Source organism: Pseudomonas quebecensis (assembly GCF_026410085.1).
Taxonomy (GTDB): Bacteria; Pseudomonadota; Gammaproteobacteria; order Pseudomonadales; family Pseudomonadaceae; genus Aquipseudomonas; species Aquipseudomonas quebecensis.
Map to the genome: position 1 here is coordinate 1,250,483 of NZ_CP112866.1, position 57,518 is coordinate 1,308,000.

Below are 57,518 nucleotides of genomic sequence, written 5' to 3' on the forward strand. Positions count from 1 at the left end.
CTCCATGAGCGCAGGGTGATGGCGTCGAAACTCGGTGTTTCAACGAACAGGCCGGCGATGAACAGCATCAGCCCGGCAATCCCGATGGGCAGGGTGTTGTAGCTGATTACGCTGATGGCGCTGCCTTTGAGCTTGGTGATGACGTAGCACAGGGCATGCATGATCGCAGCGGTCAAAATCGCCAATACGCCCAGGAATTCGGCGTGGTCCAGGTGCAGGCCCTGGCTCCTGATGATCATGTAGAGGCTGCCGAAACCGATGCCGATGCCGACCACCTGGGAAAAGTAGATGCGCTCGCGAAGGAACAGCGCGGAAAAAATCAGAATGAATACCGGCATGCAGCTGAATAACAGGGCGGTAAGGCCGGACGATACGTGCATCTCGCCGTAATTGAGCAGGTAGTAGGGAACGCTGAAATACGACAACGTCACGAAGACAAAGAACCAGCGACTCTCGCGGGGAAACAGGATCGGCTCGCGTCGGGCCAGGGCAAAGCACAGGAACAGTGGGAAGGCGATCAGAAAGCGCAGCCCGGCTGAGGTCAGCGGCGGCACGCTTTCCACGGCGATCTTGATGCCCAGCCAGGTCGTGCCCCAGCTCAGGCACACGATCAGGAACAACACGCTGGTGACCAGTCCGGCCACCCACTGTTTTTGCGTTTTTGTTTTCGCGGTGTTTTCGAGGACGGCGGACATTGGCATCGTTTATTGCTTCCCTGAGCCAGAATTGAACTCTATATTGAACTTGTAATGAGTTGTTAAAATCGGCGATTGAACCCGTAAAAGCACACTATTAGGGCTAAAGATGGCTGTCAAAACAAATATTGACATGGTGTCAATTATGCGTGAGGGGTTGTCCAACGGGCAGGGCGTCAAGTACAAGCGCCTGTCCGATGTGATGGAGCGCGGCATCCTTGAAGGCTTGATTGAACCTGGACGAAAACTGCCGCCCCATCGGGTGCTTTCCGACAACCTGGGTGTAACCATCGGCACCATCAGCCGGGCCTACGGCGAACTGGAGCGCCTCGGGCTGGTAGTGGCGCGCGTGGGCGACGGCACGTTTGTGCGCAAGCGGGGGATGGAACGTCAGCGCGATGAAGGGTTTCGCAATGTCAGCGAAGAGCCGCGCCAGTACTTCGACATGAGTCGCAACATGCATATTCCGGGGCAGGAGACTGCCTTCCTGGCCCAGAGCTTCCAGACCCTGGCGACCAATGCCAAGTTTTTGCAGGACATCAGCGCCTACACGCCGGATGCCGGCCTGCCGCGCTATCGCGACGCGGGTGCGCAGTGGCTGGTGCAGCGCGATTTTCATCCGATTCCCGAACAGGTCATCTGCGTCAATGGCGGCCAGCATGGGTTGCTCTGCGCGATGATGGCGTTGCTGCGCGCAGGGGACACGGTGGTCACCGAACAGCTGACCTATCCCGGGCTGATCACCGCCGCGCGGATGCTTGGCATCCGCCTGATCGGGCTGGAAATGGATGAAGAGGGTCTGTTGCCGAGCGCGCTGGATGAAGTCTGTCGGAATCACCGTATTTCGGCGCTGTACTGCACGCCGACGATTCAGAACCCGACCACCGCGGTGCTGTCGGTGGCGCGGCGTGAAGCGCTGGTCAAAGTATGCCGGGAACACAACCTGTTGATCCTTGAAGACGAGGCCCACGGTGTACTGGTGGAAGACCGGCCACCGCCGCTGAGTTTTTTCGCCCCCGAACGTACGATTTTAATCAGCAGCCTGAGCAAGGCCGTCTCGGCGGGCCTGCGGGTGGGCTATGTGCACGCACCGCCGGCGTTGGTCAGCCGCATCTCGGCGGCGTTGCGTTCAACCTGCTGGATGGCCACGCCGGTGACTCTGGAACTGGCCACGCAGTGGATCGAGAACGGCACGGCGCAGTACCTGCTCAGCCAGCAGATCAGCGAAATCAGCCGGCGCAAGGCATTGGTGCGCGACTTGTTGGCGGGCCTTCAATACCGCACCCACCTCAACAGCCCGCACTTCTGGATTGAAGTGCCGGAGCCTTGGCGCGCGTCGGAAATCGAGGCGGAGCTCAAGCAGAATAATTACCTGATCGCCACCGCCGAAGCCTTTGCCGTGGGGCAGACGGCGGTGCCGCAGTTTATTCGTGCAAGCATCTGCAACACGTCGGGAGACGATCAGTTGTTGAGGGCGGGATTCGACGCGTTGGCGACGGCTTTGGGACAGGGTGGGGGGAGGTTTCAGTTGTAAGGTTTGAGGTGCAAGCTTCAAGCTTCAAGCTTCAAGCTGCAAGACGAGAGCGGAGTGGCTTTAGCTTGCAGCTTGCAGCTTGAGTTTGCCTTACTTAAACCTTCGTTCCACACCTTTCTCCACCAGAATCTTGGCCGAAATCTCTTCCACCGAAAAATGCGTGGAATTGATGTGCGCAATATTCTCGCGGCGGAACAGGTTTTCCACTTCGCGCACTTCAAATTCGCATTGGGCGTAGCTGGAGTAGCGGCTGTTGGGCTTGCGCTCGTTACGGATCGCGGTAAGGCGGTCCGGGTCGATGGTCAGGCCGAACAGTTTGTGCGAATGGGCGCGCAGGGCCATGGGCAGGGTGAGGTGCTCCATATCGTCTTCGGTCAGCGGGTAATTGGCCGCACGGATACCGAATTGCATGGCCATATATAAACAGGTCGGCGTTTTGCCGCAGCGGGACACCCCCACCAGAATCAGGTCGGCCTTGTCGTAGTAATGGGTGCGGGCGCCGTCGTCGTTGTCGAGGGCGAAGTTCACCGCTTCGATGCGCTCCATGTAATTGGAGTTATGCCCAATGGAATGGGACTTTCCTACCGAATAAGAGGAATGTTCGCTCAACTCCTGTTCCAGTGGCGCCAGGAACGTGGAGAAGATGTCGATCATGAAACCATTCGAAGTGGCGAGGATCTCACGAATGTCCTGATTGACGATGGTGTCGAAAATGATCGGCCGAAAACCGTCTTTTTCAGCCGCCAGATTGATTTGTTGTACCATGGCCCGCGCTTTATCCACGCTGTCGATATAGGGTCGCGTGAATTTGGCGAAGGTAATGTTTTCGAACTGCGCGAGCAGGCTTTGGCCCAGGGTTTCGGCTGTGATGCCGGTGCCGTCGGAGATAAAGAAAGCAGATCGTTTCATTTGAGCCCTGGGCCTTAAGCTGATGACGAATCTTGGATATGATAGGCGCGATTTTGCCGTCCCACAGAGGGCCGCATTCTCACTTATTTTCCAGGTCCAGGCCACAAACGCTGGCGAACGCTCCTACGAGCAGTCGGCGTCCTGAGCTTTTCCAACACAGTTAGTGGAGAGATCACCTTGGTAGAGTACGTAGTTTCCCTCGATAAGCTCGGCGTCCATGATGTAGAGCATGTGGGGGGCAAGAACGCATCCCTCGGCGAGATGATCAGTAATCTTGCAGGCGCTGGTGTCTCGGTGCCGGGTGGTTTCGCCACCACGGCCCAGGCTTACCGCGATTTCCTCGAACTGAGCGGCCTCAATGCTCAGATCCACGCCGCGCTGGATGCCCTGGACGTCGACGACGTCAATGCCCTGGCCAGGACCGGTGCCCAGATCCGCCAGTGGATCATGGAAGCCGAGTTCCCCGAAAAGCTCAACGAAGAAATCCGCGCGGCGTTTGCCACCTTGTCGGCGGGCAACCCGGACATGGCCGTTGCCGTGCGCTCGTCGGCCACCGCCGAAGACCTGCCCGACGCTTCCTTCGCCGGCCAGCAGGAAACCTTCCTGAATATTCGCGGCGTGGAAAACGTGATCCGCGCGGCCAAGGAAGTGTTTGCCTCGCTGTTCAACGATCGCGCGATTTCCTACCGCGTGCACCAGGGTTTCGACCACAAACTGGTGGCCCTGTCTGCCGGCGTACAGCGCATGGTGCGTTCGGAAACCGGCACCGCCGGCGTGATGTTCACCCTCGATACCGAATCCGGCTTCCGTGACGTGGTGTTTATCACCGGCGCCTACGGCCTGGGCGAAACCGTCGTACAAGGCGCGGTCAACCCCGACGAATTCTACGTACACAAAGGCACCCTCGAAGCGGGTCGCCCGGCTATCCTGCGTCGCAACCTGGGCAGCAAGGCCATCAAGATGATTTACGGCGACGAGGCCAAGGCCGGTCGCTCGGTAAAAACCGTTGAAGTCGACAAGGCCGAGCGCGCGCGTTTCTGCCTGACCGACGCTGAAGTCAGCGAACTGGCCAAACAAGCGATGATCATCGAGAAGCACTACAAGTGCCCGATGGACATCGAGTGGGCCAAGGACGGTGACGACGGCAAGCTGTATATCGTGCAGGCGCGCCCGGAAACCGTGAAGAGCCGTACCTCCGCCAACGTCATGGAGCGTTACCTGCTCAAGGAAACCGGCACCGTGCTGGTGGAAGGTCGCGCCATCGGGCAGCGCATCGGTGCGGGCAAGGTGCGGATCATCAAGGACGTGTCCGAGATGGACAAGGTTCAGCCAGGCGACGTACTGGTTTCCGACATGACCGACCCGGACTGGGAACCGGTGATGAAACGCGCCAGTGCCATTGTCACCAACCGTGGCGGGCGTACCTGCCACGCGGCGATCATTGCCCGTGAGCTGGGGATTCCTGCGGTGGTAGGGTGCGGTAATGCCACGCAACTGCTTAAGGACGGCCAGGGCGTGACCGTTTCCTGTGCCGAAGGCGACACCGGTTTCATCTTCGAAGGCGAACTGGGCTTCGATATCAAGCAGAACTCCATCGACGCCATGCCGGACCTGCCGTTCAAGATCATGATGAACGTCGGCAACCCGGACCGCGCCTTTGACTTCGCGCAATTGCCGAACGCCGGTGTAGGCCTGGCTCGCCTGGAGTTCATCATCAACCGCATGATCGGCGTGCACCCCAAGGCGCTGCTGAACTACGACGGCCTGCCGCTGGATATCAAGGAAAGCGTCGACAAGCGCATCGCCGGCTACAACGACCCGGTTGGTTTCTACGTTGAGAAGCTGGTGGAAGGCATCAGCACCCTGGCGGCGGCGTTCTACCCGAAAAAAGTCATCGTGCGTCTGTCGGACTTCAAGTCCAACGAATACGCCAACCTGATCGGCGGCAAGCTCTACGAGCCGGAAGAAGAAAACCCGATGCTGGGCTTCCGGGGTGCCTCGCGCTACATCAGCGAAGCGTTCCGTGATTGCTTCGAGCTCGAATGCCGTGCCCTCAAGCGCGTGCGCAATGAGATGGGCCTGACCAACGTCGAGATCATGGTGCCGTTCGTCCGCACCCTGGGTGAAGCGAGCCAGGTGGTGGATCTGCTGGCCGAAAACGGTCTGTCCCGTGGTGAAAACGGGCTGCGCGTGATCATGATGTGCGAGCTGCCATCCAATGCGATCCTGGCCGAAGAGTTCCTGGAGTTCTTCGATGGTTTCTCCATTGGCTCCAACGACCTGACCCAGCTGACCCTGGGCCTGGATCGTGACTCCGGGATCATCGCGCACTTGTTCGACGAGCGTAACCCGGCGGTCAAGAAGTTGCTGGCCAATGCCATCCAGGCCTGCAATAAGGCCGGCAAGTATATCGGCATCTGCGGCCAGGGCCCTTCGGACCACCCTGACCTGGCCAAATGGCTGATGGAGCAAGGTATCGAAAGCGTTTCGCTGAACCCCGATTCGGTGCTGGAAACCTGGTTCTTCCTGGCGGAAGGCCAAGCGTCCGCCTGAGGGCGATCCGTCAAAAGTGCCGGTCAACCGTGAAGGTTGACCGGCATTCTTATCTGTACAGGGCGGGAATCCGTGTGGACGCCGCCCTTTTTTGTGCAAGAGCATTATGCAAAGCAGCAGCAATCTGTTTCCTGTCGCCCTGATCAGCGCTGAGCGTCGTGGCGACCTGAGTGAAGATGTGTATCGCCTCAAACCCGGCAATAGCCCCGACGGCACCGTCGAGTTGGCCGTGACCCGTCTGGGCCTGGCCGATGTCCCGGAAAACCGGGGCACCCCGGTAATTTTGTTGCACGGCAGTTTTTCCAATCGACGCTTCTGGTATTCGCCCAAAGGCATAGGCCTGGGCGCCTATCTGGCGCGGCGAGGCTTTGACGTGTGGATTCCGGAAATGCGCGGCCATGGTTTGTCTAAGCGCAATCAGGCCTATGCGTGCAACCGGGTGGCAGATTATGCGCGGTACGACTTGCCAGCCATCGGTGCGTTCGTGCGTGAGCAAAGCGCGCAGATCCCGCACTGGATCGGACACTCCCTGGGCGGCACGACCCTGGCGGCGGCGCTGGGGGGCCAGTATTTAGGCGCCCCGGCGGTGGCTTCGGTCGCGTTATTTGGCTGTCAGGTCAGTCGCAACTACTGGCCGTTGAAAATTCCCCCGGTGGAGTGGGGCGGGCGCTTTATTCTCAAGCGAATGGCCGAGGTGTCCGGTGCGCGTTTCAAACGCGGGCCTGAAGATGAGCCGGTGGGGGTATTGATTGAAACCATGCGCTGGCACGGGTTGTTCGGGCGTTTCGGCGATGCCGAGCGTGATTGGTGGAAGGGCTTGGCGGACGTCGACGTGCCGTTGTTGGCGGTGAGTGCGGCGGGTGACCATCAAGACCCGGACTGGGCCTGCCGCAAGTTGTTCGAGCAGGTCGGCACTGAGCATCGCCAGTACCTGTGCCTGGGGCGCAGGCACGGATTTACCGATGATTTCGGGCATGTCGAGATGCTGGTGAGCAAGGCTGCCCAGGTCGAGGTCTGGCCTTTGGTGGAACAGTGGTTGAAAGACCCCATCACACCGTTGTTCGGTGTGCCGGCGCAGGCCCTCGCGGCGGTTTGACGCAGCGCTCTGCCAAGGGCGTTTCGCTCCTGTGAGGTTGCGGCTAAGATATGACGCGCCAAACGCTTCTGGTCATATTCAGTCGCGTAGAGGCTATTGCGTTGCAGCGATACCAGTGGGATGTTTCTCACCCGTTTCGCCCGGTACTTCCTTGAAAGACACTTCTTTGGCAGAAAGGAATTTTTCGATGAACCATTACGTGACCCCCGACCTGTGCGACGCCTACCCCGAATTGGTGCAGGTGGTCGAGCCTATGTTCAGCAATTTCGGCGGCCGAGATTCCTTTGGTGGCGAGATTGTCACCATCAAGTGCTTCGAAGATAACTCGCTGGTCAAGGAACAGGCCGACCAGCCGGGCGCCGGCAAGGTGCTGGTGGTCGACGGTGGTGGTTCGCTGCGCCGCGCGCTGCTTGGTGACATGATTGCCGAGAAAGCCGCGAAAAATGGCTGGGAAGGGATGGTGATCTACGGTTGCATCCGCGATGTCGACGTCATCGCCCAGACCGATCTTGGCGTGCAGGCTTTGGCCAGTCACCCGATGAAAACGGACAAGCGCGGCATTGGCGATCTGAATGTCGTGGTCACCTTTGCCGGCGTGACCTTCCGCCCGGGCGAATACATCTATGCCGACAATAACGGCGTGATCGTGTCGCCCAGCCCGCTGAAAATGCCTGAATAAACTGCAATAGCCGACTGGGGTGAGGATGTTCGAGGAAGAAAACGCGCAATGGGGGCTGGTGCATGCCCTGGTGCTGGACGGTAAAGGCGGTGCGCGTTCGATTGCCCGGACTGAGCTTGATGACCTGCAACTGCAGCCTCAGGAAAGCCTGTGGCTGCATTGGGATCGCAGTCATCCGCAAACCCAGACCTGGTTGCGTAAATCCAGTGGCTTGAGTGAATTCGCCTGTGACCTGCTGCTGGAAGAGAACACCCGGCCGCGCTTGTTGCCGCTGCCGGATTCGCAGTTGCTGCTGTTTCTGCGTGGGGTCAACCTCAACCCGGGCGCCGAGCCGGAGGACATGGTTTCGGTGCGTATTTTCGCCGCCGCCAACCGCGTGATTTCCCTGCGTCTGCGCCCGCTGCGCGCTACCGATGAGCTGCTGGTGCAGTTGTCGGATGGCAAGGGGCCGCGCACTGCGTCCGAACTCATACTTTATATGGCGCAGTACCTGACCAATAAAGTGCAGGACCTGGTCACGGATTTGTCTGAAATCGTCGATACCGAAGAAGAAAAACTCGATACCGACGAACGGTATACTCCGGAGCACGGCAGCATTTTGCAGATCCGTCGGCGCGCAGCCGGGCTCAAGCGTTTTCTCGCCCCGCAGCGAGATATTTTTGCCCAGCTCACGCGGATTAAATTGCCCTGGTTTTGTGACGACGATGCCGACTACTGGAACGAATTGAACAACAGCCTGACCCGCTACCTGGAAGAGCTCGAATTGACCCGGGAGCGCGTGGGGCTTGTGCTGGAGGCCGAAGACCGGCGCTTGAGCGTGCGCATGAACCGCACCATGTACCGCTTCGGGATCATCACCGGGATCTTCCTGCCGATGAGTTTCCTGACCGGCCTGCTGGGCATAAATGTTGGGGGTATCCCGTTCTCGGCCAGCCCCTACGGATTCATGATTGCGTGCCTGCTGATGGTCACTGTGGCACTCGGGCAATGGTGGCTGTTTCGACGATTGCGCTGGGTTTGAGCTGAATATGAGCTGAACGTAGGAAGGGTCTTATGTGACCCGATGAAATTTACCCTCGTCTTTTAAATCACTTGCGAGAGGTCTTTATGCACGATCCGTTCGAACAGTCTTTGCGTGACATGCTCAATGCTTCGCCGTCCAACCGCGACGACGATGCGTGCCTGGGTCGCGTGCTGAAAACCGCCAACCGTCAGGTAGGGGCGGGGGATCTGTTCGGGTTGTTGGGTCGTTGGCTGCCGGCATTGATGATGGCGCTGAACAACGGTTCGGCCCATGTGTCACCGGTTTCCCGGCGTAAACCTCTTGCTCGCACTGCTGATAAGGCTGACTGAAACTATGGAACTTGATCTCTGGACTCAGAGCCTGGTTACTGCGATGACCGCATTGTGGACCAAGGTGGCGAATTTCATTCCCAACCTGTTTGGGGCGCTGGTCCTGGTACTGCTGGGCTTTGTGGTGGCCAAGCTGCTGGACACCCTGTTGTCCAAACTGCTGGCAAAGCTGGGCCTGGACCGTTTGATGGCCGGCACCGGCCTGACCAAGCTGCTGGGGCGCGCCGGGCTGCAAGTGCCGATTTCTACGCTGGTGGGCAAGATCGTCTACTGGTTCGTTCTGTTGATTTTTCTGGTTTCTGCGGCCCAGTCCCTTGGACTTGAGCGAGTTTCAGCTACGCTCGACATGCTTGCGCTGTATTTGCCGAAGGTTTTCGGCGGCGCGCTGGTGTTGCTGGTAGGCGTATTGCTGGCGCAACTGGCCAATGGGCTGGTGCGCGGCGCCGCCGAAGGCGTGGGGTTGGACTATGCCGCCGGCCTCGGGCGAATTGCTCAGGGGCTGGTGATCATCATCAGTATTTCGGTCGCGATCAGCCAGTTGGAGGTCAAAACCGACCTGCTTAACCACGTGATTGTGATTGTTTTGATTACCGTTGGTCTGGCCGTTGCGCTGGCCATGGGGTTAGGAAGCCGGGAAATTGCCGGCCAGATTCTTGCGGGAATCTACGTGCGCGAGTTGTACCAGGTAGGGCAACAGGTGCGTGTGGGCGAGGTCGAAGGGCAAATCGAGGAGATCGGTACCGTCAAGACGACAGTGCTGACCGACGACGGTGACCTGGTGTCGTTGTCGAACCGGATTCTTCTCGAGCAGCAGGTCAGTAGCCGCTAAACCGGCAAACCCTGCTAATGTACGCCGCCGCGAACCCGGGTGACCGGGCCGCAGCGGACATTGACCTGACTGTCGGCACGACTTGTTTTGAATAAAGCCCAAACGCTGTCTACGCGCTATGACCCCCGTGAGCTCTCTGATGAGGAGCTGGTCGCGCGCTCGCATACGGAGCTGTTTCACGTAACACGCGCGTACGAAGAATTAATGCGCAGATATCAACGCACTCTGTTCAACGTTTGTTCAAGGTATTTGGGGAACGATAGAGATGCGGACGATGTCTGTCAGGAAGTGATGCTCAAGGTGCTTTACGGCCTCAAGAACTTCGAGGGCAAATCGAAGTTCAAGACCTGGCTGTACAGCATCACGTACAACGAGTGCATCACGCAGTATCGGAAGGAACGGCGAAAGCGTCGCTTGATGGACGCTTTGAGTCTGGACCCCCTTGAGGAGGCGTCTGAAGAAAAGGCGCCGGCACCCGAGGAGAAGGGCGGACTCGATCGCTGGCTGGTGCATGTGAACCCGATTGACCGGGAAATTCTGGTGCTACGATTTGTCGCAGAGCTGGAGTTCCAGGAAATCGCCGACATCATGCACATGGGTTTGAGTGCTACAAAAATGCGTTACAAGCGTGCTCTTGATAAATTACGTGAGAAATTTGCGGGCGAGACTGAAACTTAGTGCGTAGCAAATATCTCTTACGTGTAGGCAAGTTCTGTTAGACTTGTCGCCGAGTTGTCCCCCGGTTTGTGGGACTGCTTTACAATCACCAGATGGGGATTTAACGGATGAAACTGAAAAACACCTTGGGCTTGGCCATTGGTTCTCTTATTGCCGCTACTTCTTTCGGCGTTCTGGCACAAGGCCAAGGCGCAGTTGAAGGCGAGCTGTTCTACAAGAAGCAGTACAACGATAGCGTCAAGCACATCGAAGACGGCTTCAATCCTGGCGCTCGCATCGGTTACTTCCTGACCGACGACCTGTCCTTGAACCTGTCCTACGACAAGACCAACCACACCCGTTCGAACGACGGTACTGGTAGCCAGAAAATCAAAGGCGATACCGGCAGCCTGGTTGCCCAGTATCACTTCGGTCAAGCTGGCGTCGACTCCCTGCGTCCATACGTAGAAGGCGGTTTCGGTCACCAGAGCCGTACCAACGTACAGGCTGACGGTCACAGCGGTCGCGATCAGACCACTTTCGCCACTGTCGGTACCGGCGTTAAGTACTACTTCACCAACAACCTGTACGCTCGTGCCGGTGTTGAAGCTGACTACGGTCTGGACAACGGCAAGTGGGACTACTCCGCACTGGTCGGCCTGGGCGTAAACTTCGGCGGTAACGCTGGCGCAGCTGCTCCAGCTCCTACCCCAGCACCAGCTCCAGAGCCAACTCCAGAGCCAGAAGCTCCAGTTGCTCAGGTTGTTCGTGTTGAGCTGGACGTGAAGTTCGACTTCGACAAGGCCGTTGTTAAGCCTAACAGCTACGGCGACGTGAAAAACCTGGCCGACTTCATGGCTCAGTACCCATCTACTAACGTAGAAGTAGCTGGTCACACTGACTCCGTAGGTCCAGACGCTTACAACCAGAAGCTGTCCCAGCGTCGTGCTGACGCTGTTAAGCAAGTCCTGGTTAAAGACGGCGTGGCTCCTAGCCGTGTAACTGCTGTAGGTTACGGCGAATCCCGCCCAGTTGCTGACAACGCAACTGAAGCTGGTCGTGCTGTTAACCGTCGCGTAGAAGCGTCGGTTGAAGCTACCGCTCAGTAATACTGAGTTGTAGAAAAAACCCGGCTCAGGCCGGGTTTTTTTTCGCCTGCCATTTAATCTCAGGCACTGGCGACGGTCGCGACAGACGCGGCCTGGTCGCCGGCGGCAACGCGGCCGATTACCAGGATCGCTGGGCTTTTCAGCGCGAATGCCTGGGCATCCTCGTACAGGTGTGACAACGTGCTGCGACACTCGCGCTGTTGGGGCAGCGAGGCATTTTCGATCATCGCCACCGGCATGTCGGCTGCCATCCCGCCGTCGAGCAGTTGCTGGCGGATCTCTTCCAGTTTGGCCACGCCCATGTACACGACCAGGGTGGTGCCGCCTTCGGCCAGTGCCCGCCAGTTCAGACGACTGTCGTCCTGGGTGTGCGCAGTGACCAGCGTTACGCCACGGCTTACACCGCGCAGCGTCAGCGCAATCGAGCAATTCGTCGCGCCTGCCAGGCCCGCGGTAATCCCGTTGACCAACTCCACCTCAACGCCTCGCTCGCGCAACCATAGCGCCTCTTCGCCGCCCCGCCCGAAAATGCACGGATCACCGCCCTTGAGGCGCACCACGCATTTGCCCTGGCGCGCATAGCGCAACATGAGACGATGGATAAAATCCTGTGGCGTGGAGCGGCAGCCGCCGCGTTTGCCCACTGTGATGACGCGCGCCATGGCGCAATGTTCCAGCACTGCCGGGTTGACCAGGTCATCGATCAACACCACATCGGCGGCATGCAGGGCTCGGACCGCCTTGAGGGTCAACAGCTCCGGATCACCGGGGCCTGCGCCCACCAGCCAGACTTTTGCGTTCATAGAGTTGCCCTCAGAGATGGTCAGCTGTGAAAGAGTGCATACAGAAGCACCAGATTAACCAGCACCGATAGCAGCGCCACGCTACGCCATACCTTCAGCGGTTCGCGCTCCAGCAAAGGTCTGGGACGAATACTCAACTCCCGCCGGTCAGCCTGCTCTAATGCCAGCAGCCATTCTTCGGCGGTTTCATAGCGTTGCGCCGGCTGCGCGGCCACGGCCCGTTCCAGGCTCAACGCCAGCCACTCCGGCAGGTCAGGACGATAGCGGCTGGCGCTGATGGGCTGAGTGAATCTGGGGCGCTGGAAAGCTTCGATTTCGCCGTAGGGATAGTGCCCGGTCAGCAGGTAGTACAAGGTGACGCCAACGCCGTATAAATCTTGCTGGGCGGTAGGACTCTCGCCGTTGAAAGCCTCGGGTGCGATAAAGCTCGGTGTACCCGGCAACGCATGAGCATGGTCCTCCGACAGGCCCGGGCAGTAGGCCAGGCCGAAATCCAGCACGCGCAACTCACCGTCGTCCCCCAGCAACAGGTTCTCCGGCTTGATATCGCGGTGCAGGATCTGCCTGCGGTGCAGCAGGCCCACCGCCCGCAGCAAGCGCTCGGCAATCGATTGCCATTGCGCCAGAGGCAGGGGCCCTTGCTGCTGGAACAGGGCCGCAAGGGTTCGCCCGGGATATTCGCGCATGACGTAATACAGATGCTGCCGACTACCAGCGGCATGCACCTGCGGGAACGCGCGCCCGGCCACCCGGCGCAGAAACCACTCCTCGGCCAGCAACGCCTGGGCGGCGTCGCTGTCGTCCTCGCGGTTCAAGGGCAGGGTTTTCAGCAGCCACGGTTGCTGCTGGGTATCGCGTACCCGGTAGAGCAAGGATTGTCGGCTTTGCGCCAGTACGGCATCCACCTGCCAGCCTTCAAAGTGTTGGCCGATTTTTAATAGCGGCGGCAGCGGCCATTGCTGCAACTGCACCAGTGCGTCGCCCAGGGTGGCCGCACCGAGTGCATCCACGCGGACCAGCACAGCGCTGGCGTTGTCCTGGCTGCCGCCCAGATGGGCCGCGTTGACCAGGGTGGTCACCGCCAGGTCCAGGTCGGCCTGTTCACGCAGGATCGCCTGGATACTGTGATCGCCCAGCGTTGCCCATACGCCGTCGCTGAGCAGCAGAAAACATTCACCCTCGCGCAACTGGCCATCGAGAAAATCCACCACCAGGTGCTGGTCCAGGCCCAGCGCACGCTTGAGCACGTGTTGCATGCCTGGCTGTTCCCATACGTGATCTTCGCTGATGCGCTGCAACACGCCATCCAGCCAGCGATAAGCCCGACAGTCGCCGACATGCGCCAGGGTGAAGCGTTGACCGCGAAACACCAGGGCGCTGAGGGTGGTCAGCAGCGGCTGGCCACCGCCGTTAGCCTGCAACCAGCGATTCTGCGCCAGCAGCAGCCGCTCCAGCGACTGGGCCACGCTCCAGGTTTGCGGCGTGGCGTAGTAGTCAATCGCCAGGGCCTGCAGGGTCGAGCGCGCGGCCAATCCGCCATCGGCGCATTGGCTGACGCCGTCGGCCATCGCGCACAGGTAGCCTTTGCTGGCCGCCAGTTCCGCCGCGGGCGTGACCACCCGCAGCGCATCCTGGTTTTCCATGCGTGGACCGATGGCGCTGGCTTGGGCGACGCTCAGTCGCAGGCTCATCAGACGCGCGCTGCCGTCACGGCTGCAGAACCCCAGGTGGTTCTCCAGCGACGCTTGACCCCATGCAGCCCGAACCACGCCAGAACGGCCAGGCTGGCAAACAGCCACAGAGCCAGTTGATAGCTGCCGGTGCTTTGCTTGATTGCGCCCATGCCGGCCGCCAAAGCGAAGCCACCGATGCCGCCGGCCATGCCGATCAGGCCGGTCATTACGCCGATTTCCCGGCGAAAGCGCTGCGGAACCAACTGGAATACGGCCCCGTTGCCCGCACCGAGACCGAGCATGGTGCAGACGAAAAGCGCCAGCGCCGCGTAGGAACTGGGCAGGTTGAAGCCCACTGCGGCGATGCAGATGGCCGCGACGCTATACATGCCCAGCAGGGTGCGGATGCCGCCGAACCGGTCGGCAAGGGCGCCGCCCAGCGGACGCATCAGGCTGCCACCGAACACGCACGCGGCAGTGTAATAGCCGGCGGTTACCGGGCTGAGGCGGTATTGGTCGTTGAAGTAGCCGGGCAGGGCGCTGGCCAGGCCGATAAAACCGCCGAACGTCACGCTGTAGAAGAACATGAACCACCAGCTGTCACGGTCGCCCAGGGCCTTGAAATAGTCAGCCATGGATTTGGCTTTCGGGCGTTCAGGGGCATTGCGCGCCAGCCAGGCGAAGACCACGAGCGTCACGATCAGCGGGATTAATGCGAAGCCAAAGACGTTGCTCCAGCCAAACGCTGCGGCGAGAACCGGCGCCAGCAGCGCGGCGAACACCGTGCCCGAGTTACCGGCTCCGGCAATCCCCATGGCCTTGCCCTGGTGCTCGGCGGGGTACCACTGGGACGCCAGGGGCAGTGCCACGGCGAAGGACGCGCCGGCCATGCCAAGAAACAGCCCCAGCACCAGGGCCTGTTCGTAACTGTGTATCCCCAGCTTCCAGGCACCGAACAGCGCGACAATCACGATCACCTGGCCGATCATCCCGGCGGTTTTGGGCGACAGCCTGTCGGCCAGCATCCCCATCAGAAAACGCAGTACCGCGCCGGCCAGGATCGGCGTCGCGACCATCAGGCCGCGCTGCTGGGTGGTCAACTGCAAGTCGGCGGCGATCTGCACCGCCAGCGGTCCCAGCAGATACCAGACCATAAAGCTCAGGTCGAAATACAGGAACGCGGCAAACAGGGTCGGGGTGTGCCCGGATTTCCAGAAGCTTGATTTCATCACGCACCTCAACGGTTGGGAGTGTTGTAAGAAGGCCGGGTGATGGAACAGCCGCAACGGCCGCCCCACCGGCCCCATGCAGGGGGCCAAAACGAAAAAACGCCGCCACCGGGTTCGCGAGGGCAAACCGGATGTGCGACGTCTTTGTCGTGGAGGGGCAACCGCCGTTGGTTACCTGTAATGCTTGATTAGCAAAAGCTGAGCCAGATCAGCCCAACAGCTCGCTCATGGCGATGATCTGCTCCGCCACCTGGATCAGTTTCTGCTGGCGGCTCATGGCCTGGCGGCGCATCAGGGTGTAGGCCTCTTCTTCATTGCAGCCTTTCATTTTCATCAGCATGCCCTTGGCCAGCTCGATGCGCTTGCGCTCGGCCAGTTGCTGGTCGCGTGCCTGCAACTGGGCGCGCAAGGCCTGGTCGCTTTCGAAGCGGGCCATGGCCACGTCGAGGATCGGTTGCAGACGCTGGGCCTGGATGCCCTCGACGATATAGGCGCTGACGCCGGACTTGATGGCCTGGCGCATCACCGTCGGGTCGTGTTCGTCGGTAAACATCACAATGGGGCGCGGTTGATCGCGACTCACCAGCACCACTTGCTCCATCACATCACGCCCCGGCGACTCGGTATCGATCAGGATCACGTCCGGGCGCACTGTTTCGACGCGCGCCGGCAGGTCGATGATCAGGCCCGACTCGTCGATCACCTCGAATCCGGCCTCGATCAGCGCGGTGCGCAGGCGCCCGACCTTGCGCGGGGTGTCGTTGATCAACAGGATTCGCAGCATGGCCTTTCTCCTGTCAGCGCAAGGCTTGGCGGTTGGCGTCGCCGACCAGGGCGTGCAGGCGGAAGCTGCGCGCGTAACCCGCCGGGTCCGAACCGTCCCAGACCTTGCCGTCGATCAACTGGCTGCTGCGCATGTCCCGATCCCCGGCGGTAATGCCCAGTGCCGCGGCTGCCTGGCGATAGAGCGCCAGTTGCTGGACCTGGCGCGCTACGCCCAGGTAGTCCGGGTCTTCGCGCAGCAGCCCCCAGCGGCGAAATTGGGTCATGAACCACATGCCGTCGCAGAGGTAGGGCAGATTGACCCTGCCCTCGGCAAAAAAGCGCAGACCGTGGGGGTCCTGCCAGTGGTTGCCCAGGCCATCGTCGTAGGTCCCCAGCAGACGCGGCTCGATGCAGTCGAGGGGCGCGTCGAGGTAATCGCCGCCGCTGAGCAGCTGCGCGGTAGAGCGTCGGTTTTCGCGATTCTGTTCGATAAAGCGGCTGGCTTCCAGAATGGCCATCACCAAGACGCGCGCTGTATTGGGGTAATGGTCGACGAAGGCTTGGGTGCAGCCCAGTACCTTTTCAGGGTGATCCGGCCAGATCGCCTGGCTGGTGGCCAGCGTGAAGCCTTGATCCTGGGCGACGGCGCTGGCAGCCCAGGGCTCGCCCACGCAAAAGCCATCGATGCGTCCCGCTTGCAGATGCGCAACCATCTGCGGTGGCGGCACTACCACGCTTTCGACGTCCTGTAATGGATGAATGCCCTGGCTCGCCAGCCAGTAGTACAACCACATGGCATGGGTGCCGGTGGGAAATGTCTGAGCGAAGGTCAGTTTTGTGCGGCTTTGGTGCACATGGCGCTCCAGCGCCTCAGGAGTGACCACCCCTTGTTGCTGCAGGCCGCGCGACAGGTTGATGCTCTGGCCGTTCTGGTTCAGGCCCATCAGCACCGCCATGTCGGTGGGCGCCACGCCGCCGATGCCCAGGTGCACGGCGTAGATCAAGCCATACAGGCTATGGGCGGCATCCAATTCGCCGCTGACCAGCTTGTCCCGCAGGTTGGCCCAGGATGACTGGCGCTTGAGGTTAAGGGTCAAGCCGTAGGGTTGTGCAAAACCCTGGGTCGCCGCTACTACCAGCGAGGCGCAATCGCTCAGGGCCATGAACCCCAGGTCGAGGCTGCTCTTTTCCGGAGCGTCGCTGCCGCTGACCCACGCCAGCGCGTCGCTTATCGGGCGGTTGCCCACCGAATCGTTCATCCACACCTACCTTTTCTTTCAAAAAAAAGCGCCGTTCCCTCAGATGGCGATGCCGGCCATTGCGGGTAACGACGCCTTTGTCCGTAAGCCCGCTCCGCCATTGGCGCGCGCTTTGATACTGAGTCCCTTAGCAAGGCACATGCCACGGGTGGGAAAGGGACTCGGCCGTCAACTTTTCATCAAGATTGAAAAGAGGTGGCCTCTCAGTATGGCCGCTTCTTTCGCCAGCTCCCGGGAGCCCCTACCGTGCCCGCTGCCTTCCTCCAAACCCCGCTATGCCGCTGGCTGTTGTGTGCCGTCCTGTGGCTGGGCCATGGCATGGCCTGGGGCGAAAGCTACCAGGCACTGGATGAGAGCCTGCATACCGTGTTCACTGCCTTGTCGGTGCCCATGGGCCTGCCGATTGTCGTGAGCCGCGAGGTGGCACGTAAGCGCTTGAGTGGTGTGCTTGATTTGGCAGCGCCGCAGCAGAGCCTGGAGAGGCTGGCGCAGCAGCAGGGCCTGATCTGGTACGGCGACGGGCAGGCGATCCATGTCTATGACGCTACTGAAGCGAAAAGCTCGGCGGTGGCATTGCGGCATCTTTCAATCGACAGGTTCCGCAGCCTCATGCGCCGCTCGGGGCTGGATGAAACGCGCTACCCCTTGCGTGCCAGCGGGGGGCGGACATTTTATGTGTCCGGCCCGCCCAACTACGTGGACCAGGTGCTGCGCCTGGCGCAACTGATGGACCGTCAGCGCGCGGATCTACGCGTGGGTAACCAGGCTTTTGGCGTCGTCCAGGTACTCAACACCCATGTCGCGGACCGTGAATACACGATGGGTGAACGCACGCTTCGGGTAGCGGGGATCGCGTCGACGATCGAGACCCTGCTGGCGGGTGAGCGCAAGGGCGTGCTTGCCGACAAGGCGCTCGTGGTGATCGCCTATGCGGACACCAACAGTCTGCTGATCAAAGGCAACCCTGCGCAGGTACGGTTCATCGAGCAACTGGTGACGGAGCTGGACACGCCCAAGCGAGCCATCGAGGTCTCGCTGTGGCTGGTCGATGTGGGCCGCGACGCATTGAGCACATTACGGCCGGCCTGGGCCGACAACAGCGAGGCCTCGACCAGCGCTGTGATGGAACCCCTGGAGGATAACCGCTTGATGGCACGGCTTGCCGTGCTGGAGCGCCGTCGGAGCGCCAAGGTGGTGGCGCTGCCGGTGATCCTCACGCAGGAAAATGTGCCGGCAGTGTTCAACGACAACCGCACGTTCCATTTGCCGCCCCTCGCCGACGATGCCGCCGGATGGAAGCCGGTGCGTTATGCGACCCAGGTCAGTGTGCTGCCGCGCTTCGCCCAGGCCAATGAGATCGAGATGCTGCTGGAGGTCGAGGACGCTCGACCGATCAACGACCAGCGGCGCGGCAGCAAACCGGACGCGGTTGCGCGGATCGGGGTCAGCAGCGTGGTTCGTGTGCCCCACGGCAAGCGTCTGTGGTTGGCGGCGTTCCCGCGTGACTCGCGTGAGCGAGATCGCGGACGGGCCTCGGCGCCCTCGGGTGAGGTGCGCCTGTTTGTGATTCAGGCGCGCGCCGTCGCAGGCGAGGAAAGAGGGGCGGCCGCCGCAGGTGGGCCGCCGCCATTGACCGCGGCGCAGTATGAGCGCGTGCAACGTGCGTTTGTGCGGCCGGGTCGCGATGTGTTCCCGTGAAATAAGGCGTTCAGTCATGCATCTGGAAATTCTTCTGCAGGAACAGTTGATCAGCCGCAGGCGCCTGGCCGCCTTTGCGCCGGGCAAGGTATTGCCGTTGGCGCCCGCGGTCATTCACTGCGTCGAGGTTCGGGTGAACGGCCAGTTGCTGGCGTTGGGTGAACTGGTGCAGTTGGAAGACCGCCTTGGGGTTGAACTGCACGAGGTGTATCAGGAGTGGGCGCCTGGTGGGTTTCGCTGAAGAAACGCCTTACAGGGCTGTTCCGGAAAACGCTGTATCTATGCGCTTTTTCCTAACGTGAGTTGCCGGACGGGTTTTTATAGTCGCTGTAGAGGCGCAAACGCCAGTCAAGGAATAAGGACTTCAATGTCAGTTGTCGGATGCCGAGGTAGATATGGTCGTCGTGAATGATGAGTTGGCGACGGTTTCCCTGGTCTTTGCGTGTTGGACGCTGCACGCCGATGGGCGCTTGAGCGGAGAGGGCGGTGATGTTCAGTTACCGCCCAAGGAGGGGCATGTCCTGCGGCTGCTGCTGGCTTCCGGTGGTGTGTTGATGACCAAGGATCGCCTGTTGGAGCTGGCCTGGCCCAAGGGCGAAGTGGCCGAGGAATCGCTGACGCGCTGCATCTATTCGTTGCGCAAGCATTTGGGTGTCGATAAAGGGTTTATCAAGACGATCTATGGCCGCGGTTACCGCTTTACGTGTCCGGTGAGGGTCCAGCGCGGCGGTCAGGGGCATAAGGAGCAGGTGTGTTCGGCCTGCGGTCGGGTCAACCATGGGTAGGTGCTGGGCCACGGTATTGTTGTTGGGGCTGTTATTCGGCAGTCGTCAAGCGCAGGCGTATTGCTGGGAAGAGGTCGCCAGCCGTTACGATATCGAGCCGGAGTTGCTGCAGGCCATCGCGGCCGTCGAGTCGGGTTATCAAGCGGGGGCGATCAACCGCGCCAATGGCAACGGCACTTGGGATATCGGCCTGATGCAAATCAACAGCAGCCATTTGCCGCGCCTGCTCGCGCTGGGGATTACCGAGCAGCGGTTGTTGAGCGAGCCGTGCTTGTCGGTAGAGGTTGGGGCGTCGATCCTTGCCGAGTTTATCCAGCGTTTCGGCTACAACTGGACGGCGGTGGGTTCCTATAACGTGGGGCCGGGTGCGGGGCCGGAACGTGATGCGTTGCGCAGGCGCTATGCGGAAAAAATCTGGGCACGGTATGAGGCCCTGGTCATGCAGCGTTGATGTCGTTTGGCGCGGCACGCCTCGCCTGCGCACCGTCACCCCGGCTATAATCGCCGCCACCTTTCGCCGCCATCCGAGTCTAGCCCGCCCATGTATAACCTGGCCCGCCAGCTGTTGTTCAAACTTTCCCCGGAAACTTCCCACGATCTGTCTCTCGACCTGATCGGTGCCGGTGGCCGCCTGGGACTCAATGGCCTGGTCTGCAAGGCTGCGGCGAAAATGCCGGTCTCGGTGATGGGGCTGGACTTTCCCAATCCGGTAGGACTGGCTGCCGGCCTGGACAAGAACGGCGCGGCCATCGATGGCTTCGCCCAGCTCGGCTTCGGCTTTGTCGAGATCGGCACGGTGACGCCGCGACCGCAGCCGGGCAACCCCAAGCCCCGCATCTTCCGCCTGCCGGAAGCCGAGGCGATCATCAATCGCATGGGCTTCAACAACCTGGGCGTCGATCACCTGCTGGCCCGGGTTCAGGCCGCCAGGTACAACGGCATTCTCGGTATCAATATCGGCAAGAATTTCGACACGCCGGTCGAGCGTGCGGTCGATGACTACCTGATCTGCCTGGACAAGGTCTACGCCCACGCCAGCTATGTCACCGTCAATGTCAGCTCGCCGAACACGCCGGGCCTGCGTAGCCTGCAGTTCGGTGACTCCCTCAAGCAATTGCTCGAAGCCCTGCGCCAGCGTCAGGAAGACCTGGCTGTGCGTCACGGCAAGCGGGTGCCGCTGGCGATCAAGATCGCACCGGACATGAGCGACGAAGAAACCGTGCTGGTGGCCCAGGCCCTGATGGATTCCGGAATGGACGCGGTGATCGCCACCAACACCACGCTCAGCCGGGTCGGCGTCGAAGGCCTGGCCCACGGTGATGAGGCCGGTGGCCTGTCGGGCGCGCCGGTGCGGGACAAGAGCACTCATATCGTCAAGGTACTGGCGGCGGAGCTGGCCGGGCGCTTGCCGATCATCGCCGTGGGCGGCATCACCGAAGGCCGGCACGCCGCCGAGAAGATCGCCGCGGGCGCGAGCCTTGTGCAGCTGTACTCCGGCTTTATCTACAAAGGCCCGGCCTTGATTCGCGAGTCCGTGGATGCGATCGCCGCGCTGCCGAAGAAGGCCTGAGAGCCGCCCATAAAAAAGGGCTCCTTCAAGGAGCCCCCTGGGCCGAAGCCCGCCGCCCGGATGGGGCGTGCATGGTAAGTCGTTACTGCTTCAAAGGTGATGTGTCGGAATTAAGTGCCCTGATTAGCCGACGGCGTGAAGTTCGTTGAGTCTGTGGATTCCCGCAGTGCCAGTCATACCGTCCCAGTTGTCGCCGCGTCCTTCTCGCCAGCCGTTGATCCAGGCTTGGCGTACCGACGGTAGAGTAAATGGGCAAAGCTCACGGGATTTGCCATGAACGCCATATTGATATCCGCGTAAAAACGCTCTTTCCAACGGATCACGCTTAAGTCTTCTCATAGGGTGTTTCCCTCACTTGTTGACTGTCTTGATATCCTTCGGCCTCGTCTGAGGCCGGGCAGAGTTTTTCTGCCGTTGGTGGGCTCGCTGCCGGCGTGGCGAGCCGATGTGTCGGCGTCGTTACGGCGCCAACCTGTGTTGAGTTCTAACCAATAGGTCACATGGATTCAATGATCGTTTTGTCATAAGCACGTAACGATAACGATGCTATAGCCATAAGCTGGGATGGCTTTACGCCCCATTTGTCTGGCAAAGCCAGCTATGATGCACCCCGCATAGAGGAAAGGTTTAATCCTTAAGTAAGAATGACCGTCTGTTGCAGTCGGTTATTATTCGACGAAGGGTCGGAATATTTCTTTTTGTTGCTGCACATCTTTATCTGCCCCGTCGATAAAGGCCCAAGGCCTGGCAGACGGGGTGGGACGGCACATTCGTGCCACGCGAGCACTCTTCAAGAAACGTGCTTGATTGAAAACCGAGCCGGCGATGCGTCGCCCGTTCATTTATTGCTGAAAAGCCTGGAATGCCCCATGTCGGACCGTTTTGAACTCTTCCTCACTTGCCCCAAGGGCCTCGAAGGCCTGCTGATCGAGGAAGCCGTCGGGCTTGGCCTTGAGGAAGCCCGCGAGCACACCTCGGCCGTGCGCGGCATGGCCGACATGGAAACCGCCTACCGCCTATGCCTCTGGTCGCGCCTGGCCAACCGCGTGCTGCTGGTGCTCAAGCGCTTCCCCATGAAGGATGCCGAAGACCTGTACCACGGCGTGCTGGATATCGAGTGGGCCGATCACATGGTTTCCGATGGCACCCTCGCGGTGGAATTCAGCGGTCACGGCTCGGGCATCGACAACACCCATTTCGGCGCGCTGAAGGTCAAGGATGCGATTGTCGATAAACTGCGCACCCCAACCGGCGAACGCCCGTCCATCGACAAGATCAACCCGGACCTGCGCATCCATCTGCGCCTGGACCGTGGGGAAGCGATCCTGTCCCTCGACCTCTCCGGCCACAGTCTGCACCAGCGCGGTTATCGCCTGCAGCAGGGCGCGGCGCCGCTGAAGGAAAACCTGGCCGCCGCCATCCTGATCCGGGCCGGCTGGCCACGCATCGCTGCCGAAGGCGGCGCGCTGACCGACCCGATGTGCGGCGTGGGGACCTTCCTGGTGGAAGGCGCGATGATTGCCGCCGACATGGCGCCCAACCTCAACCGTGAACTGTGGGGCTTTACCACCTGGCTCGGCCACGTTCCGGCGTTGTGGAAAAAACTGCACGCCGAGGCCACCGAGCGCGCCGCGATCGGCATGAACAAAACGCCGCTGTGGATACGAGGTTACGAAGCCGACCCGCGGCTGATCCAGCCCGCGCGCAACAATATCGAACGCGCCGGCCTGAGCCACTGGATCAAGGTGTACCAGGGCGAAGTCGGCACCTTCGAACCGCGCCCGGACCAGAACCAGAAAGGCCTGGTGATCTGCAACCCGCCTTATGGCGAGCGCCTGGGTGACGAAGCCAGCCTGTTGTACCTCTACCAGAACCTCGGTGAGCGCCTGCGCCAGGCGTGCATGGGTTGGGAGGCGGCGGTGTTCACCGGAGCACCGGACCTGGGCAAGCGCATGGGTATCCGCAGCCACAAACAGTACTCATTCTGGAACGGCGCCTTGCCGTGCAAGTTGCTGCTGATCAAGGTCAACCCCGACCAGTTCGTCACCGGCGAGCGCCGCACCCCGGAGCAGCGCCAGGCCGAACGCGAGCAAGCCGCGTACGACCAGGCGCCGACCGAACCGCAAGAGCGCCAGTACAACAAGAACGGCAACCCGATCAAGCCGGCCCCGGCCCCCGTGGTCGAGCAGGCGCGCTTGAGCGAAGGCGGGCAGATGTTCGCCAATCGCCTGCAAAAGAACCTTAAGTTGCTGGGCAAGTGGGCCAAGCGCGAAGGCGTGGATTGCTACCGTGTGTACGACGCCGACATGCCGGAATACTCCATGGCCATCGACCTGTACCACGATTGGGTGCACGTGCAGGAGTATGCCGCGCCGAAGTCCATCGACCCGGAAAAAGCCTCCGCGCGCATGTTCGATGCCCTGGCGGCCATTCCCCAGGCACTGAACATCGATAAGAGCCGGGTGGTGGTCAAGCGTCGCGAGCGTCAGAGCGGCACTAAGCAGTACGAGCGCCAGAGCGCCCAGGGCAAGTTCACCGAGGTCAGCGAAGGTGGCGTAAAGCTGCTGGTCAACCTCACCGATTACCTGGACACCGGCCTGTTTCTCGACCACCGCCCGATGCGCATGCGGATTCAGAAGGAAGCGGCCGGCAAGCGCTTCCTCAACCTGTATTGCTACACCGCCACCGCCAGTGTGCACGCCGCCAAGGGCGGTGCGCGCAGCACCACCAGTGTCGACCTGTCCAAGACTTATCTGGACTGGGCGCGCCGCAATTTCTCCCTCAACGGTTTCTCCGACAAGAACCGCCTGGAGCAGGGCGATGTGATGGCGTGGCTGGAAGCCAGTCGCGATGAATTCGACCTGATCTTCATCGACCCGCCGACCTTCTCCAACTCCAAGCGCATGGAAGGCATCTTCGACGTGCAGCGCGACCACGTGCAGTTGCTGGACCTGGCCATGGCCCGTCTGGCGCCGGGCGGCGTGTTGTACTTCTCCAACAACTTCCGCAAGTTCCAGCTGGAAGACAACCTCAGCGAACGCTACGCGGTCGAGGAAATCAGCGACAAGACCATCGACCCGGATTTTGCGCGCAATGCCAAGATCCACCGGGCCTGGAAAATCACCGCCCGCTGACGGTTGCACAAAAAAGCCGCAAGCCAGGATATTCCGGGCTTGCGGCTTTTTTGCGCTGGTCAAACCATGGGCCGATAGCTATAACTTAAGGCCTAGCCAAAGTGACACCCCCCGCACGCTGGCGTTGTGAGTGTTGCCTATGCCGTTGCAAGCCGTTCGCCCGAAAATCCTAGGCTTTATCAGTGAGCAGGCGTCGGCTTGGCTGGTGGCATTGGTGGTGCTGTTGGCCGGTTGCACCTTGACGGGTATCGTCGCCTGGGCCACTCACGACCTGTATCAGCAGCAGGTGCGCCAACGCTTTCAATTGCTGGTCAACGAACGCTATACCCGCCTGCAGGAGCGCTTCGAGGATCAGGAACAGCGCCTTAACAGCCTGCGGCGTTTCTTTCTCAATTCACAGCAAGTGTCCCGCGAAGAATTCGACGGGTTCACCCAGCCCTTGCTGCTGCGCGCCCGCGCTTACGCCTGGGCGCCGCGGGTGTTTCGCGAGCAGCGCAGCGAGTTCGAACGCCAGGTATCCCGCGATCGCGGTGTGGACTTTGTTATCCGTGAATTGAACACGGCGGGCGAGTTGGCCCCGGCGCCGCAACGCGATGAATACGTGCCGGTGCTCTACAGCCAGACCCAGAGCCTGTTGGGTTCACCGCTGGGTTTTGATCTGCTCGCCCAGCCGCTGCGGCGCGCGACCCTTGAGCGCGCGCAAAAAAGTGGCAGGCTGGCGGTGTCGCAGCCCATGCAACTGGTGGGGGTGGAGCCGGCGTATGCCGCCGGGGTTTTGCTGGTAGCGCCGGTAAGCAACCAGGCGGGCAACGACCCACCCTACGGCTATGTGATGGCGGTGATCAGCATGCGCCAGTTGGTGGCCGACGGCTTGCCCAAGTCGCCACGCGACAACCTCGTCATGCAGATTGTGGATACATCCGATGTGCAACAACGCGTCCTGTATGAATCGAACAATGTCGTGGCCGACAGCCCTCTCGTCGGGGCTCGTCGTCTGACCCTGGGCGATCATGTCTATGCCCTGACCCTGCGCCCGAGCAAAGTGTTCGAACTGGCCAACCATTCCTCGTTGAGCGCCATCCTGATCATGGGCGGCTTGCTCAGCCTGTTGCTCAGCGCCTTGCTCTACGTGCTCGTGAGCCAACGCCAGCGTGCCTTGAAGCTGGTGGAGCAGCGCACTGTGCAGTTGCGTCTGCGCGAGCAGGAGCTGCGCGGCGCACACGGCCAATTGCGCAGTGTGCTGAACGCGGCCACCCAGGTCGCGATCATTGCCACCGACCTGCGCGGTGTCATCAATACCTTCAACGCCGGCGCTGAAAAGATGCTCGGTTTTACCGCCGATCAGGTGGTGGGCAAGCTGACCCTGGAGAGCCTGCACCTGGCGACGGAGCTGGAAATGCGTTCCGCCAAGTTGGGCGTGGCCTTGGGCAAGCGCATCCCCGCGAGCCAGGCCATGCTGGTCGAAAGCCCCGACAGCCTGCACGAAGCCCGCGAGTGGACTCTGATCCGCGAGGACGGCAGCCCGTTGAACGTGAATATGCTCGGCACTGTGCTGCTCGATGACCATGGCTTGTGGGTGGGGCACCTGGCGATCTACCTGGACGTTACCGAACAGAAGCGCGCCTACGAAGCGCTGGCTGCACGGGATCGCCTGCTGAAAAAACTCAGTGCCCATGTGCCCGGCGGCATCTTCCAGTTCACCCTGGAGCCTCAGGACAATTGGCGCTTCATCTATGCCAGCGACGGGATGCGCGATATCTACGAAATCGAAACCGGGTTGTTGCAGCAGGATGCCAAGCGCGTATTCGAGCGCATCCATCCGCTGGATGTGGAGCGGGTGCGCGCCTCGGTGCGCTTGTCGGCCCTGCAGTTGAGCCATTGGCGCGAGGAGTACCGGGTGTTGCTGCCTCAACGCGGCCTGCGCTGGATTCGCGGCGAGGCCACCCCGGAAGAGTTACCTGGCGGCGGTACGCTGTGGCACGGGTATGTGTCGGATATTTCCGATCTCAAACGAGTGGAGGAGGAGTTGCGGGCCTTGTCCATCACCGACTCGCTGACCGGTATTCACAACCGGCGCTACTTCCAGGATCGCTTGCGCGCCGAAATCGCCAGGCTCAATCGAACCCACGGGGCACTGTCGGTGATCATGCTGGATATCGATCACTTCAAACGCATCAACGATAAGCACGGCCATGCGGTGGGTGACGCAGTGCTGCAGGAGTTATGCGCGCGCATCAGCCAGCGTCTACGCCGCACCGACGTGTTCTGCCGTCTGGGCGGGGAGGAGTTCATGGTGCTGTGCCCTACCACCGATGCCGAACAGGCCTACAGCCTGGCAACGGATTTGTGGCAGTCGTTGCGCACCGCGCCGATGGATCCGGTGGGCGTTGTCACCGCCAGCTTTGGTGTGGCCAGCTGGCGGGGCGATGAAGGCGTCGATGGGTTGCTGCTGCGCGCCGACTCGGCGGTGTATGTGGCCAAGCAGGCGGGCAGGGACCGGGTTGAGGCCGAGAGGGCGCGGGCTTGAAGGCATGTGGCAGAGGTGTCTACACCTGTCTTAATGGTTCACCGCAACAAGCCCCCCTCAGGCTAACGCTGTTTTAGAGCACCGGCGCCGCCGCCGTCAGTTTAGGCTGGCGGTACAGGTCCAGCAGGACCTGGTCGAGTACCGACGAAGCGCCCCATGGCTTGGGATCGTTGAGGATCGCCACTACCACCCAGGTGTTGCCGTTGTTGTCACGGCTGAACCCGGCGATGGCGCGCACGGTGTTCAACGTGCCCGTCTTGACGTGCGCCTCGCCGCGCATGGCGGTCGTCTTCAAGCGCTTGCGCATGGTGCCATCGGTGCCGGCGATAGGCATCGAGCTGATGTATTCCGCCGCATACGGGCTCTTCCAGGCTGCCTGCAGCATGGCTGCCATTTCACGGGCGCTGACCCGTTCGGCGCGCGACAGGCCGGAGCCGTTCTCCATCACCAGGTGCGGCGCGGTGATGCCTTTTTTCGCCAGCCACTGGCGCACCACGCGCTGCGCGGCCTTGGCATCGTCGCCGTCGGCATCATTGCGGAACTGCGCGCCCAGGCTCAGGAACAACTGCTGGGCCATGGTGTTGTTACTGTATTTGTTGATGTCGCGGATGATTTCCGCCAGGTCCGGCGAGAACGCGCGGGCCAGCACTTTGGCATCCTTGGGCACCGGCGCCTGGATATCGCGGCCCTGGATGCTGCCGCCCAGCTCCTTCCAGATTGCCCGCACTGCGCCGGCGGTATAGGTGGCGTGGTCGAGCAGCGACAGGTACGTCTGTGAACTGCAGCCGTCGGCCAGTTGGCCACTGACGGTCACGGTCACGCTGCCATCGGCGGCGGTCACCGGGTTGTAGCGCACATCCCCGGTGCATTGCTTGGCGTTGGAAACCTTGACCTGATTGTCGATACGGATGCTCGCAATCGGCGGCTCCACCGAAACCAGCACCCGGCCGCCATCATTGCGTGTCACGAAACGCAAGGCCTTGAGGTTGACCAGCAAGGCATCGGGTTTGACCAGGAATGGCTTGTTTTCGTCGTTGCCATCGTCGTTGAACTCCGGCAATTGCGGCGGAATAAAGAAGCCGCGGTCCAGCACCAGGTCGCCGGTAACCTGCTGCACACCGTTGGCGCGCAGGTCGCGCATCAGCAACCAGAGTTTTTCCATGTTCAGCTTGGGATCACCACCGCCCTTGAGGTACAGGTTGCCATGCAATACGCCACCGCTGAGGGTGCCGTCGGTGTAGAACTCGGTTTTCCACTGATGGTTGGGGCCGAGCATTTCCAGGGCCGCGTAGGTGGTGACCAGCTTCATGGTGGAGGCCGGGTTCACCGACACGTCGGCGTTGAACACGGTCGGCGTGCCCGGACCGTTGAGCGGCAGCATAACCAGGGATAACGCAGTATTTTGCAGTTTGGCTTTTTGCAGGGCCTGCGCGACGTTGGGCGGCAGGGTGGTATTGATCGGGGCGGCGGTGACGGAAAAGGCCAGTGGCAAAAGAAAACCGGCCAGTAACAGGGGACGCAAAGATTTGATCATAAAGAGTAAAACCCTACTGCTGAGGGAGGGTGAAAAAGGCGAGGGGACAATAAGAAAAATCCCTCAATGGTCATGAAAGTGTCGGCATTATGCCCCAAGGCGGGCGTATTTGTAGCTGAACGATAGCTGGAAATCGGCGTTTTTTTTCCAGCAGAATGCCGCCTGTCCCAGAGAGTCGGGCAATCGTCGCCTTAAACTGCTAAAGTGCCGGCCGTTATTACTTAAGAGGACTGTTCCAATGGCGACTAACCGTTCCCAGCGTCTGCGCAAAAAACTGTGCGTTGATGAATTTCAAGAGCTGGGTTTCGAACTGAACCTGGACTTCAAAGAAGGCCTGAGTGAAGAAGCTATCGACGCTTTCCTCGAAGCATTCATCAAAGAAGCCATGGAAGCCAACGGTCTGGGCTACGTCGGCGGCGATGACTACGGTCTGGTTTGCCTGCAGAAGCGTGGCTCGGTTTCCGAAGAGCAGCGCGCTGCCGTTGAAGCCTGGCTGAAAACCCGTTCCGAGCTGACCAAGGCTGAAGTCAGCCCGCTGCTGGACGTGTGGTATCCGGAAAAGCCGATCAATTCCAAGAATTGAAGCGGTAAGTTACAAGCTTCAAGCCGCAAGCTCATGTGGCTTGAAGCTTGAAGCTTGAAGCTTGCAGCTAACCCCTACCTCCGCCCATTCAGAATCAGCAGCGTCAACACCCCCGCCACAATCCCCCAGAACGCCGAGCCGATGGAAAACAGCGTCAAGCCTGACGCGGTGACCATGAAGGTGATCAGCGCCGCTTCCCTCTCCCTGGGTTCATTCATCGCAATGCTCAAGCCGTTGATGATCGAGCCGAACAACGCCAACGCCGCAATCGACAGCACCAGTTCCTTGGGCAACGCTGCGAACAACGCCGCCAATGTCGCGCCGAACACACCGGCGATGCCGTAGAACGCGCCGCACCAGACCGCCGCCGTGTAACGTTTGTTACGGTCCTCGTGGGCGTGAGGCCCGGTGCAGATGGCCGCGCTGATCGCCGCCAGGTTGATGCCGTGGGAGCCGAACGGCGACAGCACCAACGAGGCCAGGCCGGTGGCGGTGATCAGCGGCGAGGCCGGCACGTTGTAGCCATCGGCGCGTAACACCGCCACGCCCGGCATGTTCTGCGAGGTCATCGCCACCACAAACAGCGGAATGCCGATGCTGATGGTGGCCGCCAGCGAGAAGTGCGGCGTGGTCCACACCGGCGTGGCGACTTCCAACTCAAACCCGCTGAAGTCCAGCAGCCCCATCGCCCCCGACAGCAGGGTGCCGATGATCAGCGCGGCGAGCACGGCATAGCGCGGCGACAGGCGTTTGATGATCAGGTAGGTGAAGAACATCCCCAGCACCAGGCCGGTGCGATGCTGGGCGGCGACGAAAATCTCGCTGCCGATCTTGAACAGAATGCCGGCCAGCAACGCCGCCGCCAGCGACGCTGGAATACGCTTGACCAGTTTTTCAAAACTGCCGGTCAAGCCGCACAGCGTCACCAGCACCGCACAGGTGATGTAAGCGCCAATGGCTTCACCGTAGCTCACGCCGCCCAGACTGGTGATCAACAGCGCCGCGCCGGGAGTGGACCAGGCGATGGTGATCGGCGTGCGGTAACGCAGGGACAGGCCGATGCTGCACACCGCCATGCCGATGGAGATCGCCCAGATCCATGAAGAGATCTGCGCCGTGGTCAATCCGGCGGCCTGCCCGGCCTGGAACATCAGTACCAGGGAACTGGTGTAGCCGGTCATCATGGCGATAAAGCCGGCGACAACGGCCGATGGGGAAGTGTCCGCCAGCGGGCGCAGGCGCGCTTGGGTGGCTTCGGTCATGGAAAGGTGTTCCTTTTACCTGGGTTTGGCCGGTGGAGGTGCGGATTCAAGCCTAAACTCAAACGCTGATACCCATTGCAATACAGCCGGCGGCGCAAACAGCCGTACAGTGTGTTGGCTCATTGGGTTGTGTACAATGTGCCCTGTTTTTAGCGGATACTTGCCAGCGACCCGCTGTTGCCGTATTACCGATAATTCGCCGCCGTTCTCCAAACCCGAGTGCCCATGAACGAACAGTTGCAACCTCTCAAGAAACAACCGCGTGCCGGCAAGGCCGGTCGCAGCGGAACCCAGGACGATATCGTCTACGCGCATATTTTCGAGGCCATCCTTGAACAACGCCTGGCACCCGGCACTAAATTGAGCGAAGAGGCACTGGGCGAAATCTTTGGCGTAAGCCGCACCATCATTCGTCGCGCCCTGTCGCGACTGGCCCATGAAGGCGTGGTGTTGCTGCGACCCAATCGCGGCGCGGTGGTGGCCAGCCCGAGCGTGGAAGAAGCGCGCCAAGTGTTCCTGGCCCGGCGGCTGGTGGAGCGAGCGATTACCGAATTGGCGGTGCAGCATGCTACCGCCGAGCAACTGGCCGAGTTGCGCCAGATGGTCAACGACGAGCGCGACAGCTTTTCCCGTGGCGATCGCGGTGCCGGTATCCGCCTCTCCGGCGAATTCCACCTCAAGCTGGCCGAAGCGGCGAAGAACGCACCGCTGATCAGCTTCCAGCGCAGCCTGGTGTCCCAGACCTCGCTGATTATCGCCCAGTACGAAAGCGGTAACCGTTCCCACTGTTCCTACGATGAACACACGCAGTTGATCGATGCGATCGAAGCCCGCGACGCGGTATTGGCGGTGAACCTGATGATGCATCACATGGATCACATCGACAGCAAGCTCAACCTCGACGAAGAGAGCGCGTCGGATGATCTGCATGCGGTGTTCTCGCATCTGTTGCAGACCAAAAAGCCTGGGCGTTCCTCGATAAAGCTGTAATTTTCCTGATGTGCCAGGGACAAAATGTGGGAGGGGGCAAGCCCCCTCCCACATTGTTTTTGTGCTGTGGCCGAGATCAGCGCTGGTGCACCAGTTGGCCGGCGGCATAGGTCTGCAGCACCGCCCGGTCATCCCCCAGGGTCATCAATACAAATAACGTCTCGTCGATACTGTTGGACTGCTTCAGGCGGTAGCTGAGCAGTGGTGTGGCGTTGTAGTCCAGCACCAGGAAGTCCGCGTCCGTGCCCGGCTGCAACGTGCCGATTTTGTCTTCCAGGCGCAGCGCCCGTGCACCGCCCAGGGTGGCCAGGTACAGCGATTTGAACGGGCTCAACCGCGCGCCCTGCAACTGCATAACCTTGTAGGCTTCGTTAAGGGTTTGCAGCAGCGAGAAACTGGTGCCGCCTCCCACATCGGTGCCCAGGCCGACATTCAGTTTGTGCTTCTCGGCCATCGGCAAGTTGAACAGTCCGCTGCCCAGGAACAGGTTCGAGGTCGGGCAAAAGGCGACTGCCGAGCCGGTTTGCGCCAGCCGTGCGCATTCGTCGTCGCACAGGTGCACGCCGTGGGCAAACACCGAGCGCTCGCCCAGCAGCTGGTAATGGTCGTACACGTCCAGGTAGCCGCTGCGCTCCGGGAATAGTTCTTTCACCCACTGCACTTCCTGCAGGTTCTCGCTGATGTGTGTCTGCATATACAGATCCGGATATTCCCCCAGCAGCTGCCCGGCCAGTGACAATTGCTCCGGCGTGCTGGTAGGGGCGAAGCGTGGCGTGACCGCGTAATGCAGGCGGCCTTTGCCGTGCCAGCGCTCAATCAGGGTTTTGCTGTCCTGATAGCTGGACTCGGGCGTGTCGGTCAGATAATCCGGGGCGTTGCGGTCCATCATCACCTTGCCGGCGATCATGCGCAGGTCGAGCTTCTCGGCTGCTTCGAAAAACGCGTTCACCGATTGTGGGTGCACGCTGCCGAACACCAATGCGGTGGTGGTGCCGTTGCGCAGCAGTTCCTTGATGAAAATATCCGCTACTTGCTCGGCGTGGGCCTTATCGGCGAATTGGCTTTCGCAGGGGAAGGTGTACGTGTTGAGCCAATCCAGCAACTGTTCGCCATAAGCGCCAACCATGCCGGTCTGCGGCAAATGGATATGGGTGTCGATCAGGCCGGGGGTGATCAACGCGTCCTGGTAATGGGTCACGTCGATATCGGCCGGCAGCGTCGGCAGCAAGTCGCCGGCGTGCCCGACGGCGCTGATGCGGCCGTTGTCGATCACCAGCAGGCCGTCTTCGAAATACTCATAGGAGGCTTCGATCCCCACCTCGGCGGGGTCGGCGATGCTGTGCAGGATGGCGGCGCGGTAGGCTTTGCGAGTCAAAGGCATGGTGGTCTCAATGGGTAGCTTGGCTGCGGCGTGACACCGGCAGCAGTTTGGCAATGGGTTCGGCGCTTGCGTTGTTCTGGCCGAAATTGGCGTTATAGGTGGCGATGATTTCGCCGGCGATGGAGATGGCGATCTCCACCGGTAATTTGCCCTTCACCTCGGCGAGGCCCATGGGGCAGCGCATGCGTTGCAGTTGGGCGGTGTCGAAGCCGCGATCACGCAGGCGGTGTTCGAACTTGACGCGTTTGGTCTGCGAGCCGATCAGGCCGAAGTAGGCGAAATCGTTGCGTTTGAGCAAGGCCGCGCTGAGTTCCAGGTCGAGGGCGTGATTGTGGGTCATGACGATGCAGTAACTGCCCACCGGCAAGTCGGCGATTTCGTCGACCGGTTCTTCGCTGACGATTTTACGCACGCCCTCGGGGATCTGTTGCGGAAACTCCTGCTCGCGCGAATCGATCCAGCGCACTCGGCACGGCAGGCCTGCCAGCAACGGCACCAGCGCGCGGCCCACATGGCCGGCGCCGAACACCGCAATCTGCGCCTGCACCTGGCCCATGGGTTCGAACAGCAGCACGGTGACGCCACCGCAGCATTGGCCCAGGCTCGCGCCCAGGCTGAAGCGCTCCAGGTGGGTGTTCTGCTGGCCACGGGCAAGCATCTCGCGGGCGATCTGCATCGCTTTGTATTCCAGGTGCCCGCCGCCGATGGTGTCGAAGGTCTGGGCGGCGCTGATGACCATCTTGGAACCGGCATTGCGGGGCGTGGAGCCGAGTTCTTCGATGATGGTCACCAGGACGCAGGGTTCGCCCTGGTTCTGCAGGTCGGCGAGGGCGCTGATCCAGTTATTCATAGTCACCTCTTGTGGTGTCCTGTCAGGCCGCTATCGGGGCAAGCCCCTCCCACATTTGAAAGCATTCGCAGATCACTATGTGGAAGGGGCTTGCCCCCGATGGCAGCACCTCGATCTAGAGCGAAGCCATCTCGGCTTCAGTCTCAATGGCTGTCGCCGCCTGCAACTGGCGCATCTGTTCACACCCCCACAACACCCGCTCCGGTGTTGCCGGCGCGTCGATCTTCGGCTGATGGCGATAACCTGCAAGGCTTGCGACCGCATCCTTGATCGCACACCACGAGGCAATGCCGAGCATGAACGGCGGTTCACCCACGGCCTTGGAGTGGAACACCGTGTCTTCCGGGTTCTTGCGGTTTTCCACCAGCGTGACCCGCAGGTCCAGCGGCATGTCGGCGACCGCCGGGATCTTGTAGCTGGCCGGGCCGTTGGTCATCAGTTTGCCTTTGTCGTTCCACACCAGTTCCTCCATGGTCAGCCAGCCCATGCCCTGGATGAAACCGCCTTCCACCTGGCCGATGTCGATGGCCGGGTTCAGCGAAGCGCCCACATCGTGAAGGATGTCCGTGCGCAGCATCTTGTATTCGCCGGTCAGGGTATCGACGAGCACTTCGCAGCAGGCCGCGCCAAACGCGTAGTAATAGAACGGTCGGCCGCGCGACTGGCTGCGGTCGTAAAAGATTTTCGGGGTCTTGTAGAACCCGGTGCTCGACAGCGAGACCTGGGCGAAGTACGCCTGTTGGATCAGCGTCTCGAAGGTCAGGATCTGCTCGCGCACGCGCACATGACCGTTGTGAAACTGCACATCCGCTTCACTGACGTCGTACTTGCGCGCGGCGAATTCCACCAGGCGCTGCTTGATGGTTTCGGCGGCATTCTGCGCGGCCTTGCCATTCAGGTCGGCACCGCTGGAAGCGGCGGTCGGCGATGTGTTGGGTACCTTGTCGGTGTTGGTGGCGGTGATCTGCACGCGGTCGATGCCGACCTGGAACACTTCGGCCACCACTTGGGCGACCTTGGTGTTCAAGCCCTGGCCCATCTCGGTGCCGCCGTGGTTCAGGTGGATGCTGCCGTCGGTGTAGACATGGATCAGCGCGCCGGCCTGATTGAGGAAACTGGCGGTAAACGAAATGCCGAATTTGACCGGGGTCAGCGCCAGGCCTTTTTTCAGGATCGGGCTGTGGGCGTTGTAGCGGCGAACCGCTTCGCGGCGCTCGGCGTATTGGCTGCTGGCTTCCAGTTCGGCGGTCATCTCCTCAAGCAGGTTGTGCTCGACGGTCTGGTAGTAGTGGGTGACGTTGCGCTCGGTCTTGCCGTAGTAGTTGGCCTTGCGCACCGCCAGCGGGTCCAGCGCCAGATGACGGGCGATGGCGTCCATCACCTCCTCAATCGCAACCATGCCTTGCGGGCCGCCGAAACCCCGGTAAGCGGTATTGGACGCAGTGTTGGTCTTGCAGCGATGGCCGTTGACCGTGGCGTCGCCCAGGTAATAGGCATTGTCGGCGTGGAACATGGCGCGGTCGACAATCGAGTTCGACAGGTCCGGCGAGCAGCCGCAGTTGCCCGCCAGTTCCAATTGGATGCCATGCAGACGACCGCTGTCGTCGAAGCCCACGTCGTATTCGATATAGAAGGGGTGACGTTTGCCGGTCATCAGCATGTCCTCGACCCGCGGCAGGCGCATCTTGGTCGGCTGGCCGGTCAGGTGCGCGATCACCGCGCACAGGCATGCCGGGCTGGCGGCCTGGGTTTCCTTGCCGCCGAAGCCACCGCCCATGCGGCGCATGTCCACGACGATTTTGTTCATCGACACGTCCAGCACTTCGGCCACCAGCTTCTGTACTTCGGTGGGGTTCTGGGTGGAGCAGTAGACGATCATGCCGCCGTCTTCGGTGGGCATCACCGAGGAGATCTGGGTTTCCAGGTAGAAGTGCTCCTGGCCGCCGATATGCAGCGTGCCCTGAATGCGATTTTTGGCCGTGGCCAATGCACCCGCCGAATCACCGCGCTGGTGCGTGTGGCTGTCGAGCACGAAGTGTTTATTGCGATAGGCCTCGACCACATCCAGCACCGGTTCCAGGTCCTGGTATTCGATCACTGCCGCCATCGCCGCTTTGCGCGCGGTCTCCAGGTCGCGGGCGGCCACGGCCAGCACCACCTGGCCGACGAACTGCACGGTGTCGATGGCCAGCAGCGGGTCGCCGGGCAGCAGCGGGCCGATGTCTTTAAGTCCCGGCACGTCTTCATGGGTGATGACAATACGTACGCCGTCAAAGGCGTAGCAGGGTGCGGTGTCGAGGCTGAGGATGCGCGCGTGGGCGCGGTCGGACAGGCGAGCGTACACATGCAACTGATTGGGGAATTCCAGGCGGTCGTCGATGTACTGCGCCTCGCCCGAGACGTGCTTGGCGGCGCTGTCATGCTTGACGCTGCGCCCGACTCCGCTGGTCAAGTCCTGGGCGAACAGTTCGGCCAGCTCGGCCTGGGTTTTTTCCACGGCGTGATGGTTAGACATAAGCGGTCACCCGAGTCTCGATGTGCGGTGTTTGCAGCTCGATAAAGTATTTGCGCAGCAGGTTCTGCGCGCTGAGCAGGCGGTATTCCTTGCTGGCGCGGAAGTCCGACAGCGGCGTGAAGTCCTCGGCCAGGGCGGCGCAGGCTTTCTCGACCGTGGCGGCGTTCCAGGTGGCGCCCACCAGTACGGCCTCGCAGTGTCGAGCGCGTTTGGGCGTGGCGGCCATGCCACCGAAGGCCACGCGGGCGGTCTGGACCACACCGTTGTCGAGGGTCAGATTGAAAGCGGCGCAGACGGCGGAAATATCGTCATCCAGGCGTTTGGACACCTTGTAGGCGCGGAACAGCGTATGGCCCTTGGGCACGATGATCTTCTCGATGAATTCGCTGTCCTGGCGCGCGGTGACGCGGTAATCGATGAAGTAGTCTTCCAGCGCCAGGGTGCGCCGGGTGTCGCCTTTGCACAGCACGATCTGTGCGCCGAGTGCGATCAGCAGCGGCGGCGAGTCTCCGATCGGCGAGGCGTTACCGATATTGCCGCCCAGGGTGCCCTGGTTGCGGATCTGCAGGGAGGCGAAGCGGTGCAGCAGATCGCCGAAGTCCGGGTATGCCTGGTGCAACGCGGCGTAGCAGTCGGAGAGCGGGGTGGCGGCGCCGATTTCCAGGCGGTCGTCGAACGACTCGATGCGCTTCATTTCTTCAATGTTGCCGACGTAGATCATCACCGGCAGCGTGCGGTGGAACTGAGTGACTTCCAACGCCAGGTCGGTGCCGCCGGCCAGCAAACGGGCTTGCGGATAGGCGTCGTAAAGGTCGGCCAAGTCGGCCACGGTCAGGGGCACCAGGCAACGTTTGTCGCCGCTGTTGAGTTCGCCGGTCTGGGTTGGTGCGATGCTTTTGAGGCGCGCGATGGTGTCGGCCTGGCGGCTGTCGAATTGGTCCTTGGGCTTGTTGCAGCAGGCCTGTTCGGCGGCGGCGAGAATCGGCCGGTAACCGGTGCAGCGACACAGATTGCCGGCCAGCGCTTCGTGGGCCTTGGCGCTGTCGGGGGCGTCGCTGTTCTTCTGCAGTGCGAACAACGACATCACGAAACCGGGGGTGCAAAAACCGCATTGCGAGCCGTGGCACTCCACCATGGCCTGCTGCACGCTGTGCAGTTGGCCCTGGTGCTTGAGGTCCTCGACGCTGATCAGTTGCTTGCCGTGCAATGACGACACAAAGGTCAGGCATGAATTGAGGCTGCGATAGCGAATGTGCTCGACGCCTTGATCATCGGTGTGCAACTCGCCGACTACCACGGTGCATGCACCACAGTCGCCGCTGGCGCAGCCTTCCTTGGTACCGGGTTTGCCCAGGTGCTCGCGAAGATAATTGAGCACGGTCAGATTGGGGTCCAGGGCGTGCTCGCTACGGAGTTCCTGGTTGAGTAAAAACTGGATCACGGAAGGCCTCGCAGACTCATTATTGTTGTTAACCGCTGTGGGCCGAATCTAGTCATGTCTGACTTTTCGGTCAATTGTTTTCTGACCTAAGGGTCAAGAAAATGCGGTCACAACCCATTCAATTATGGTTCAGTCTTCTGGAACCGGCGTTTTTGGCGGCTTGTAGACGGGGAGAGCTGCTTATTTCATGCCAATTCGCGACAGTGGGCGTAGCGCCATCAGCGGGCCAATGCGCTACACTGCCGCGCTTGTATCGATAGACGATTTTGAAGGAAACCCATGACGTTCAAGGCGCCGGACAGTCTCGCCGAGCAGATCGCTCACCACCTCGCCGAACGTATCATTCGCGGCGATCTCAAGCCTGGGGAGCGTATCCAGGAACAGAAGGTCACGCTGGCACTCAATGTCAGCCGCGGCTCCGTGCGCGAAGCCCTGCTGATCCTTGAACGCCGGCACCTGATCGCGATCCTGCCGCGCCGTGGCGCTCACGTCACCGAGCTGACCGCACACAAGGTGCAGAGCCTGTGCACGTTGATGGGCGAGTTGTACATCCTGCTCGGCAATGCAGTGGCGCAGGGCTGGCAGACCCAGGCCGACATGGCGCCGTTCGTGCAGATCCAGCAGCGTTTGGTGAGCAACTTCGAGCGTCAGGATATCCGCGCCTTCGTCGAAGAAAGCTTCAATGTGATGCGCGCCGCGTACCCCTTCGCTAACAACCCGTACCTGCAGGAAACCGTCGAAAACCTGCAGCCGGCGATGAACCGCGCCTATTACCTGGCCCTGGACCAGCGCAAGGCCGAGATGAGCGAGTACCTGGCGCTGTTCGAGCAACTGCTCGCCGCCGTGCTGGCCCGTGACCTGCCGCAGATTCGCCAAGTGCTGTCGGCCTACGGCCAGCGCAGTTGCTCGTTGGTCATCGCTGCGTTAACGGACGCCTGAACGTGCGGCTCAAGTGCATCAAACTGGCGGGGTTCAAATCCTTCGTCGACCCGACCACGGTGAACTTCCCCAGTAACATGGCGGCGGTGGTGGGGCCCAATGGCTGCGGCAAGTCGAACATCATCGACGCCGTCCGCTGGGTGATGGGCGAGAGCTCGGCCAAGAACCTGCGCGGCGAGTCGATGACCGACGTCATCTTCAACGGCTCCACCAGCCGCAAGCCGGTGAGCCAGGCCAGCATCGAGCTGGTGTTCGACAACTCCGACGGCACCCTGATCGGCGAATACGCGGCCTACGCGGAAATCTCCATCCGCCGCAAAGTCACGCGCGACAGCCAGAACAGCTACTTCCTCAACGGCACCAAGTGCCGACGTCGCGACATTACCGATATCTTCCTCGGCACTGGCCTCGGCCCGCGCAGCTACTCGATCATCGAACAGGGCATGATCTCCAAGCTGATCGAAGCCAAGCCCGAGGACCTGCGCAACTTCATCGAAGAAGCGGCCGGCATCTCCAAGTACAAGGAGCGCCGTCGCGAGACCGAAAACCGCATCCGCCGCACCCACGAAAACCTCGCCCGGCTGACCGACCTGCGCGAAGAGCTGGAGCGCCAGTTGGAGCGCCTGCACCGCCAGGCCCAGGCCGCCGAAAAGTATCAGGAGTACAAGGGCGAAGAGCGCCAGCTCAAGGCGCAACTGTCGGCCCTGCGCTGGCAGGCCTTGAACGATCAGGTGGGCCAGCGCGAAGTCATCATCGGCACCCAGGAAATCAGCTTCGAAGCGCTGGTGGCCGAGCAGCGCAACGCCGACGCCAGCATCGAACGCCTGCGCGACGGGCACCATGATCTGTCCGAGCGCTTCAATCTGGTGCAGGGCCGCTTCTATTCGGTGGGCGGCGATATCGCCCGAGTCGAGCAGAGCATCCAGCACGGCCAGCAGCGTCTGCGCCAATTGCAGGACGATCTGAAGGAAGCCGAGCGCGCGCGCCTGGAGACCGAATCCCACCTGGGCCACGACCGCACCTTGCTGCTGACCCTCGGCGAAGAGCTGGACATGCTCATCCCCGAGCAAGAGATCACCAGCGCCGCCGCTGAAGAAGCCGCCGCTGCCCTGGAGGAAGCCGAAGCCACCATGCACGGCTGGCAGGAACAGTGGGACGCCTTCAACCTGCAATCGGCCGAACCGCGCCGCCAGGCCGAGGTGCAGCAGTCGCGCATCCAGCAACTGGAAACCAGCATGGAACGCCTGGCCGAGCGCCAGCGCCGCTTGCAGGAAGAGCGCGTGCTGCTTGCCGCCGACCCGGAAGACGCGGCGATCATGGACCTCAGCGAGCAACTGGCCGAAAGCGAAATGACGCTGGAGGAGCTGGAAGCCAGCGAAGAACAGCAAGTCGAGCGCCTGGAGCAACTGCGCCAGCAATTGCAACAGGCGACCCAGGCGCAGCAGCAGGCTCAGGGCGATTTACAGCGGCTTAACGGACGTCTGGCATCCCTTGAGGCCCTGCAGCAAGCCGCGCTGGACCCCGGCACCGGCACCGCCGAATGGCTGCGCGACCAGCACCTGGCTGAGCGCCCGCGTCTGGCCGAAGGTTTGAAAGTCGACGCCGGTTGGGAGCTGGCCGTTGAAACCGTGTTGGGGGCCGACCTGCAAGCCGTGCTGGTGGACGATTTCGGCGGCTTCGACCTCGCCGGGTTTGCCCAGGGCGATCTGCGTTTGCTCAGCCCCGCCGCCGATGGCGCACGGGTGCCGGGCAGCCTGCTGGATAAGGTCGAGGCCGCGATTGATCTGTCGCCGTGGCTGGGCCAGGTCAAGCCGGTCGACTCCCTGGAGCAGGCCCTGGCCCAGCGCGGTGGGCTGGCGGCAGGCGAAAGCCTGATCAGCCGTGACGGTTACTGGGTTGGCCGCCACTTCCTGCGTGTGCGCCGCGCCAGCGAAGCGGAAAGCGGCGTTCTGGCCCGTGGCCAGGAAATCGTCAGCCTGAGCGCCGAGCGCGAAGAACGCGAAGCCACCCTCGAACGTCTCGAAACCGAACTGCAAACCCTGCGCGCCACCCAGCGCCAGCAAGAGACCGGCCGCGAACACCTGCGTCGCCTGTTGCAGGATGAAGCGCGCCAGCAAGGCGAACTCAAGGCGCAACTGTCGGCGAGCAAGGCCAAGGTCGAGCAACTGACCCTGCGCCGCACCCGGCTCGACGAAGAGGTCGCCGAGATGGGCGAACAACGCGCCCTGGAGCACGAACAGATCGGCGAAGCGCGCCTGCACTTGCAGGAGGCGCTCGACAGCATGGCCCAGGACACCGAACAGCGCGAACTGCTGCTGGCCCAGCGTGACAGCCTGCGCGAGCGCCTCGACCGTGTGCGCCAGGAAGCGCGCCAGCACAAGGACCACGCCCATCAGTTGGCCGTGCGCCTGGGCTCGCTCAAGGCCCAGCACGCGTCCACGGCCCAGGCTCTTGAGCGCCTGGAGATGCAGTCCGAACGCCTGACCGAAAAGCGCGAGCAACTGAGCCTCAACCTGGAGGAGGGCGAAGCGCCGCTGGAAGAGTTGCGCCTCAAGCTCGAAGAGTTGCTCGACAAGCGCATGACCGTCGACGAAGAGCTCAAGACCGCGCAGATCGCCCTGGAAGATGCCGACCGCGAATTGCGCGACGCAGAAAAACGCCGGACACAGGCCGAGCAGCAGTCCCAGTTGATCCGCGGCCAGCTCGAACAACAGCGCATGGAATGGCAGGCCCTCACCGTGCGTCGCAAAACCCTGCAGGACCAATTGCTGGAAGACGGCTACGACCTGCACGGCGTGCTCAATACCTTGACCGCCCAGGCCAACGAGAAAGACGCCGAAGAAGAACTCGAACGCATTGCCGCGCGGATTCAACGCCTGGGCGCGATCAACCTCGCCGCGATCGATGAATATCAGCAGCAGTCCGAGCGCAAGCGTTATCTGGATGCCCAGGACGCCGACCTGGTGGAGGCACTGGATACCCTGGAAAACGTGATCCGCAAGATCGACAAGGAAACCCGCAACCGTTTCAAAGATACCTTTGATCAGATTAATGGCGGTTTACAGGCCTTATTCCCAAAAGTTTTCGGTGGCGGCAGCGCCTACTTGGAACTGACGGGCGAAGATCTACTCGATACAGGGGTGACGATCATGGCGCGTCCGCCAGGGAAGAAGAACAGCACCATCCATTTGCTCTCCGGCGGCGAAAAAGCCCTGACTGCGTTGGCGTTGGTGTTTGCCATCTTCAAGCTGAACCCGGCGCCGTTCTGCATGCTCGATGAAGTGGATGCACCGCTGGATGATGCGAACGTGGGGCGCTATGCGCGGCTGGTCAAGGAGATGTCCCAGACCGTGCAGTTCATCTATATCACCCACAACAAGATCGCCATGGAAATGGCTGATCAATTGATGGGGGTGACGATGCACGAGCCGGGTTGTTCGCGCCTGGTGGCGGTGGACGTGGAAGAGGCGATGGCGATGGTGGACGCCTGACGGCAAGCTTCAAGCGGCAAGTGAGTCAGCTTGAAGCTTGTCGCTCAGGGCCTGTGGCTCACAGTTGGCGACTGCTGTAGGAGATTGCCTGCTACGCCTGAAAGCTGGCAATTCGACACATTTCGCGCCAACTGTGTAAAGTTATCTTTGGTCGTGCTAGTTTAATGTCAATTTTTCGTGTGCGTGGGCAAAACGTCAGTCAGAACATAGAGTTGGCGCCACGTTTTAAAGCGGTTTGCACGGTGCTAAACCCCTTATTTTTCAGCATTTTTTATTAGAGGCACGGGATTACATGGAAATCGGTCTGCGCGAGTGGCTGATCGTCATCGGCATTATTGTCATTGCCGGTATTCTTTTTGATGGCTGGCGCCGCATGCGCGGTGGCAAGGGCAAGCTCAAGTTCCGCCTGGACCGCAACCTGTCCAACTTGCCCGACGATGACGGCAGCGCCGAGTTGCTGGGCCCGCCCCGTGTGCTGGACACCCATAAAGAGCCTCAGTTGGACGAGCACGACCTGCCGTCGATGAGTGCGCCGGTGCGTGAAGCCCGCGAGCCGTCGTCCAAACGCGGCAAGCGTGCCAACCCGGTGGCCGAGCCACAACAGGGCGACTTGAATCTGGACGTAAACGAAGGCCCCGGTTTCAGCAGTCGCGACGACGATTTCCCGGATGAAAACACCGGCAGGAACGCGCCGCGCCAATCGGTCAACGACCAGCCGGCCGCCGAAGAAGTCCTGGTGATCAGTGTTATTTGCCGCGATGCGGGCGGCTTCAAGGGCCCGGCATTGTTGCAGAACATCCTCGAAAGCGGCCTGCGCTTCGGCGAGATGGATATTTTCCACCGCCACGAAAGCATGGCCGGCAATGGCGAAGTGCTGTTCTCCATGGCCAACGCGGTCAAACCGGGTACTTTTGATCTGGACGATATCGACCTGTTCAGCACGCCGGCGGTGAGCTTTTTCCTCGGCCTGCCGGGCCCGCGTCACCCCAAACAAGCGTTCGACGTGATGGTGGCCGCAGCGCGCAAGCTGTCTCGGGAGCTCAACGGCGAGCTCAAGGACGACCAGCGCAGCGTGCTGACCGCCCAGACCATCGAACACTACCGTCAGCGTATCGTCGAGTTCGAGCGTCGCGCCCTGACACAGAAACGCTGAGGATTGGCTTCCAGCGTTGTCATTAGAATAAGCGCACCAACATTTGAGCAGCTTCGGCTGCTCTTTTGCTTTATGAGAGAACACCATGACCGCCGCCCACACCCGCATCCTCGAACTGCGCGCTGAACTGGATCAGCACAACTACCGCTACCACGTTCTCGACGAGCCGAGCATTCCGGACGCCGAGTACGATCGTCTGTTCCACGAGCTCAAGGCTCTCGAAGCCGAGCACCCGGAGCTGGTCACGCGCGATTCTCCGACGCAGCGGGTCGGCAGCGCGGCGTTGTCGGCGTTTACTCAAGTCAAGCATGAGATCCCGATGCTCAGCCTGGGCAACGCGTTCGATGAAGCCACCATGCTTGAGTTCGATCGCCGCGTCACCGAGGGCCTCGATCTGCCGGTGGGCGATCTGTTCGGCGGCGGTGCGGCGGTGGAATACAGCTGCGAGCCGAAGCTCGACGGGCTGGCGGTCAGCCTGTTGTACCAGGACGGCGATTTGATACGCGGTGCCACCCGCGGCGACGGCACCACCGGCGAAGACATCAGCGTCAACGTGCGTACCGTGCGCAATATCCCTTTAAAGCTGCACGGCAGCGGCTGGCCGGCGACCCTGGAAGTGCGCGGCGAAGTGTTCATGTCCAAGGCCGGTTTCGAGCGGCTCAACGCGTCGCAGTTGGAAGTGGGCGGCAAGACCTTCGCCAACCCGCGCAACGCCGCCGCCGGCAGCCTGCGCCAGCTGGATTCGAAGATTACCGCCAGCCGCCCGCTGGAGTTCTGCTGCTACGGCATCGGCCAGGTCACCGCCGATATCAGCGACACGCATATCGGCAACCTCAAGCAATTGCAACAGTGGGGGCTGCCCATCAGTCATGAGCTGAAACTGGCCAAGGGTATTCAGGAATGCCTCGACTACTACCGCGACATCGGCGAGCGGCGTAACAGCCTGCCGTATGAAATCGACGGTGTGGTGTTCAAGGTCAACAGCCTTGCCTCCCAACGCGAGCTGGGCTTTCGCGCCCGCGAACCGCGCTGGGCCATCGCCCACAAATTCCCGGCCATGGAAGAACTGACCGAACTGCTCGATGTGGAATTCCAGGTCGGCCGCACGGGCGCCGTGACGCCGGTCGCGCGCTTGAAACCGGTCAAGGTTGCTGGTGTAACCGTGGCCAACGCCACCTTGCACAACATGGACGAAGTGGCGCGACTGGGCCTGATGATCGGCGACACCGTGATAATCCGCCGCGCCGGCGATGTCATCCCGCAGGTGGTTTCGGTGGTCACCGAGCGCCGCCCGGAACACGCACGCGCGGTGCAGGTCCCTGAAAGCTGCCCGGTGTGCGGTTCCCATGTGGAGCGCACGCAACTGGTCAAGCGCAGCAAAGGCAAGGAAACCGTCAGCGAGGGCGCGGTGTACCGCTGTGTCGGGCGCCTGGCCTGCGGCGCGCAGCTCAAGCAGGCGATCATCCACTTCGTGTCGCGTCGCGCCATGGACATCGACGGCCTGGGTGACAAGACCATTGAGCAACTGGTGGATGAACACCTCATCGGTTCCCCGGCTGACCTCTATAAGCTCACGTACGAGCAGATCATCGACCTGGAAGGCTTCGCCGATATCTCCAGCAAAAAGCTGATCGCCGCCATCGAAAACAGCAAGTCGCCGACCCTGGCGCGCTTTATCTACGCCTTGGGTATTCCCGATGTGGGCGAGGAGACCGCCAAGGTGCTGGCGCGCTCGCTGGCCTCCCTTGCGCGCGTGCAACAGGCTTTGCCGGAAGTGCTCACGTACTTGCCGGACGTGGGCCTGGAAGTGGCGCATGAGATCCACAGTTTCTTTGAGGACGGCCACAACCAACAGGTGATCGGCGCGTTGCTGTCGCCGGACGAATGCGGCCTGCAGTTGCAGGAGCAGGGCGATCTGAGCGCCGAATTCGCCGCCAGCGCCACCCTCGGCGGGTTGCTCGACAAGCTCAATGTGCCCAGCGTCGGTCCCGGCGCCGCGCAGAAACTGGCGGACAGATTCGGCAGCCTCGACGGCGTAATCCAGGCCGACTGGCTGGACATGCGCCAGGCATTGCCCGAGAAGCAGGCCAAGGCCGTGCGTGACTTTTTCGATAACCCGCAGAATGCGCGCCGCGCCCTGGCGATCGAGCAGCAGCTCAAGGACTTCGGCATGCACTGGCACAGCGAGAAAAAAGTCATCGAAGGGTTGCCCGAAGCCGGCCACACCTGGGTGCTGACCGGCTCGCTGGAGCTGATGAGCCGCGACGTGGCCAAGGACAAGCTGGAAAGCCTGGGCGCCAAGGTGGCCGGCTCCGTCTCGGCCAAGACTCACTGCGTGGTCGCGGGCCCCGGCGCCGGCTCCAAGCTGACCAAGGCTACCGAGCTCGGTTTGAAAGTACTGGATGAAGAGGCATTTATCGCTTTCCTGGCCCGGCACAACTTATCTGTCTGACGGCGTCTGCAGGGCGCGGGCTGCGCTGCGCACCTCGTGCCTGCCAAGTGGAACGATCCGGAGTCCGCGATGATCTAGTCTTGGTCATCCCTGGGAGAGATCGCCATGTTCCGCTATTTCGAGCAGCTCAGTTCGCGCATTGCCGCACCGTTCATGGCCGATACCTCGCGCAACGGCAAGGTCTGGCAATGCCGTTGCGGCCAGGCGCTGTTCTTTCGCAACAGTCAGTGCCTGGCCTGCTCGGCGCTGCTGGGTTATCAGCCGCAGCAGAGTCGCCTGGCGTCCCTGCAGCCCGGCCCCGTGACCGGGACGTGGCTGCAGGACGGCAATCTCGACGCCGGTGCTTTTCGTCGCTGCGCCAACCTCGACACGCCGGCGGCCTGCAACTGGCTGATCCCGGCGCACAGCACCGCGCCGCTGTGCGTGGCTTGCAGCCTCAATCGCACCATTCCGGACCTGTCCATCGTGGAAAACCACGAGCGCTGGCGCAAAGTGGAAACCGCCAAGCGCCGCCTGGTGGCGCAGTTGATCAGCCTGGGCTTGCAAGTGGTGCCCAAGCGCGTCGACGAAGATACCGGCCTGGCCTTCGACTTTATCGGCATCGACCTGCAGGGCAACGCGCCCACCACCGGCCATGCCAACGGTCTGATCACCCTGGACATCAAAGAAGCCGACGACGCCCACCGCGAGCAAGTCCGCGTGCAGATGCACGAGCCTTACCGCACCTTGCTCGGCCACTTTCGCCATGAAGTCGGTCATTACTATTGGGATCGCCTGATCGCCGACAGCCACTGGCTCGAACCTTTTCGCCAATTATTCGGCGACGAACGCGCCAGCTACGCCGATGCTCTCGAGCGGCACTATCAGCACGGGCCGCGACCGGACTGGCAGCACACCTGCGTCAGCGCCTACGCCACCATGCACCCTTGGGAAGACTGGGCCGAGACCTGGGCGCACTACCTGCACATGATGGACGCCGTGGACACCGCCCTGGGCTTCGGCATGAGCGCCCGCGAGATGGACCTGGATTATCAGCCGTTCCCCCTCGCCACCCTCTACGACCCTGAACACCCAGGCGGTCCGGCATTTCTTTCGTTCGTCAATGCCTGGATCGAACTGGCCGGCATGCTGAACGAACTCTCGCGCAGCATGGGCCAGCCGGATTTCTACCCCTTCGTACTGCCACCGGCGGTGATCGCCAAACTGCACTTTATCCACCTGGTGATCCAGGAGGAGGGTGGGCGTGCGGACGAGGTGTTGCAGGCACATTGATTAACCCGTGTGTGAGGGCAAAGCGTGTGGTCAAGGCAAGTGCTTGAACCTCTTCATATTTTTAATCGGTCACCAACGGTTGTAACTTCCCATGAGATCGGTACAATGGCGCGGCTTGCCGAGAGGCCAGCGTCGTTATGGTGACCCCATCGGTCCCCCCGCAACGATTACCCGTTAACCTGGTCAGGCCCGGAAGGGAGCAGCCACAGCGGGAACATTGTGTGCCGGGGTGTGGCTGGTGGGGTTGCCTCCATAACGCTCTTCCTTTGTTGTCTATCCAAATCTTAAAAAAACGTATGCGAACCATCTGCCTTCGAGCAGTCGATGGTGGCATTGTCGCGACGGTTGAAAACTCACGTCAGCCCGTCGTTTGATCGGTGGCATACTTCACTGCCTGGCATTCGGAGGCAGCGTAAGTGGAAAAAGTTGACGACCTCACTCGAGAAAAACTGCGGGAATGGCAGATGCGGCGCCTGGAGATCAAGGACCGTATCCAGGCCCATCCGGAGCAAACGCTGGCGTTGTCGAAAGTGTTGGACCTGATGGACGAGGAGCACGCTCAAATCATGAGCGCTGCGCAATTTATCCGCACCTCCGAGCCGAGCCCTGAGCCCAGCATCGATCAGCCTCCATCGGTCACCGCTACCTATCAATTGCACTTGAACGTGTCTGCCCACAGCGCCGAAGATCTGCAGCGTTTGCTCGATATGGCCGTTCACGAACTGCAACGGCAGATTGAAGTGGCCGGCGCTTCGGCGTCCACCGAACCACGGCGTTACCCCGGCGGCATGACGGGCTCTCTGGGCGGTTATCAATTCGAGGTGGGCGTCGGTCAGGATGCCTGACAAGCTTGACCGCTGAATCCATTTGATTGACCTCATTCGGCCCCTGGCCGCGAGGATGTATGCAACCGGAACACTTCGACTTATCCAGCCCCGTCTTCCTGCCGGTCACCGACGAAACCTGCAGCGCCTTGCTCGGTACCGACGGTGCCGCGCACCTGGACAGCCTGACGGACCCGGAGCTGGCCGCAATACTGGTCATTCAGAACCTGGCGCAGGCCGCGCAAGCCGACCTTAACGGCGCGGCCGCCGAGCGTGTGCTCGTCAAGTTGATGGGGTGGGTGGTGAACGCGCCGACGTCCGGCACGCCGGCATTGCTGTCCGAAGCGCGGCGGCTGTTTGACCCGCGCAAGTTGTACTTCGGCATCAATGCGCTCAAAAACCTCAACCTGCGCCTGTTACTGCCCGAAGAAGTCGCGGCGCGCGATTACCTGTTGCCCGACGGCCAGTGGGATGTGACCTTCAAAGTCCGACAGCGGCGCAGCAACGACCCCTTCAGCCAGCAGATGATCACCCCCCGGCACCGTGAGCGTTGGCTCAGCCCGGCCCAGGACAAGCTGGTGCGCACCTTTCGCGCGAATCTCAATGAAGACCTGCATGTGCAGGGTTACGCCGGTATCGGCAAGAGCCATCTGCTGGGCGCGTTGCTGGAATGCCTGCGCCCGGAAAAAACCCTGGTCCTGGCGCGCACCGGGGCCAAACTGGCCACGCTTCGCGAGCGCATGGGGCTGGCGCGGGACGGCAAGGCCGGTTCGACCTTCGCCGCCTTTGCCAAGGCCATGTTGCAGGCGGGGCGCCCCGGCGCGGACAAAACGCCGGCCCGATTGCCCGGCAAACAGGCGGTGTCCCAAGCCCTGGATATTCTGGGGTGGCGCGGCCACGATGGCCAAGCGACGCTGAATGTGTGCCTCAAGGTGCTTGAGAACTACTGCACCTCCAGCCATCACAGCCTCTCGGCCCGGCACTTGCCCCACTTCAAGCACGCCTTGAGCAGCCTGGATGCCCAAGTCTTGCTGGAATACGCAAGCCGCGTTTGGACGTACCTGGAGCGCAACCCGCAGTGGGTCAGCCAGACCGAGTTTGCCACCCTGTGGTTGATCAAGCGCGCCAGCCTGGCGGGCTGCGAGGTGCCACCGCGCTTTACCCATGTGTTGATCGATGAAAGCCAGGACATCCCGGCCTCGTTGCTGCAGATCATTGAGCGCGGCCGTCAGGTGTTGATTACCTTGGGCGACGAATACCAGCTGGCCACAGGCGTGATGGTGCGGCGCAAACGCGAAGTCCGGCACACCGATATCAGCTACTCGGTGCGTTCCGGTCGCAATGTCGAACGCCTGGTCAACCCGTTGATCAGCGTGCACTCGCAGAAGAGCAAGGTTCCGTTCGAAGGCGCGCGGGACGCCGATGTCGGCATCGAGCATTACCCCCAGGGTTTCGTGCCGCCCGAAGGCTGCGTCGTGTTGACCGCGTCCCACTGGGACACCATGAAGTGGGCAATCCAGTTGCAGCAGGCCAATTGCCCGTTCGGCGTGTTCGACAGCGCAGCGCAGCGCGATCTGGAGCGTTTCATGATCAGCGCCATTGCCCTGTTCAAACCGCAGTTTTACAGCACCGAACACACCGACAAAGGCCCTCACGCCTATTTCAGCGACCTGGCCGACTGGCAGCAGGTGCGCGAGGCCGGCCAGTTCGACGAAGCGTTCCTGTGGGTCGAGGACGAGCTGGAGAAAGGTTTCAATGTGGCCGATGTGACCCGTCTGAACCGGTTGAGCGGCCAGCCTGACAAGTGCTGCCGGCTGATGCTTGCACAGGAGGCCGGCGGCATGGAGTTTGACAGCGTGCTGCTCACCCCGGCACTGCTGACCAATGTGAAATTCAAGGATGCCTATGCGTTCGACCAGCGACTGTGCGAGGTGTATATCGCGATTTCAAGAGCCAGGCGGCAGCTGTACCTGCCTTACGATGTGGTCGAGTGGATCGATTACCACAAGTATCAGAAGACCCGTGAAACTCATGGCTTTTAATCGAGTTGAGCTGATTCGGCATCTATGGGGTACTGCTTCAGTACCTGTTCCGCAATGTCCCCGAAAAACGTTCGTGTGAGACTGAAAAAAGGGCTCAGTTGCTTGCCGCGAGGAACGAGGTCGATACTTGCCAGGCAGTGAAGACTCATATCCTGGTCAATGTGATCTTCGAAGAGTAGCTGTAATTCGTCCCACCATTGCTGACGCAGGTTCTGAAGGAATGGGCTGTTTAAGTTAAGCAATCCAATGGTGTACAAAGCTCTGTCTTCGTCTTCTTCGGATAACTTATCTGCAGGCACCATGCGCCCGTCAGATAGGTATGCGAAAAAACGACGGCAATCGGATTGATGGCAGGAGACAAATCGATTGATCTCAACCGCATCTGATTTTCCGAGCGCGTGTCCGCCGAAAACTTCTGACGCTCGACCTTTGAATGTATGCAAATCGCTTTCGCTGTCCAAGGCGGACGCGGCGAGGTTGTAGTAATCAAAAGTGCGTTGGGGATTCTGGCTTTTATTTTCGACGTGTTCTATATGAAAGCCTAAACCGATCTGGTCGGGTCGAATCTCGCTGTAACAACATAGGCCGTATTGTTCTTCCAACAGGTAGGCGAGGACCTGCTGCTTATACTTGAACCTCGACCATCGGCTGTCCGCCGCATGGGCTGAGACGGGCGGATTGGAATGTGAGCTGCTCAGTTGATAGGGGCCTTGGCCACGTTTGTGGACTGCCCTCATTTTTTTAGAGCCCTTTGCCGTTTTATGCTTCGCTGTAGACGCTGAAGCTGGGGGTGCTGATCACCCAGTGCGTTGGTAAGACGCTCCATCAACTCAATGACTGGCTGTTCGTCATATCGTCCCTTATCAACCCATTCAGTGAGTTGTAATAACTCAGGCTTTTCAATGACCGGTGGCTGCGGATCAACCTGCATCACGCTATGTAGAACGCTGCTGCTTGGTTCACCATAAGTCATCGCCAAAGGCGGTGAGGCAACCAGATTACCGTGTATATCCTTGCCAATTACTCGAATGTTTTCGCGCCGCACGGTACTTAATACTTGCGGGCTGTGTGTGGTGACAATGAATTGCATGGCTGGAAAAGCCCCGCGCAATGAGCCCAGGATTGTTTGTTGCCAATGCGGATGGAGAAACATGTCCACCTCGTCGATCAGCGCAATTCCATGGGTTTTCAAAGGGGCATCAACCCCTAAATGTGGATTTAACTTGCAAGCTCGGAAGGCAAGGTCAGCAACCATGGCAATTGCATTACGCAGGCCGTCGCTAAGCATGTCTACAGGCAATACGCCTTGTTCAGGATGATGCATGATCAACTGTTGTTGATGGCTTTCACTGTACTCGAGGCTGTGCCAGCCAGTTGGAGCTTGAATCAATCGATCAATCGCGTCTTTGATCGATTTAATAATTTGCCCGAATCGAGTCCCAAGCTCAGACAGCTGCGCGTTACGCTCCAGCGCAACGACCTGAGCTTCTCGATAGCTGCGATAGATCCAGCCATACCACGCTGTAAAGGTTTTGAAACTCGACGAATAGGAGAGGCAGTTCAGATAGCCTGAAGTTCGGGAGTATTCGGATTTATCAAGAGTCGTTTGGGCGGCGGCCGACGTGAAGCGCCCCTCAAACCAGAGCCGAGAAGTGCCCAGGTAGGTGACCAGAGGCAGAACGACAGACTCGTCGCGGCGAACTTTTTCCTGCAGTGATTTGCTATACCCCGTCAGGGCTTTGGCGTCAGTGTCTACGAGTGTATTGGTTGATTTTTTCAAGCTCGTACGTTGTTGCAGCCAATGCCGTTCCGGTTCGCTGTCACCCCACGGACCGGAAGCTTCAATAATACTCGGTATCTGAGGTTCCATATTGCCGCTGGTAAGGTGGGCGAGACGTACGTCGTCAATTTGAATTGTCGCGGATTTCCCGGTTTGACTACCGAGATCAAAACCCTTCACAAACGGCCAGAGGGCAACCCGGGCAGCATCCAGAATGGTGGTTTTGCCACCTCCATTGGAGGCAATCAATACAGTCAGATGAGGGTCGAAGTCGATCTCGAACTCTCCAAAGCAGCGGTAATTCTGCACGCGCAGTTTGTCGAGCCTCACAGTCGTTTCTCCGGTTTCATTATCTGACCAGGCAAAGGGGCGTCCCATTGCGTTGCTGGGTGCACAGCATACTAGAGGGAATGGCGAAAACGCTAAGTAAAGCCGGGGAAGTCGCTGCTTTACTGAAGTGTTTCTTAAGCCAGCGCGCTTGTCGTCAGATCAAGCGCCTGGCTGCTCCTTGTCTTTAGATAGCTGTCTCACAACTTTCAAGATCGCGACTGGACAACCTTTAACCGCCTTGCTAGTTTCCGCCAGCCGCATGTTTCAGAATATGACAACGGCAACGCATTGATATTGAAGTGGCATCACTTCTTTAACCAACAAGGATGTCTCCGATGAAAAGCCTGCAAGGGTTGCCCCGTCTGATCAGCGCTTCGGTGGGTGCTCCCGGTAAAGCCCGCAATTTGCCCGCCGATGTGCAGTGCATCCAGTATCTCTTCAATCTGATCATTCCGAAGATGGGCGCTCCACTGGCCGAAAACGGCAAGTGCGACGGCCAGTTGGTGCAGTGCATCAGCCAGTACCAGTTCCGTCACCTCAAATATGCTCACCCCGACGGCGTGATCGACCCCACCGGCCGCACGTTCAACAGCCTGATCGAAGAAGCGGTAAAGGTGCCGGTGAAGGCCTCGCCGACCCTGCGTATCCCAACGTTCCTCAACGGCTTCGGCAATAACCAGGGCGACGCGGTGCACGCCACGGTCAATGTGTACCTGGACCGCATGCGCGCGATGATCGAGGCAGAGCGGCGCAACCGCCAACTGATGTTGCAGCCCACCTGCGACGGCGGCATGACCCTCTCCGATACAGACTTCCAGAACGCCGCCACCCAGTTGGGCAATGGCATTTCGGTGAACATCATCAAGGCCTTCGCCACCGTGGAATCGGGCGGGCGTTCAGGGTTCGGGCCGGCCAAGTTGCCGGTGATCGCCTTCGAAGGGCACTTGTTTCGCAAATACACCAAGCGCATCTACGACCAGGCGCACCCGCTGCTGTCTTACCCCTACGTGAAAAAGGCCGGGCCGCAGTGGCAGGTCAATAACAAGGACCAGATCAAGGCCTGGGAAACCATGGCCACCGCGTTTGCCCTGGATCAGGAAGCGGCCTTGATGTCGGCGTCGTGGGGCATGTTCCAGATCATGGGGTTCAACTTTTCGTCGTGCGGTTACAAGACGGTGTTTGAATTTGCGGCAGCCTTGAAAGTGAATGCCGGCAACCAACTCAAAGCCTTCCTGGGTTTCTGCAGCAAGAGCCCGGCCTTGATGAAAGCCATGAAGGCCAAGGATTTCACCGGCATGGCGCGCAACTACAATGGCGAGGACTACGGCAACTACGATGTCCTGATGAAGAAAGCCTACGAAAAACTTGAAGGGAAAAAATAGGATGACGCGTTTTCTGACGATGGGTGTGTTGTCGTTGTGCTGTGCAATGCCGGCATTGGCCGCCAGCAGCGCTTTGCATTCGGGCAAGTACGAGGGCCTGATGCTGGCGGTTACGCCGCAGCAGCAGGTCGAAGGTTACTACGCCGAAGAAATGGGCGAGGGCGTCACCCGGGGCTGCACGTTTTACCTGCAGGGCAAGCCCGGTGCGCTGACGACCTGGGGCCAGGAGGCTTATCCGGGCAGCGTGGCACCGTCCGCCGATGGCGTGACCCTGACCGTGGAACAGGGCCGCCAGCATCCCGGCTGCCTGAACGTGCTGATGCCGGAAATCGCCACCGGCCTGGACCTGAGCCAGACCGCCAGCAAAAACTGGATCGGCCTGGTCACGGTGTCAGCCGATAAGGCTTACCTGCAGAAAACCCCCGGTGCCAAGGTCGCCAAGCGCCCGTACATCGTCAAGCGTGACGTGGTCGGTGTGCTGGCGTACAAGGACGGCTGGGCGCAGGTCGAGTTCGTCAACGCCGAGGGCCGTTCGTCCATCGGCTGGATCAGTCAGGACCAGTACAGCCGTCTGGCCGCGCCCACCGCGCAAAACTGAGCCGTAAAAAAACGCCGCCGTGTGCCAGGGCACGCGGCGGCGTTTTTGTGTGCGGGTTTCAGCCCTTGTTGCGGCTGAACAGCTTACGGATACCGGCGAGCAGTGCCACCACGCCGATCACCAGAAACTTCTTCGCCGCCAGCAGGAAAATGCCGATCTTGGCGAACAGCCCGGCCTTCGCGGCGATTCCGCCGGCCACCAGCGCCGCCAGGCCATAGGTGGCCATTTTGTCGGTGGTGGGGTTGAAGTCGGTGTACAGGTTGCCATCGGTGAAGTTGGTGAAGGCCAGCACCTTGGGCAACTCTTGCTTGATGGTAGGCAGGTCGGCCATGGCGGCGACGGCGTTGAGTTCCAGCACGCCTTCACGGCCCAGCACGCGGATGCTGTAGTTGAGGGTGTTCTGATCGGCGTCGTCGGCTTTCAGTTCGCGGGCCCAGTACATTTTGTGGGTGGTGTCGTCGTAATGCGGCGGCTCGGCCCAGCCCAGCAGGTGCAGGCCGGCGTAGCCTTGTTTCTGGCGCTCCTGGTTCTCGGCTTCGTCTTCTTCCTGCATCTGTTTGAGCAGATCGGCGTAGTCGATTTTTGCCGCATCCTCGTCGGAAATATGCCCATCGGCCTTGTAGCTGACGATCACACCCCAGCCGCGCTCGGACAGCGGGCTGACGGCTTTGGGCACAATCATGCCCAGGGTCTTGAAGCCCGGCGGGTTGCCCCAGCCATCGGTCAGCAGGCGCTCGGTGTCGGCCGGGTCGAGGTAGTAGAACTCGTCGTTGAGTTTCAGGGTGGCGATACCGCTGGGCAGGGTGACCGTACCGGTTTTTTTCTTGAGCGAGGCCAGGAAATGTTCGGCGGTTTCAGCCGGCTCGGCGGCGGCACTGGCTTCGACCGGAGCAGGCGTGGCGGCGGCGAAGGCGGGGAGGGCGGGCAGGCTCAGAGCGGCCGCCGCGAGTAATAAGCGGAGGTAATTCACGGTAGTCCCTTACAATTTGAATTAATTTCGCGAAAGGATAACTGAAAAACCTGCTATGGGGCATTCAAATAAGTCTCAACCGAACGTCTCGTGCAGCAGCGCGGCAAAGGCATCGCGCGCCAGATGTCGCTGGGTGTCTTTGTGCCAGAACAGCAGATTGTCCACCGCCTGCAGCTCCGCGAACCGGTAGGACGTCAACTGGCTGGCCTGCTCGTAGCGAGCCAGAATGCCTTCCGGCGCCAACGCCACGCCGATGCCGGCGCTCACGCACCCGATAATCGTGCCCCAACTGGCGTAGCTGGCGATGCTAGGTGTGACGTTATGGGGTTTGAGCCAGTTCTCCAGCGCCGCGCGATAGGGGCAACCGGTTGGCCACACCAGCAGGGTGCGGCCCGCCAGGTCCTGCGCGCCTTGGATCGGCGCGCTGCATGCGCTGGCGACCAGTACCAGGCGTTCGCGGTAGACCACGCTGTGTTCGAGCTTGGCGCGCGGGCTGCCTGCAGCTACCAGGGCCACATCCAGGCGATGGTGTTGCAGGTCGTCGAGTAATTGGCTCCAGGCGCCGGTCACCAGTTCCAGGCTGACCTGCGGGTAACGCCGGTGATACTCCGCCAGCAATGGCGGAAGACGGCCGCTGGCGCTGGATTCCACCGCGCCGATGCGCAAGGTGCCACGGGGGATGGCAGTGGCATCCACTGCCCGTTTGGACTCATCCACCAGCGCCAGGATGCGCTCGCAATAGTCGAGAAAAATCTCACCCGCCGCGCTGATCGCCAGCCCGCGTCCGGCGCGGATAAATAACGGCGTGCCCAGTTCGCTCTCCAGCTGCTTGATGCGCGTGGTGATGTTGGACGGCACGCAATGCAGTTGCACGGCTGCCTGGGCCACGCTGCCCGTCTGCGCCACGGCGCGCACCATTTTCAGTTGGGCCAGTTCCATTGCTCAATTCCCGTGATTTCAGAAGTCAGAAACGCTTAATTGTCCTGCGCCGCGACCCAGCCAAGACTGACAGCCTTCTTTCGCGGTTTCTGGACATTCTCGATGAACACCCCGTCACGCCTGAAGCTTACGCTAGTCACCGCCAGCGTGATCCTCTGCTGGGCCTATTCGCCGATTGGCGTGCACCTCGGCCTGCATAGCTACAGCCCTGGTCAACTGGCGTTGTTGCGCTTTTTGATCGCGTCGCTGTTTATGGCCGGGGTGGCGCTGGTACTGGGCATCGGCCGACCGCGCTGGCGGGACGTGCCCTGGTTGCTGGTGCTGGGGTTCTTCGGCGTGTTCCTGCACCACACAGCCCTCAACTATGGACAGCAATGGGTCACGGCGGCGGCTTCCAGCGTATTGGCGCAGTCGGCACCGCTGTTCAGTGTGCTGATCGCGTTTTTGGTTTTGAAGGAGCGGGTGAGTGTGTGGCGTTGGGTGTGTGTGTCATTGGGGCTGGTCGGGGTAGGGGTGGTGATCTGCGGTGATCGGGGCATCGGCGAGATCGACCCACGCGGCGTGCTGATCCTGCTGGCGGCGCTGTCCTGGAGTGTGTATTTCGCCCTTCAGAAACACTACGCCCATCGCTACAGCCCGCTGACCATGGCGTGCTACATGGTGTGGGCGGGCACCCTGATGCTCTGCGTGAACCTGCCGGACCTGCCCGCGGCGGTGCTGCGGGCACCGGTGACAGAGAACCTGGCGGTGCTGGTGCTGGGCATTTTCCCCAGCGCTCTGGCCTATCTGGCGTGGGGCTATGTGTTGAAACATGTGGAGGTCAGCCGCGCGGCGGTGGCGATGTACCTGATTCCGCCAGTGGCGATGCTGATGGCCGCCACTCTGCTGGGTGAGCAGGTGACGCCGTGGGTGGTGCTCGGCGCGCTGATCGTGCTGGCCAGCGTGGCGGCCATCAGTCTGGAGGGGCGCTGGCGCTTAGTCGTGCAGGCAAAACGCGCGTAACCGGTGGCCGTCCAGGTCCTGGGCGACGAAGGTGTAGCCGAAGTCCGCGGCCGTCGGTGACTGGATGATCGTGGCGCCACGTGCGGACCACTGCGCGTGCAAGGTGTCCACGGCGGTTTTGTCCGCCAGTGATAGCCCCACTTCAGCGCCGCCGCCCGTCAGCGTGGCGGCCGGTTCCACTGTGTGCCGCGACCACAGCCCCAGCTTGACGCCGTTATCGAGTATGAACAGGGCAAAGGTCGGGTTCAGTTCCACGGGTGGCTTGTCGAGCAGCCGGCTGTAGAAATTGGCGCTGGTGGCCGGACTGTCGACATACAGCAGGAAATAATGAGCGACGGTAGACATGCAGGTTCCTTGAGGGCAGGCGATTGAATGGGTCCAGTCTAAAAGGTCGCACTGTCAGTTCTTGTCAGGAGCGTGCGCTTGCGTTGGAACCTGGCCGGTATACAGCTGGATGATTTCGTCGATCTCTCCCGACACTTTCATACGCAGCAATGTACGCAGGATCTGCTGTACCGGCAGTTTCGGATCGTTGCGCACGATGCAGCCAAGACTCAGCTCATCGACCACCGCGACCTTGTGCAGACGGTGCTCAGGCGTCAGGGTCTGATTGAAGCGGTCCACCGTCCACTCGTTGATCACCGCATACTGAAAGCGCCCGGCCAGGAGTTTGTGCAATACCTGCTCCTCGCTGCGCGCCTCGTCGCGGGTCAGCCGGCCGCTGGCGAACAGTGCCGCCAGGCCGGTGTAGCGGTAATTGAGCACGGTGCCGATGGCTTGTGGCGCCAGCTCGGCCAGCGTGACCGGCTGCTCGCTCGTACTGACCAGGACACTGCGCTGCATCATCAGCGGCACGCTCCAGGCGTAGTCTCCCGGCAGGTCATCCAGCCAGGCCTGGGTGACATAACAGCGCACATCAATATCGCCATGG

General features: G+C 60.9%; 48 protein-coding genes and 1 other RNA gene (2 of these 49 running past the window's edge). 29 read left to right on the top strand and 20 right to left on the bottom strand.

Going from position 1 to position 57,518, the window contains the following annotated elements:
• Positions 1 to 644: the 5' portion of a DMT family transporter gene (locus tag OSC50_RS05950; protein ID WP_181076180.1), read on the bottom strand. Its footprint begins 250 nt before the window's first position; 644 of the gene's 894 nt are visible here — the first part of the coding sequence; the start codon lies at positions 642 to 644; its stop codon lies beyond the left edge, outside the window.
• Positions 645 to 804: 160 nt separating this feature from the next.
• On the opposite strand from OSC50_RS05950, the gene OSC50_RS05955 reads away from it, so the two are divergent.
• Positions 805 to 2,229 carry an aminotransferase-like domain-containing protein gene (locus OSC50_RS05955; protein WP_253508923.1) on the top strand — a complete coding sequence of 475 codons (1,425 nt, stop codon included), beginning with the start codon at positions 805 to 807 and terminating at the stop codon, positions 2,227 to 2,229.
• A 90-nt stretch (positions 2,230 to 2,319) separates the two neighbouring features.
• On the opposite strand, the gene ppsR is transcribed toward OSC50_RS05955, so the two are convergent.
• Entirely contained in the window at positions 2,320 to 3,138 is an 819-nt protein-coding gene (gene ppsR / locus OSC50_RS05960) for a posphoenolpyruvate synthetase regulatory kinase/phosphorylase PpsR (protein ID WP_266246337.1), read from the bottom strand.
• Positions 3,139 to 3,315: 177 nt separating this feature from the next.
• Here ppsR and ppsA point away from each other — a divergent pair, with 177 nt between their 5' ends.
• From ppsA to OSC50_RS06000, 8 genes are all read left to right on the top strand, one after another.
• Positions 3,316 to 5,691 (top strand): phosphoenolpyruvate synthase, encoded by a 2,376-nt coding sequence (gene ppsA, locus OSC50_RS05965; RefSeq protein WP_181076156.1) that lies wholly within the window; start codon positions 3,316 to 3,318, stop codon positions 5,689 to 5,691.
• Between the two features lie 106 nt (positions 5,692 to 5,797).
• The gene (locus tag OSC50_RS05970; protein ID WP_181076154.1) at positions 5,798 to 6,787 is read left to right on the top strand and encodes an alpha/beta fold hydrolase; all 990 of its coding nucleotides are present in this window, start codon (positions 5,798 to 5,800) and stop codon (positions 6,785 to 6,787) included.
• A 187-nt stretch (positions 6,788 to 6,974) separates the two neighbouring features.
• Positions 6,975 to 7,466 carry a ribonuclease E activity regulator RraA gene (rraA, locus tag OSC50_RS05975; RefSeq protein ID WP_181076152.1) on the top strand — a complete coding sequence of 164 codons (492 nt, stop codon included), beginning with the start codon at positions 6,975 to 6,977 and terminating at the stop codon, positions 7,464 to 7,466.
• A gap of 25 nt (positions 7,467 to 7,491) precedes the next feature.
• Entirely contained in the window at positions 7,492 to 8,487 is a 996-nt protein-coding gene (locus tag OSC50_RS05980) for a zinc transporter ZntB (RefSeq protein WP_181076150.1), read from the top strand.
• 86 nt (positions 8,488 to 8,573) lie between these two features.
• Positions 8,574 to 8,819, top strand: a complete 246-nt coding sequence (locus tag OSC50_RS05985) for a hypothetical protein (RefSeq protein WP_005790375.1) — start codon at positions 8,574 to 8,576, stop codon at positions 8,817 to 8,819.
• A gap of 4 nt (positions 8,820 to 8,823) precedes the next feature.
• Positions 8,824 to 9,648 (top strand): mechanosensitive ion channel family protein, encoded by an 825-nt coding sequence (locus tag OSC50_RS05990; RefSeq protein ID WP_181076148.1) that lies wholly within the window; start codon positions 8,824 to 8,826, stop codon positions 9,646 to 9,648.
• Between the two features lie 87 nt (positions 9,649 to 9,735).
• The gene (gene sigX, locus OSC50_RS05995; RefSeq protein ID WP_003193286.1) at positions 9,736 to 10,326 is read left to right on the top strand and encodes an RNA polymerase sigma factor SigX; all 591 of its coding nucleotides are present in this window, start codon (positions 9,736 to 9,738) and stop codon (positions 10,324 to 10,326) included.
• 107 nt (positions 10,327 to 10,433) lie between these two features.
• A complete protein-coding gene (locus OSC50_RS06000; protein WP_181076146.1) occupies positions 10,434 to 11,414 on the top strand; it encodes an OmpA family protein in 981 nt (326 codons plus the stop codon).
• Positions 11,415 to 11,473: 59 nt separating this feature from the next.
• Here OSC50_RS06000 and cobA read toward each other — a convergent pair whose 3' ends face one another.
• From cobA to OSC50_RS06025, 5 genes are all read right to left on the bottom strand, one after another.
• Positions 11,474 to 12,217 (bottom strand): uroporphyrinogen-III C-methyltransferase, encoded by a 744-nt coding sequence (gene cobA, locus OSC50_RS06005; protein WP_253508920.1) that lies wholly within the window; start codon positions 12,215 to 12,217, stop codon positions 11,474 to 11,476.
• Between the two features lie 20 nt (positions 12,218 to 12,237).
• A complete protein-coding gene (locus OSC50_RS06010) occupies positions 12,238 to 13,908 on the bottom strand; it encodes a bifunctional protein-serine/threonine kinase/phosphatase (protein ID WP_266246336.1) in 1,671 nt (556 codons plus the stop codon).
• Positions 13,908 to 15,119, bottom strand: coding sequence for a nitrate/nitrite transporter (locus OSC50_RS06015; protein WP_181076141.1), 1,212 nt, complete (start codon positions 15,117 to 15,119; stop codon positions 13,908 to 13,910). Before OSC50_RS06015 ends, OSC50_RS06010 begins: the two co-directional genes overlap by 1 nt.
• A 208-nt stretch (positions 15,120 to 15,327) precedes the next feature.
• A complete protein-coding gene (locus tag OSC50_RS06020; protein WP_181076139.1) occupies positions 15,328 to 15,903 on the bottom strand; it encodes an ANTAR domain-containing response regulator in 576 nt (191 codons plus the stop codon).
• A gap of 13 nt (positions 15,904 to 15,916) precedes the next feature.
• Complete coding sequence (locus OSC50_RS06025) at positions 15,917 to 17,143, bottom strand: CmpA/NrtA family ABC transporter substrate-binding protein (RefSeq protein ID WP_266246335.1); 1,227 nt, start codon at positions 17,141 to 17,143, stop codon at positions 15,917 to 15,919.
• A gap of 246 nt (positions 17,144 to 17,389) precedes the next feature.
• Between OSC50_RS06025 and sctC the strand changes: the two genes are divergently transcribed.
• The 5 genes from sctC to OSC50_RS06050 all read left to right on the top strand — a co-directional run bounded on the left by sctC (position 17,390) and on the right by OSC50_RS06050 (position 21,196).
• Complete coding sequence (gene sctC, locus OSC50_RS06030) at positions 17,390 to 18,841, top strand: type III secretion system outer membrane ring subunit SctC (protein ID WP_434085141.1); 1,452 nt, start codon at positions 17,390 to 17,392, stop codon at positions 18,839 to 18,841.
• On the top strand, positions 18,828 to 19,082 hold the full coding sequence (locus tag OSC50_RS06035; protein ID WP_266246334.1) for a FliM/FliN family flagellar motor switch protein: 255 nt from the start codon (positions 18,828 to 18,830) through the stop codon (positions 19,080 to 19,082). Before sctC ends, OSC50_RS06035 begins: the two co-directional genes overlap by 14 nt.
• A 154-nt stretch (positions 19,083 to 19,236) precedes the next feature.
• Positions 19,237 to 19,626 (top strand): winged helix-turn-helix domain-containing protein, encoded by a 390-nt coding sequence (locus OSC50_RS06040; protein ID WP_253508910.1) that lies wholly within the window; start codon positions 19,237 to 19,239, stop codon positions 19,624 to 19,626.
• The gene (locus OSC50_RS06045; RefSeq protein WP_181076131.1) at positions 19,619 to 20,077 is read left to right on the top strand and encodes a transglycosylase SLT domain-containing protein; all 459 of its coding nucleotides are present in this window, start codon (positions 19,619 to 19,621) and stop codon (positions 20,075 to 20,077) included. Before OSC50_RS06040 ends, OSC50_RS06045 begins: the two co-directional genes overlap by 8 nt.
• Positions 20,078 to 20,167: 90 nt before the next feature.
• Positions 20,168 to 21,196, top strand: coding sequence for a quinone-dependent dihydroorotate dehydrogenase (locus OSC50_RS06050; RefSeq protein ID WP_253508908.1), 1,029 nt, complete (start codon positions 20,168 to 20,170; stop codon positions 21,194 to 21,196).
• Between the two features lie 123 nt (positions 21,197 to 21,319).
• On the opposite strand, the gene rmf is transcribed toward OSC50_RS06050, so the two are convergent.
• Positions 21,320 to 21,535, bottom strand: a complete 216-nt coding sequence (rmf, locus tag OSC50_RS06055; protein ID WP_002553055.1) for a ribosome modulation factor — start codon at positions 21,533 to 21,535, stop codon at positions 21,320 to 21,322.
• Positions 21,536 to 22,065: 530 nt separating this feature from the next.
• Here rmf and rlmKL point away from each other — a divergent pair.
• Both rlmKL and OSC50_RS06065 read left to right on the top strand, forming a co-directional pair.
• Positions 22,066 to 24,330, top strand: a complete 2,265-nt coding sequence (gene rlmKL, locus OSC50_RS06060; protein WP_181076127.1) for a bifunctional 23S rRNA (guanine(2069)-N(7))-methyltransferase RlmK/23S rRNA (guanine(2445)-N(2))-methyltransferase RlmL — start codon at positions 22,066 to 22,068, stop codon at positions 24,328 to 24,330.
• Positions 24,331 to 24,469: 139 nt separating this feature from the next.
• Entirely contained in the window at positions 24,470 to 26,857 is a 2,388-nt protein-coding gene (locus OSC50_RS06065) for a sensor domain-containing diguanylate cyclase (protein WP_266246333.1), read from the top strand.
• 73 nt (positions 26,858 to 26,930) lie between these two features.
• Here the strand turns inward: OSC50_RS06065 and dacB are convergent, their stop codons facing one another.
• Complete coding sequence (gene dacB, locus OSC50_RS06070; protein WP_253508902.1) at positions 26,931 to 28,391, bottom strand: D-alanyl-D-alanine carboxypeptidase/D-alanyl-D-alanine endopeptidase; 1,461 nt, start codon at positions 28,389 to 28,391, stop codon at positions 26,931 to 26,933.
• Positions 28,392 to 28,629: 238 nt separating this feature from the next.
• Between dacB and OSC50_RS06075 the strand changes: the two genes are divergently transcribed.
• On the top strand, positions 28,630 to 28,974 hold the full coding sequence (locus OSC50_RS06075; protein ID WP_090400317.1) for a YggL family protein: 345 nt from the start codon (positions 28,630 to 28,632) through the stop codon (positions 28,972 to 28,974).
• 74 nt (positions 28,975 to 29,048) lie between these two features.
• Here OSC50_RS06075 and OSC50_RS06080 read toward each other — a convergent pair whose 3' ends face one another.
• The gene (locus OSC50_RS06080; RefSeq protein ID WP_266246332.1) at positions 29,049 to 30,236 is read right to left on the bottom strand and encodes a benzoate/H(+) symporter BenE family transporter; all 1,188 of its coding nucleotides are present in this window, start codon (positions 30,234 to 30,236) and stop codon (positions 29,049 to 29,051) included.
• 225 nt (positions 30,237 to 30,461) lie between these two features.
• Between OSC50_RS06080 and OSC50_RS06085 the strand changes: the two genes are divergently transcribed.
• Positions 30,462 to 31,226, top strand: a complete 765-nt coding sequence (locus OSC50_RS06085; protein WP_016979279.1) for a GntR family transcriptional regulator — start codon at positions 30,462 to 30,464, stop codon at positions 31,224 to 31,226.
• Positions 31,227 to 31,302: 76 nt separating this feature from the next.
• Here the strand turns inward: OSC50_RS06085 and guaD are convergent, their stop codons facing one another.
• The 4 genes from guaD to xdhA form a co-directional block, all read right to left on the bottom strand.
• Entirely contained in the window at positions 31,303 to 32,607 is a 1,305-nt protein-coding gene (guaD, locus tag OSC50_RS06090) for a guanine deaminase (protein WP_253508898.1), read from the bottom strand.
• A 7-nt stretch (positions 32,608 to 32,614) separates the two neighbouring features.
• On the bottom strand, positions 32,615 to 33,457 hold the full coding sequence (gene xdhC / locus OSC50_RS06095) for a xanthine dehydrogenase accessory protein XdhC (protein WP_266246331.1): 843 nt from the start codon (positions 33,455 to 33,457) through the stop codon (positions 32,615 to 32,617).
• A gap of 115 nt (positions 33,458 to 33,572) precedes the next feature.
• The gene (gene xdhB / locus OSC50_RS06100) at positions 33,573 to 35,972 is read right to left on the bottom strand and encodes a xanthine dehydrogenase molybdopterin binding subunit (protein ID WP_266246330.1); all 2,400 of its coding nucleotides are present in this window, start codon (positions 35,970 to 35,972) and stop codon (positions 33,573 to 33,575) included.
• A complete protein-coding gene (gene xdhA, locus OSC50_RS06105) occupies positions 35,965 to 37,413 on the bottom strand; it encodes a xanthine dehydrogenase small subunit (RefSeq protein WP_266246329.1) in 1,449 nt (482 codons plus the stop codon). The genes xdhB and xdhA overlap by 8 nt, the downstream gene beginning before the upstream one ends.
• A 279-nt stretch (positions 37,414 to 37,692) precedes the next feature.
• On the opposite strand from xdhA, the gene OSC50_RS06110 reads away from it, so the two are divergent.
• The 8 genes from OSC50_RS06110 (at position 37,693) to OSC50_RS06145 (ending at position 49,586) form a co-directional block, all read left to right on the top strand.
• Positions 37,693 to 38,352, top strand: a complete 660-nt coding sequence (locus OSC50_RS06110; RefSeq protein WP_181076111.1) for a GntR family transcriptional regulator — start codon at positions 37,693 to 37,695, stop codon at positions 38,350 to 38,352.
• 2 nt (positions 38,353 to 38,354) lie between these two features.
• Positions 38,355 to 41,843: a chromosome segregation protein SMC gene (smc, locus tag OSC50_RS06115; protein WP_266246327.1), complete on the top strand. Its 3,489-nt coding sequence runs from the start codon at positions 38,355 to 38,357 to the stop codon at positions 41,841 to 41,843.
• A gap of 292 nt (positions 41,844 to 42,135) precedes the next feature.
• A complete protein-coding gene (gene zipA / locus OSC50_RS06120; protein ID WP_266246326.1) occupies positions 42,136 to 42,996 on the top strand; it encodes a cell division protein ZipA in 861 nt (286 codons plus the stop codon).
• Positions 42,997 to 43,081: 85 nt separating this feature from the next.
• Complete coding sequence (gene ligA, locus OSC50_RS06125; protein ID WP_266246325.1) at positions 43,082 to 45,448, top strand: NAD-dependent DNA ligase LigA; 2,367 nt, start codon at positions 43,082 to 43,084, stop codon at positions 45,446 to 45,448.
• Positions 45,449 to 45,553: 105 nt separating this feature from the next.
• Entirely contained in the window at positions 45,554 to 46,720 is a 1,167-nt protein-coding gene (locus OSC50_RS06130) for a zinc-binding metallopeptidase family protein (RefSeq protein ID WP_266246324.1), read from the top strand.
• A gap of 147 nt (positions 46,721 to 46,867) precedes the next feature.
• Positions 46,868 to 46,964: signal recognition particle sRNA small type (gene ffs, locus OSC50_RS06135), an RNA gene on the top strand.
• A 172-nt stretch (positions 46,965 to 47,136) separates the two neighbouring features.
• Entirely contained in the window at positions 47,137 to 47,565 is a 429-nt protein-coding gene (locus OSC50_RS06140) for a hypothetical protein (RefSeq protein ID WP_266246323.1), read from the top strand.
• 59 nt (positions 47,566 to 47,624) lie between these two features.
• Positions 47,625 to 49,586: a hypothetical protein gene (locus OSC50_RS06145; protein ID WP_266246322.1), complete on the top strand. Its 1,962-nt coding sequence runs from the start codon at positions 47,625 to 47,627 to the stop codon at positions 49,584 to 49,586.
• On the opposite strand, the gene OSC50_RS06150 is transcribed toward OSC50_RS06145, so the two are convergent.
• A complete protein-coding gene (locus OSC50_RS06150) occupies positions 49,583 to 50,323 on the bottom strand; it encodes a retron system putative HNH endonuclease (protein WP_266246321.1) in 741 nt (246 codons plus the stop codon). The two genes, OSC50_RS06145 and OSC50_RS06150, sit on opposite strands and share 4 nt — an antisense overlap.
• Positions 50,320 to 51,696, bottom strand: a complete 1,377-nt coding sequence (locus OSC50_RS06155) for an AAA family ATPase (protein WP_266246320.1) — start codon at positions 51,694 to 51,696, stop codon at positions 50,320 to 50,322. Before OSC50_RS06155 ends, OSC50_RS06150 begins: the two co-directional genes overlap by 4 nt.
• 335 nt (positions 51,697 to 52,031) lie before the next feature.
• On the opposite strand from OSC50_RS06155, the gene OSC50_RS06160 reads away from it, so the two are divergent.
• Together OSC50_RS06160 and OSC50_RS06165 are read left to right on the top strand one after the other, a co-directional pair.
• Positions 52,032 to 53,078: an N-acetylmuramidase family protein gene (locus OSC50_RS06160; protein ID WP_181076099.1), complete on the top strand. Its 1,047-nt coding sequence runs from the start codon at positions 52,032 to 52,034 to the stop codon at positions 53,076 to 53,078.
• A gap of 1 nt (position 53,079) precedes the next feature.
• On the top strand, positions 53,080 to 53,676 hold the full coding sequence (locus tag OSC50_RS06165) for a hypothetical protein (protein ID WP_253508880.1): 597 nt from the start codon (positions 53,080 to 53,082) through the stop codon (positions 53,674 to 53,676).
• Between the two features lie 58 nt (positions 53,677 to 53,734).
• Here OSC50_RS06165 and OSC50_RS06170 read toward each other — a convergent pair whose 3' ends face one another.
• Both OSC50_RS06170 and OSC50_RS06175 read right to left on the bottom strand, forming a co-directional pair.
• Entirely contained in the window at positions 53,735 to 54,646 is a 912-nt protein-coding gene (locus OSC50_RS06170; RefSeq protein ID WP_253508878.1) for a DUF2167 domain-containing protein, read from the bottom strand.
• Positions 54,647 to 54,721: 75 nt separating this feature from the next.
• A complete protein-coding gene (locus OSC50_RS06175) occupies positions 54,722 to 55,585 on the bottom strand; it encodes a LysR family transcriptional regulator (protein ID WP_181076093.1) in 864 nt (287 codons plus the stop codon).
• Positions 55,586 to 55,687: 102 nt separating this feature from the next.
• Between OSC50_RS06175 and OSC50_RS06180 the strand changes: the two genes are divergently transcribed.
• Positions 55,688 to 56,587 (top strand): DMT family transporter, encoded by a 900-nt coding sequence (locus tag OSC50_RS06180; protein ID WP_253508876.1) that lies wholly within the window; start codon positions 55,688 to 55,690, stop codon positions 56,585 to 56,587.
• On the opposite strand, the gene OSC50_RS06185 is transcribed toward OSC50_RS06180, so the two are convergent.
• Positions 56,561 to 56,932, bottom strand: coding sequence for a VOC family protein (locus OSC50_RS06185; RefSeq protein ID WP_181076089.1), 372 nt, complete (start codon positions 56,930 to 56,932; stop codon positions 56,561 to 56,563). The genes OSC50_RS06180 and OSC50_RS06185 overlap by 27 nt on opposite strands.
• A 54-nt stretch (positions 56,933 to 56,986) precedes the next feature.
• A protein-coding gene (locus OSC50_RS06190) for a substrate-binding periplasmic protein (RefSeq protein ID WP_253508874.1) crosses the window boundary here: on the bottom strand, positions 56,987 to 57,518 show its 3' portion. It continues 230 nt past the right edge of the window; only the last 532 of its 762 coding nucleotides appear in the window; its start codon lies off the right edge, out of view — the gene reads right to left on this strand; it ends in the stop codon at positions 56,987 to 56,989.

What these genes read in the sequence shown, in the direction of transcription:
- OSC50_RS06050 (WP_253508908.1), top strand. Translation starts at nt 20,168, where the DNA reads ATGTATAACCTGGCCCGCCAGCTGTTGTTCAAACTTTCCCCGGAAACT.
- zipA (WP_266246326.1), top strand. Translation starts at nt 42,136, where the DNA reads ATGGAAATCGGTCTGCGCGAGTGGCTGATCGTCATCGGCATTATTGTC.
- OSC50_RS06185 (WP_181076089.1), bottom strand. Translation starts at nt 56,932, where the DNA reads ATGTCTACCGTCGCTCATTATTTCCTGCTGTATGTCGACAGTCCGGCC.
- OSC50_RS06080 (WP_266246332.1), bottom strand. Translation starts at nt 30,236, where the DNA reads ATGACCGAAGCCACCCAAGCGCGCCTGCGCCCGCTGGCGGACACTTCC.
- OSC50_RS06180 (WP_253508876.1), top strand. Translation starts at nt 55,688, where the DNA reads ATGAACACCCCGTCACGCCTGAAGCTTACGCTAGTCACCGCCAGCGTG.
- OSC50_RS05980 (WP_181076150.1), top strand. Translation starts at nt 7,492, where the DNA reads ATGTTCGAGGAAGAAAACGCGCAATGGGGGCTGGTGCATGCCCTGGTG.
- OSC50_RS06010 (WP_266246336.1), bottom strand. Translation starts at nt 13,908, where the DNA reads ATGAGCCTGCGACTGAGCGTCGCCCAAGCCAGCGCCATCGGTCCACGC.
- OSC50_RS06165 (WP_253508880.1), top strand. Translation starts at nt 53,080, where the DNA reads ATGACGCGTTTTCTGACGATGGGTGTGTTGTCGTTGTGCTGTGCAATG.
- cobA (WP_253508920.1), bottom strand. Translation starts at nt 12,217, where the DNA reads ATGAACGCAAAAGTCTGGCTGGTGGGCGCAGGCCCCGGTGATCCGGAG.
- rmf (WP_002553055.1), bottom strand. Translation starts at nt 21,535, where the DNA reads ATGAGAAGACTTAAGCGTGATCCGTTGGAAAGAGCGTTTTTACGCGGA.
- OSC50_RS06020 (WP_181076139.1), bottom strand. Translation starts at nt 15,903, where the DNA reads ATGCTGCGAATCCTGTTGATCAACGACACCCCGCGCAAGGTCGGGCGC.
- OSC50_RS05970 (WP_181076154.1), top strand. Translation starts at nt 5,798, where the DNA reads ATGCAAAGCAGCAGCAATCTGTTTCCTGTCGCCCTGATCAGCGCTGAG.
- OSC50_RS06045 (WP_181076131.1), top strand. Translation starts at nt 19,619, where the DNA reads ATGGGTAGGTGCTGGGCCACGGTATTGTTGTTGGGGCTGTTATTCGGC.
- OSC50_RS05985 (WP_005790375.1), top strand. Translation starts at nt 8,574, where the DNA reads ATGCACGATCCGTTCGAACAGTCTTTGCGTGACATGCTCAATGCTTCG.
- OSC50_RS06025 (WP_266246335.1), bottom strand. Translation starts at nt 17,143, where the DNA reads ATGAACGATTCGGTGGGCAACCGCCCGATAAGCGACGCGCTGGCGTGG.
- OSC50_RS06015 (WP_181076141.1), bottom strand. Translation starts at nt 15,119, where the DNA reads ATGAAATCAAGCTTCTGGAAATCCGGGCACACCCCGACCCTGTTTGCC.
- OSC50_RS05955 (WP_253508923.1), top strand. Translation starts at nt 805, where the DNA reads ATGGCTGTCAAAACAAATATTGACATGGTGTCAATTATGCGTGAGGGG.
- OSC50_RS06130 (WP_266246324.1), top strand. Translation starts at nt 45,554, where the DNA reads ATGTTCCGCTATTTCGAGCAGCTCAGTTCGCGCATTGCCGCACCGTTC.
- xdhC (WP_266246331.1), bottom strand. Translation starts at nt 33,457, where the DNA reads ATGAATAACTGGATCAGCGCCCTCGCCGACCTGCAGAACCAGGGCGAA.
- OSC50_RS06065 (WP_266246333.1), top strand. Translation starts at nt 24,470, where the DNA reads ATGCCGTTGCAAGCCGTTCGCCCGAAAATCCTAGGCTTTATCAGTGAG.
- OSC50_RS06040 (WP_253508910.1), top strand. Translation starts at nt 19,237, where the DNA reads ATGGTCGTCGTGAATGATGAGTTGGCGACGGTTTCCCTGGTCTTTGCG.
- OSC50_RS06075 (WP_090400317.1), top strand. Translation starts at nt 28,630, where the DNA reads ATGGCGACTAACCGTTCCCAGCGTCTGCGCAAAAAACTGTGCGTTGAT.
- OSC50_RS06110 (WP_181076111.1), top strand. Translation starts at nt 37,693, where the DNA reads ATGACGTTCAAGGCGCCGGACAGTCTCGCCGAGCAGATCGCTCACCAC.
- OSC50_RS06000 (WP_181076146.1), top strand. Translation starts at nt 10,434, where the DNA reads ATGAAACTGAAAAACACCTTGGGCTTGGCCATTGGTTCTCTTATTGCC.
- OSC50_RS06145 (WP_266246322.1), top strand. Translation starts at nt 47,625, where the DNA reads ATGCAACCGGAACACTTCGACTTATCCAGCCCCGTCTTCCTGCCGGTC.
- OSC50_RS05990 (WP_181076148.1), top strand. Translation starts at nt 8,824, where the DNA reads ATGGAACTTGATCTCTGGACTCAGAGCCTGGTTACTGCGATGACCGCA.
- rraA (WP_181076152.1), top strand. Translation starts at nt 6,975, where the DNA reads ATGAACCATTACGTGACCCCCGACCTGTGCGACGCCTACCCCGAATTG.
- ligA (WP_266246325.1), top strand. Translation starts at nt 43,082, where the DNA reads ATGACCGCCGCCCACACCCGCATCCTCGAACTGCGCGCTGAACTGGAT.
- dacB (WP_253508902.1), bottom strand. Translation starts at nt 28,391, where the DNA reads ATGATCAAATCTTTGCGTCCCCTGTTACTGGCCGGTTTTCTTTTGCCA.
- xdhB (WP_266246330.1), bottom strand. Translation starts at nt 35,972, where the DNA reads ATGTCTAACCATCACGCCGTGGAAAAAACCCAGGCCGAGCTGGCCGAA.
- OSC50_RS06035 (WP_266246334.1), top strand. Translation starts at nt 18,828, where the DNA reads ATGTGTTCCCGTGAAATAAGGCGTTCAGTCATGCATCTGGAAATTCTT.
- OSC50_RS06150 (WP_266246321.1), bottom strand. Translation starts at nt 50,323, where the DNA reads ATGAGGGCAGTCCACAAACGTGGCCAAGGCCCCTATCAACTGAGCAGC.
- OSC50_RS06160 (WP_181076099.1), top strand. Translation starts at nt 52,032, where the DNA reads ATGAAAAGCCTGCAAGGGTTGCCCCGTCTGATCAGCGCTTCGGTGGGT.
- OSC50_RS06175 (WP_181076093.1), bottom strand. Translation starts at nt 55,585, where the DNA reads ATGGAACTGGCCCAACTGAAAATGGTGCGCGCCGTGGCGCAGACGGGC.
- rlmKL (WP_181076127.1), top strand. Translation starts at nt 22,066, where the DNA reads ATGTCGGACCGTTTTGAACTCTTCCTCACTTGCCCCAAGGGCCTCGAA.
- guaD (WP_253508898.1), bottom strand. Translation starts at nt 32,607, where the DNA reads ATGCCTTTGACTCGCAAAGCCTACCGCGCCGCCATCCTGCACAGCATC.
- OSC50_RS06085 (WP_016979279.1), top strand. Translation starts at nt 30,462, where the DNA reads ATGAACGAACAGTTGCAACCTCTCAAGAAACAACCGCGTGCCGGCAAG.
- ppsR (WP_266246337.1), bottom strand. Translation starts at nt 3,138, where the DNA reads ATGAAACGATCTGCTTTCTTTATCTCCGACGGCACCGGCATCACAGCC.